This window comes from Flavobacterium ustbae (assembly GCF_003946915.1).
Lineage (GTDB): Bacteria > Bacteroidota > Bacteroidia > Flavobacteriales > Flavobacteriaceae > Flavobacterium > Flavobacterium ustbae.
In genome coordinates, this window is the sequence record NZ_RPOC01000004.1 from 230,282 (window position 1) to 287,952 (window position 57,671).

52 protein-coding genes and 1 pseudogene (2 of these 53 running past the window's edge) are annotated in these 57,671 nt (G+C 32.6%); 27 read left to right on the top strand and 26 right to left on the bottom strand.

Annotated elements, in window-relative coordinates; genetic code table 11:
- Positions 1 to 1,107, bottom strand: partial view of a multidrug effflux MFS transporter gene (locus tag EG814_RS08310; protein ID WP_125720801.1) — the 5' portion only. It extends 123 nt beyond the left edge of the window; 1,107 of the gene's 1,230 nt are visible here — the first part of the coding sequence; the start codon lies at positions 1,105 to 1,107; its stop codon lies off the left edge, out of view.
- Positions 1,108 to 1,250: 143 nt separating this feature from the next.
- Between EG814_RS08310 and EG814_RS08315 the strand changes: the two genes are divergently transcribed.
- From EG814_RS08315 to EG814_RS08330, 4 genes are all read left to right on the top strand, one after another.
- Positions 1,251 to 1,667 carry a hypothetical protein gene (locus EG814_RS08315; protein ID WP_125720803.1) on the top strand — a complete coding sequence of 139 codons (417 nt, stop codon included), beginning with the start codon at positions 1,251 to 1,253 and terminating at the stop codon, positions 1,665 to 1,667.
- A gap of 87 nt (positions 1,668 to 1,754) precedes the next feature.
- Positions 1,755 to 2,138 (top strand): hypothetical protein, encoded by a 384-nt coding sequence (locus EG814_RS08320; protein ID WP_125720805.1) that lies wholly within the window; start codon positions 1,755 to 1,757, stop codon positions 2,136 to 2,138.
- A gap of 556 nt (positions 2,139 to 2,694) precedes the next feature.
- Positions 2,695 to 4,608, top strand: coding sequence for a DUF294 nucleotidyltransferase-like domain-containing protein (locus EG814_RS08325; RefSeq protein WP_125720807.1), 1,914 nt, complete (start codon positions 2,695 to 2,697; stop codon positions 4,606 to 4,608).
- A gap of 3 nt (positions 4,609 to 4,611) precedes the next feature.
- Positions 4,612 to 5,208 carry a 3'-5' exonuclease gene (locus tag EG814_RS08330; protein WP_125720809.1) on the top strand — a complete coding sequence of 199 codons (597 nt, stop codon included), beginning with the start codon at positions 4,612 to 4,614 and terminating at the stop codon, positions 5,206 to 5,208.
- Between the two features lie 278 nt (positions 5,209 to 5,486).
- On the opposite strand, the gene acs is transcribed toward EG814_RS08330, so the two are convergent.
- The 7 genes from acs to EG814_RS08365 all read right to left on the bottom strand — a co-directional run bounded on the left by acs (position 5,487) and on the right by EG814_RS08365 (position 16,182).
- Complete coding sequence (acs, locus tag EG814_RS08335) at positions 5,487 to 7,397, bottom strand: acetate--CoA ligase (protein ID WP_125720811.1); 1,911 nt, start codon at positions 7,395 to 7,397, stop codon at positions 5,487 to 5,489.
- Between the two features lie 490 nt (positions 7,398 to 7,887).
- Complete coding sequence (gene ilvC / locus EG814_RS08340) at positions 7,888 to 9,357, bottom strand: ketol-acid reductoisomerase (protein WP_125720813.1); 1,470 nt, start codon at positions 9,355 to 9,357, stop codon at positions 7,888 to 7,890.
- 62 nt (positions 9,358 to 9,419) lie between these two features.
- Complete coding sequence (ilvN, locus tag EG814_RS08345; RefSeq protein WP_125720949.1) at positions 9,420 to 9,941, bottom strand: acetolactate synthase small subunit; 522 nt, start codon at positions 9,939 to 9,941, stop codon at positions 9,420 to 9,422.
- 88 nt (positions 9,942 to 10,029) lie between these two features.
- The gene (gene ilvB, locus EG814_RS08350) at positions 10,030 to 11,718 is read right to left on the bottom strand and encodes a biosynthetic-type acetolactate synthase large subunit (protein ID WP_125720815.1); all 1,689 of its coding nucleotides are present in this window, start codon (positions 11,716 to 11,718) and stop codon (positions 10,030 to 10,032) included.
- Positions 11,719 to 11,871: 153 nt separating this feature from the next.
- Entirely contained in the window at positions 11,872 to 13,545 is a 1,674-nt protein-coding gene (gene ilvD, locus EG814_RS08355) for a dihydroxy-acid dehydratase (protein WP_125720817.1), read from the bottom strand.
- Between the two features lie 269 nt (positions 13,546 to 13,814).
- A complete protein-coding gene (gene leuB, locus EG814_RS08360; protein WP_125720819.1) occupies positions 13,815 to 14,933 on the bottom strand; it encodes a 3-isopropylmalate dehydrogenase in 1,119 nt (372 codons plus the stop codon).
- A gap of 73 nt (positions 14,934 to 15,006) precedes the next feature.
- Positions 15,007 to 16,182 (bottom strand): 2-isopropylmalate synthase, encoded by a 1,176-nt coding sequence (locus EG814_RS08365; protein ID WP_125720821.1) that lies wholly within the window; start codon positions 16,180 to 16,182, stop codon positions 15,007 to 15,009.
- A gap of 155 nt (positions 16,183 to 16,337) precedes the next feature.
- Here EG814_RS08365 and EG814_RS08370 point away from each other — a divergent pair, with 155 nt between their 5' ends.
- Positions 16,338 to 17,882: a hypothetical protein gene (locus EG814_RS08370; RefSeq protein ID WP_125720823.1), complete on the top strand. Its 1,545-nt coding sequence runs from the start codon at positions 16,338 to 16,340 to the stop codon at positions 17,880 to 17,882.
- A 175-nt stretch (positions 17,883 to 18,057) separates the two neighbouring features.
- On the opposite strand, the gene EG814_RS08375 is transcribed toward EG814_RS08370, so the two are convergent.
- From EG814_RS08375 to EG814_RS08390, 4 genes are all read right to left on the bottom strand, one after another.
- Entirely contained in the window at positions 18,058 to 18,573 is a 516-nt protein-coding gene (locus tag EG814_RS08375) for a DinB family protein (RefSeq protein ID WP_125720825.1), read from the bottom strand.
- Between the two features lie 10 nt (positions 18,574 to 18,583).
- Complete coding sequence (locus EG814_RS08380) at positions 18,584 to 21,169, bottom strand: phosphoenolpyruvate carboxylase (protein ID WP_125720827.1); 2,586 nt, start codon at positions 21,167 to 21,169, stop codon at positions 18,584 to 18,586.
- 91 nt (positions 21,170 to 21,260) lie between these two features.
- Positions 21,261 to 21,740: an Lrp/AsnC family transcriptional regulator gene (locus EG814_RS08385; RefSeq protein WP_008468989.1), complete on the bottom strand. Its 480-nt coding sequence runs from the start codon at positions 21,738 to 21,740 to the stop codon at positions 21,261 to 21,263.
- Positions 21,741 to 21,817: 77 nt separating this feature from the next.
- Positions 21,818 to 22,972, bottom strand: a complete 1,155-nt coding sequence (locus tag EG814_RS08390; RefSeq protein ID WP_125720829.1) for a M14 family metallopeptidase — start codon at positions 22,970 to 22,972, stop codon at positions 21,818 to 21,820.
- 312 nt (positions 22,973 to 23,284) lie between these two features.
- On the opposite strand from EG814_RS08390, the gene EG814_RS08395 reads away from it, so the two are divergent.
- Complete coding sequence (locus EG814_RS08395; protein ID WP_125720831.1) at positions 23,285 to 23,740, top strand: helix-turn-helix domain-containing protein; 456 nt, start codon at positions 23,285 to 23,287, stop codon at positions 23,738 to 23,740.
- 85 nt (positions 23,741 to 23,825) lie between these two features.
- On the opposite strand, the gene EG814_RS08400 is transcribed toward EG814_RS08395, so the two are convergent.
- Positions 23,826 to 24,377 carry a 1-acyl-sn-glycerol-3-phosphate acyltransferase gene (locus EG814_RS08400; RefSeq protein ID WP_125720833.1) on the bottom strand — a complete coding sequence of 184 codons (552 nt, stop codon included), beginning with the start codon at positions 24,375 to 24,377 and terminating at the stop codon, positions 23,826 to 23,828.
- A 64-nt stretch (positions 24,378 to 24,441) separates the two neighbouring features.
- Between EG814_RS08400 and EG814_RS08405 the strand changes: the two genes are divergently transcribed.
- Genes EG814_RS08405 through EG814_RS08425 form a run of 5 tightly spaced genes read left to right on the top strand, consistent with a single transcriptional unit; the run spans position 24,442 to position 27,325 of the window.
- Positions 24,442 to 25,107: a spermidine synthase gene (locus EG814_RS08405; RefSeq protein ID WP_125720834.1), complete on the top strand. Its 666-nt coding sequence runs from the start codon at positions 24,442 to 24,444 to the stop codon at positions 25,105 to 25,107.
- Between the two features lie 4 nt (positions 25,108 to 25,111).
- On the top strand, positions 25,112 to 25,789 hold the full coding sequence (locus EG814_RS08410) for a peptidoglycan DD-metalloendopeptidase family protein (protein ID WP_125720836.1): 678 nt from the start codon (positions 25,112 to 25,114) through the stop codon (positions 25,787 to 25,789).
- 6 nt (positions 25,790 to 25,795) lie between these two features.
- Positions 25,796 to 26,272 carry a hypothetical protein gene (locus EG814_RS08415; protein WP_125720838.1) on the top strand — a complete coding sequence of 159 codons (477 nt, stop codon included), beginning with the start codon at positions 25,796 to 25,798 and terminating at the stop codon, positions 26,270 to 26,272.
- A gap of 10 nt (positions 26,273 to 26,282) precedes the next feature.
- Positions 26,283 to 26,807, top strand: coding sequence for a hypothetical protein (locus EG814_RS08420; protein ID WP_125720840.1), 525 nt, complete (start codon positions 26,283 to 26,285; stop codon positions 26,805 to 26,807).
- 47 nt (positions 26,808 to 26,854) lie between these two features.
- Positions 26,855 to 27,325 carry a nuclear transport factor 2 family protein gene (locus EG814_RS08425; protein ID WP_125720842.1) on the top strand — a complete coding sequence of 157 codons (471 nt, stop codon included), beginning with the start codon at positions 26,855 to 26,857 and terminating at the stop codon, positions 27,323 to 27,325.
- 124 nt (positions 27,326 to 27,449) lie between these two features.
- Here EG814_RS08425 and EG814_RS08430 read toward each other — a convergent pair whose 3' ends face one another.
- On the bottom strand, positions 27,450 to 28,937 hold the full coding sequence (locus EG814_RS08430) for an aminotransferase class V-fold PLP-dependent enzyme (protein WP_125720844.1): 1,488 nt from the start codon (positions 28,935 to 28,937) through the stop codon (positions 27,450 to 27,452).
- 184 nt (positions 28,938 to 29,121) lie between these two features.
- Between EG814_RS08430 and msrA the strand changes: the two genes are divergently transcribed.
- Entirely contained in the window at positions 29,122 to 29,655 is a 534-nt protein-coding gene (gene msrA, locus EG814_RS08435) for a peptide-methionine (S)-S-oxide reductase MsrA (RefSeq protein ID WP_125720846.1), read from the top strand.
- 169 nt (positions 29,656 to 29,824) lie between these two features.
- Positions 29,825 to 31,393 (top strand): protein adenylyltransferase SelO, encoded by a 1,569-nt coding sequence (locus EG814_RS08440; protein ID WP_125720848.1) that lies wholly within the window; start codon positions 29,825 to 29,827, stop codon positions 31,391 to 31,393.
- A gap of 228 nt (positions 31,394 to 31,621) precedes the next feature.
- Here EG814_RS08440 and EG814_RS08445 read toward each other — a convergent pair.
- Positions 31,622 to 32,589, bottom strand: a pseudogene (locus tag EG814_RS08445) (YpdA family putative bacillithiol disulfide reductase).
- A gap of 3 nt (positions 32,590 to 32,592) precedes the next feature.
- On the bottom strand, positions 32,593 to 33,063 hold the full coding sequence (locus tag EG814_RS08450; protein WP_125720850.1) for a CYTH domain-containing protein: 471 nt from the start codon (positions 33,061 to 33,063) through the stop codon (positions 32,593 to 32,595).
- A gap of 216 nt (positions 33,064 to 33,279) precedes the next feature.
- On the opposite strand from EG814_RS08450, the gene EG814_RS08455 reads away from it, so the two are divergent.
- Together EG814_RS08455 and EG814_RS08460 are read left to right on the top strand one after the other, a co-directional pair.
- Entirely contained in the window at positions 33,280 to 34,188 is a 909-nt protein-coding gene (locus EG814_RS08455; protein WP_125720852.1) for an OmpA family protein, read from the top strand.
- A gap of 20 nt (positions 34,189 to 34,208) precedes the next feature.
- Positions 34,209 to 34,754, top strand: coding sequence for a hypothetical protein (locus EG814_RS08460; protein WP_125720854.1), 546 nt, complete (start codon positions 34,209 to 34,211; stop codon positions 34,752 to 34,754).
- Between the two features lie 114 nt (positions 34,755 to 34,868).
- Here EG814_RS08460 and EG814_RS08465 read toward each other — a convergent pair whose 3' ends face one another.
- The 8 genes from EG814_RS08465 to menD all read right to left on the bottom strand — a co-directional run bounded on the left by EG814_RS08465 (position 34,869) and on the right by menD (position 43,901).
- Positions 34,869 to 35,909 (bottom strand): o-succinylbenzoate synthase, encoded by a 1,041-nt coding sequence (locus tag EG814_RS08465; protein ID WP_125720856.1) that lies wholly within the window; start codon positions 35,907 to 35,909, stop codon positions 34,869 to 34,871.
- Positions 35,910 to 35,970: 61 nt separating this feature from the next.
- The gene (locus EG814_RS08470) at positions 35,971 to 37,197 is read right to left on the bottom strand and encodes a tetratricopeptide repeat protein (RefSeq protein WP_125720858.1); all 1,227 of its coding nucleotides are present in this window, start codon (positions 37,195 to 37,197) and stop codon (positions 35,971 to 35,973) included.
- A gap of 206 nt (positions 37,198 to 37,403) precedes the next feature.
- Entirely contained in the window at positions 37,404 to 38,081 is a 678-nt protein-coding gene (locus EG814_RS08475) for a metal-dependent hydrolase (RefSeq protein WP_125720860.1), read from the bottom strand.
- Positions 38,082 to 38,112: 31 nt separating this feature from the next.
- Complete coding sequence (gene menA / locus EG814_RS08480) at positions 38,113 to 39,075, bottom strand: 1,4-dihydroxy-2-naphthoate octaprenyltransferase (RefSeq protein WP_125720862.1); 963 nt, start codon at positions 39,073 to 39,075, stop codon at positions 38,113 to 38,115.
- Between the two features lie 93 nt (positions 39,076 to 39,168).
- Positions 39,169 to 40,002: a 1,4-dihydroxy-2-naphthoyl-CoA synthase gene (locus EG814_RS08485; protein WP_125720864.1), complete on the bottom strand. Its 834-nt coding sequence runs from the start codon at positions 40,000 to 40,002 to the stop codon at positions 39,169 to 39,171.
- Positions 40,003 to 40,787: 785 nt separating this feature from the next.
- On the bottom strand, positions 40,788 to 41,642 hold the full coding sequence (locus tag EG814_RS08490) for a CvfB family protein (RefSeq protein ID WP_125720866.1): 855 nt from the start codon (positions 41,640 to 41,642) through the stop codon (positions 40,788 to 40,790).
- A gap of 166 nt (positions 41,643 to 41,808) precedes the next feature.
- Positions 41,809 to 42,150: a DUF2853 family protein gene (locus tag EG814_RS08495; RefSeq protein WP_125720868.1), complete on the bottom strand. Its 342-nt coding sequence runs from the start codon at positions 42,148 to 42,150 to the stop codon at positions 41,809 to 41,811.
- Positions 42,151 to 42,239: 89 nt separating this feature from the next.
- Complete coding sequence (gene menD / locus EG814_RS08500) at positions 42,240 to 43,901, bottom strand: 2-succinyl-5-enolpyruvyl-6-hydroxy-3-cyclohexene-1-carboxylic-acid synthase (protein ID WP_125720870.1); 1,662 nt, start codon at positions 43,899 to 43,901, stop codon at positions 42,240 to 42,242.
- Between the two features lie 179 nt (positions 43,902 to 44,080).
- On the opposite strand from menD, the gene EG814_RS08505 reads away from it, so the two are divergent.
- Together EG814_RS08505 and EG814_RS08510 are read left to right on the top strand one after the other, a co-directional pair.
- Entirely contained in the window at positions 44,081 to 45,256 is a 1,176-nt protein-coding gene (locus EG814_RS08505; RefSeq protein WP_125720872.1) for a thioredoxin family protein, read from the top strand.
- A gap of 16 nt (positions 45,257 to 45,272) precedes the next feature.
- A complete protein-coding gene (locus EG814_RS08510) occupies positions 45,273 to 45,770 on the top strand; it encodes a GNAT family N-acetyltransferase (RefSeq protein WP_125720874.1) in 498 nt (165 codons plus the stop codon).
- Positions 45,771 to 45,903: 133 nt separating this feature from the next.
- On the opposite strand, the gene EG814_RS08515 is transcribed toward EG814_RS08510, so the two are convergent.
- Positions 45,904 to 46,488 carry a glutathione peroxidase gene (locus EG814_RS08515; protein ID WP_125720876.1) on the bottom strand — a complete coding sequence of 195 codons (585 nt, stop codon included), beginning with the start codon at positions 46,486 to 46,488 and terminating at the stop codon, positions 45,904 to 45,906.
- Between the two features lie 766 nt (positions 46,489 to 47,254).
- Between EG814_RS08515 and EG814_RS08520 the strand changes: the two genes are divergently transcribed.
- The 4 genes from EG814_RS08520 (at position 47,255) to EG814_RS08535 (ending at position 49,802) form a co-directional block, all read left to right on the top strand.
- Positions 47,255 to 47,785: an RNA polymerase sigma factor gene (locus EG814_RS08520; RefSeq protein ID WP_125720877.1), complete on the top strand. Its 531-nt coding sequence runs from the start codon at positions 47,255 to 47,257 to the stop codon at positions 47,783 to 47,785.
- Positions 47,786 to 48,574 carry an anti-sigma factor gene (locus EG814_RS08525; RefSeq protein ID WP_125720879.1) on the top strand — a complete coding sequence of 263 codons (789 nt, stop codon included), beginning with the start codon at positions 47,786 to 47,788 and terminating at the stop codon, positions 48,572 to 48,574. It abuts the gene before it with no gap.
- A 98-nt stretch (positions 48,575 to 48,672) separates the two neighbouring features.
- Complete coding sequence (locus tag EG814_RS08530) at positions 48,673 to 49,059, top strand: DoxX family protein (protein ID WP_125720881.1); 387 nt, start codon at positions 48,673 to 48,675, stop codon at positions 49,057 to 49,059.
- Between the two features lie 5 nt (positions 49,060 to 49,064).
- Positions 49,065 to 49,802, top strand: a complete 738-nt coding sequence (locus tag EG814_RS08535) for a DUF3667 domain-containing protein (RefSeq protein WP_125720883.1) — start codon at positions 49,065 to 49,067, stop codon at positions 49,800 to 49,802.
- A gap of 32 nt (positions 49,803 to 49,834) precedes the next feature.
- Here EG814_RS08535 and ccsA read toward each other — a convergent pair whose 3' ends face one another.
- Positions 49,835 to 53,056, bottom strand: coding sequence for a cytochrome c biogenesis protein (gene ccsA / locus EG814_RS08540; protein WP_125720885.1), 3,222 nt, complete (start codon positions 53,054 to 53,056; stop codon positions 49,835 to 49,837).
- 287 nt (positions 53,057 to 53,343) lie between these two features.
- On the opposite strand from ccsA, the gene EG814_RS08545 reads away from it, so the two are divergent.
- The 6 genes from EG814_RS08545 to EG814_RS08570 form a co-directional block, all read left to right on the top strand.
- Positions 53,344 to 54,105 (top strand): Rossmann-like and DUF2520 domain-containing protein, encoded by a 762-nt coding sequence (locus EG814_RS08545; RefSeq protein ID WP_125720887.1) that lies wholly within the window; start codon positions 53,344 to 53,346, stop codon positions 54,103 to 54,105.
- Complete coding sequence (locus tag EG814_RS08550) at positions 54,089 to 54,616, top strand: KdsC family phosphatase (protein ID WP_125720890.1); 528 nt, start codon at positions 54,089 to 54,091, stop codon at positions 54,614 to 54,616. The genes EG814_RS08545 and EG814_RS08550 overlap by 17 nt, the downstream gene beginning before the upstream one ends.
- An 85-nt stretch (positions 54,617 to 54,701) precedes the next feature.
- Positions 54,702 to 55,628 carry a geranylgeranylglycerol-phosphate geranylgeranyltransferase gene (locus EG814_RS08555; RefSeq protein ID WP_125720892.1) on the top strand — a complete coding sequence of 309 codons (927 nt, stop codon included), beginning with the start codon at positions 54,702 to 54,704 and terminating at the stop codon, positions 55,626 to 55,628.
- Positions 55,621 to 56,205 (top strand): Maf-like protein, encoded by a 585-nt coding sequence (locus EG814_RS08560; protein WP_125720894.1) that lies wholly within the window; start codon positions 55,621 to 55,623, stop codon positions 56,203 to 56,205. Before EG814_RS08555 ends, EG814_RS08560 begins: the two co-directional genes overlap by 8 nt.
- 10 nt (positions 56,206 to 56,215) lie before the next feature.
- A complete protein-coding gene (locus EG814_RS08565) occupies positions 56,216 to 56,746 on the top strand; it encodes a mechanosensitive ion channel domain-containing protein (protein ID WP_125720896.1) in 531 nt (176 codons plus the stop codon).
- A gap of 102 nt (positions 56,747 to 56,848) precedes the next feature.
- On the top strand, positions 56,849 to 57,671 hold the 5' portion of the coding sequence (locus EG814_RS08570; RefSeq protein WP_125720898.1) for an AI-2E family transporter. The gene runs 278 nt beyond the window's last position; 823 of the gene's 1,101 nt are visible here — the first part of the coding sequence; it begins with the start codon at positions 56,849 to 56,851; its stop codon lies beyond the right edge, outside the window.

A 57,671-nucleotide genomic window follows, 5' to 3' on the forward strand; every position in this document is an offset into this window, starting at 1 on the left:
AGTTACAGAGCTTTTCACAAAAACACCAATTGCAAATGAAGCCAAAGCACCAATTCCTAGCTGAATTGCGCCCATTAATGCAGAAGCGCTTCCTGTATTTTTAGCAAAAGGAGCAAGCGTTAATCCTGCAGTATTGGGATTTGAAATTCCTAAACAAGCCAAAAACAAGAACAACATCCCGATGGTTTGATACAATCCTAAAAGATCATTTAAAGCCAGAATCAAGAATATTATACTTATAACAGATTGCGAAATCAAGGCTCCAAAAATCATTTGTTCACTAGAAAAACGTTTTAAAAGCATAGAATTTAACTGACTAGATCCAATAAAACTAACTGACATAAGAGCAAAAATCCATCCGTATGTTTTAGCATCCACCTTATAAATATCCATAAAAACTAGAGGTGAAGCGGCCACATAAGAGAACAAACCAGAAAAAGCGATTGCTCCAGTAAAGGCATACGTGTAAAATTGTGGTTCTCTTAAAACAGAAAGAAAATTAGAAATAATTGGTTTTGGTTTTAATGAAATCGAAGTGTCTGGTTTATAAGTATCCGGAAGTCCGAATTGTGAAGCTGCCAAAATTGCGATTCCCATGCACATCAGAATAAAAAATACAGCATGCCAGCCAAGATCTTCTGTAACATAACCACCAACAGTAGGCGCTAGCATTGGAGAAAGTCCAACAACCAACATTAAAAGCGAGAATACTTTTGGAATATCTTTAACAGGAAATAAATCTCGAACCATGGCTACAGAAGCCACCGTTGCAGCACAGCTACCAATGGCTTGAACAAAACGAAGCAATATAAAAGCGTCAATATCAGTTACATAAATACAACCTAATGAAGCTAAAATATAAACTAGAAGTCCAATAAATAAAGGCTTTTTGCGCCCGAAACGGTCTAATAAAGGCCCATAAAGCAATTGTCCAGCAGAAATTCCGATAAAATAGCTGGATAAACTCATCGAAACTTTAGCAACTGTGGTATTTAAATCTTTTGCAATTCCCGAGAAACCAGGTAAATACATATCAATTGAGAAAGGACCAAGAGCTGTTAAAGAACCTAATATCAGGATAAGCTGAATATATTTTTTTGTTGTCATTATCTTAAAAAATGGCTTATAATTTTCTGCAAAGGTAAAGATTTCATATCTTGTTGTATAACTTGAAGAAGTTTATAACAATAAATTAAAGTAATTGTCTGTATTATTCGGCATAACTATTTATTAATCTTAAAATTAAAATTATGAAAAAGTACCTTTTATTAGTAGCAGTTTTATGCACAACAATGTCGTTTGCTCAAACCATTATATCTAAACAAGAAGAAGCGAGCATTGCGCAATATGAACTCCTTAAAAAAGTAAACCAATACTATCCTGATATTACGCTAAGTAAATCGGTAACGAATTTCTACGCAGATGGAAAAATTATTGATACACAACAAGATTTTGATCTGAGAGGAACCAAATTTTCTAGTTATAAACTCGGAATTGGACCTGAAAACAAAAAAGTATTGTTTGACTATGTTTCAAGCGAAACAGGACATGTATACGGAGATGTAACTATTTTTAATGGAAATGCACTTAGAACTACTTTTAATGAAAAGAACAATCAGATTGATGTATCATTAAACGGAAAATCGGTTTATTTGAAAAAATTATAAATTTTTGTAGAATTTAGAAAAAGCGTCACAAACTTGTGATGCTTTTTTGATTTATATTTGATTCAGATTTTAATAAAACAAACTACAATGAAAAAATTTCTTTTTCTGGCATTTTTAATTTCGTTACAAACATTTGCACAGCAAAATAAATTCTCAGGAACTTGGGGAAATGAAAAATGCAAAGACTGCAAGAAAGAATATATTTTTACGATTACAATTGCACAATCTAATTATAAGATTTTTGGAACTGCCGAAGTTACAAGCGAACACAAAGATTTAAATTCAGGAATTTTAGAAGTTTCCGGACATGTGTATCCGCATGGCGATAAAGCGCAGATAAAATTTAAAGATAAAAACGGCATTACATCAAGCGCCGTTTTATTTGTAGAAGATTCCGTAATTCAGTTCACTAAAAATGGCGGAGGCGATTTAGTCCCAAAAGAGATGATTTTAAAGAAATTATACGAATAAGCTCCTTCTCGGAGTTATTTCTATTTGAACTATAATTTATATTATGTAAAATAGAATATTTTAAAAACCCTCCTATAAGTGCGCTGTGCAACTTTTGATTTAAATTATTTTGATTCCTAGAAAATTTAAAGTCTCTACTTCTGTTAGACTACTTTTAAAAATTTAATTTCCTGATTGAATATTCGAACCTTTATAAATACGCTGTATGATTTTATTTTTAAATAATTTTCAAATATTGAAAAATCAGCCTTTATAATTTATCGCTAGATTTGGTTTATTAAACATTTTTTTAAGTGAAATTAAAATCGCTCATAAATGCGCTATATAATTTTTATTCTAAAATATTTTCAAATACACAAAAATTATCAATAGCTTTATGAATGGTTCATTTTTCGAAATATTCAAATTTTCAAAACATAAAAACTTTTTAAGGTCTTATAATCATTATCTTTTAACATTTCTTTAAAATAATTAGTTTCTGCTAAAGATACTTTCATTGTAAGACTTTATTTTACTATTTTTACATTCGATACTTTAAAAATAAATTATCACATATATGAATACAGTTGCTGAGCATATTGCAGATTTTTTAAAAGAATACAAACCATTTGACAATCTAACTTTTCAGGAATTGTCAGATATTGCTACGAATATTCGTGTCATTAATTTAGAAAAACATGCGGTATTATTTCAAAATAACGATCCGCTTCATGAAAACTTTTATGTTGTAGCTTCTGGTGTCATTAATCTTACAACCATTGCCGATGCTGAAGAAACCATTTTAAACAAATGCCATGAAGGTGATATTTTTGGTTTGCGTCCGTTTTTTGCTAAAAACAACTATATGATGACGGCTAAAGCCCGTGAAGAAAGCATTATTTATGCTATTCCGATCGCTGTATTTAGACCATTTGTTGCCAATAATTCTGATGTTTTAAATTTCTTGCTGGAGAGTTTCGCTGTAAATTCTCGTCACACCAAAGACAGCATGAACTCTAATGGCAAGCTGGTTTCTGACGCCGATTATATTGATCAGCAGACAGAAATGCAATATATTCAGTCACTTAATTATAATAATTCACCTTTAACAACTCAATCTAATTCTATAATTAAGGATGTTGCAATTTTAATGACAGATTCTATGTTAGACAACATTATAATCTGCGAAAAAAATCATCCAATTGGTATTGTTACCAATGCCGATTTATCATCAAAAATTGCAACTGGACGCTATCCTATTACTGAAACTATCGACAAAATAATGTCGTCTCCAGTTGTTACTGTTTTAGAAAATGTGTCTTTGGCAGAAGCACAATTGCTTATGCTAAAACATAACGTAACTCACTTATGTGTGACCAAAGACGGTACAAGCAAATCTATCGTGAAAGGAATTATTTCTGAACACGATCTTATTGTGGCACAAGCTAGTAACCCTGGTGTATTAATTAAAGAAATTAAGCGTTCTCAGCTTCCAAAAGACCTGAAACAAATACGTGATCGTTTATCTGATTTGATTCAGAATTCGATTCAGAAAAACATTCCGATTTCACACGTAAGTAATATTGCTAGTGAAATCAACTTAGCTATTATTAAAAGAGCGGTTGAATTATCTATTTTAGATTTAGGCTCCCCTCCTGCACGTTTTGCATGGTTAAGCATTGGAAGTCAAGGCCGTAAAGAACAATTATTACTTACAGACCAAGACAGTATTTTAATTTTTGAAGATGTGACGCCTGAGAAATATAGAGAAGTAAAAGATTATTTCTTAAGATTGGCCAAACGCACCACTTCTATACTAGAAAAAGTAGGCTATGATTATTGTCCAAATGGACATATGGGAAGCAACATGCTTTGGTGTAAGTCATTGAGTGACTGGACAAAGCAATACAATAGCTGGATGAATACTCCAGGTGAAAATAGTAATGATTTGAGCAGTATTTTCTTTGATTATGAAATTGTTTTTGGAGAAGCAAAAATTGAAGAAGCGATTGAAAGTGTGATTTTTAAGAATGCTGTAAACAATACTTTATTCTTTGACTTTTTAGGAAACGACGCTTTAAAAAGAAATTCTCCTTTAAGCTTCTTTAAGAAATTTATAACCGAAGAGGATGGTCCGCATAAAGATAAGTTTGACATTAAAACAAGAGCTTTAATGCCATTAATTGACGGAGCTCGTTTATTGATATTGAATGCCAATATAAAAGGAATTCAAAACACATATTTGAGATTCAAACAATTAGCAATTACAGATTCTAAAAATGCTGAGATTTATTTAAGCTGTGCAGAAGCTTTCTTAACACTTTCTAAATTTAGAACTGTTGAAGGATTAAAAAACGATGACTCTGGCCAATATATTAATTTGAGAGAAATGTCAAAATCTGACAAAGAGAAATTAAAAAATGCATTATCGCCAATGAAAGATCTGGAGGAACTGATTAAAAGTAAATTTCAATTGACGCAATTCTCATAAAATATGCTAGACTGGCTTAAAAATATCAATAAAGATTATCCAGATTTCTGGAAGGACTATTTAACTAAATTCGAAACCAGACCTAATAAGTTTGTTGTTTTATCGACCGAAACTTCTGGATTAAATCCGGATAAGGATGTTATATTATCTCTTGGAGCCTTCTCGGTTATTGACGACAGTATAGTTATTAAAGAAAATTTCGAAACTGTTTTGCTACAATACAAATATCTTCAGGATAACGGACTTTCTAATGAATTTATCATAGAAAGCAAAATGATGAAAATGCCGGAACCAGATGCTCTTGAAGCTTTGGTGAATTTTATCGGAAATTCTATTTTAGTTGGGCATCATATTAATTTTGACATCGAGATGCTCAACGCTGCTTTGGAACGTCTAGATTGCGGACGTTTGAAAAATGAAGCTCTAGATGTTGATGTAATGTACCGAAAACTTACAGATATAAATGACAAACAGTTTTCGCTTGACGATTTATGCGAAATTTATAAGATTCCAAAAAGTGATAGAAATTCTTCTTCTGAAGATGCTTATAGAATCGGACTTTTATTTTTGAAACTAAAATCTAGATTGGGAATTAAATAGGACTTTTTTGAACCATATAAGTTATATAAGGAATTTTAAGTTAAGTTCTCTAAATGTAACTTTTAAATGAAAGGACATATAAAAACAAAACTGTCAGGCTGAGCGAAGTCTAAGCTCGCAAAGTTATTTACATTAAAACTTAGACTCACTTAGCGTAATTATAAAAACAAAAATGCCTCTTAAGTTTAAGAGGCATTTTTTATTATTTAAACTCATTTCAGTTTTCAGTTAGTATTAACAACTTGAAACCTGAAACATAAAACTTGAAACAAATTCAATTAAGCAATTCTTTCTTTCATAATCTGCTCTACAACTTCTGGATTTAATAAAGTTGAAGTATCTCCAAAGTTAGAGAAATCTCCTTCAGCAATTTTACGTAAAATTCTACGCATAATTTTTCCAGAACGTGTTTTTGGCAAACCAGAAACGAATTGGATTTTATCTAATTTAGCGATTGGTCCAATGTGATCTGCAATATATTGATTGATCTCTTTAGATAAATTTTCTTTATTTCTAACTTCTCCAGTTTCTTTTAGAATTACATATCCGTAAAGAGCATTTCCTTTAATATCGTGAGGGAATCCAACAATAGCAGATTCTGCAACCGCTGGATGTTCGTTAATTGCATCTTCAATTGGTGCAGTTCCTAAATTATGTCCAGAAACAATTACTACATCATCTACTCTACCCGTAATTCTGTAATACCCAACTTCATCTCTTAAAGCGCCGTCTCCTGTAAAATATTTTCCTGGAAAAGCAGAGAAATAAGTTTCTTTGTATCGGTTGTGATCACCCCAAATGGTTCTGGCAATTCCAGGCCAAGGGAATTTTATACACAAACTTCCCACTACTTGATTTCCTTCAATTTCGTTACGCTTTTCATCCATTAAAACTGGCTGAATTCCAGGTAAAGGTAAAGTAGCGTAAGTTGGTTTGGTTGGTGTAACAAAGGCAATTGGCGAAATCATGATTCCTCCAGTTTCTGTTTGCCACCAAGTATCTACAACCGGACATCTCTTATCTCCCACGTGGTCATTAAACCAGTGCCAAGCCTCTTCATTAATTGGCTCTCCAACAGATCCAATAACTTTAAGCGATTTTAGAGGATATTTTTGAATATAATCTAAGCTTTCTTTTGCTAATGAACGAATAGCCGTTGGCGCAGTATAAAATTGTGTGATTTTATGTTTTTCGATAATATCCCAAAAACGGCTAAAGTCTGGGTAAGAAGGAACTCCTTCAAATAGCACAGTTGTACCTCCATTCAATAATGGTCCGTATAAAATATAAGAGTGACCTGTGATCCATCCAATATCTGCTGTACACCAGAAAATATCATTGTCTTCGTAATTGAAAACATTTTTAAAAGTATAAGCTGTATAAACCATGTAACCAGCAGTGGTATGAACCATTCCTTTTGGTTTTCCTGTTGATCCAGAAGTATATAAAATAAATAACGGATCTTCTGCATCCATAATTTCAGCAACACTATTATCTAAAGCAGTGTCTAATAATGGCTGCAACCAAACATCGCGACCCTCTTTCATTTTCACATCTGTATTAGTTCTTTTGGCTACCAATACTTTTTCAATAGAAGGACAAGTTTCTAGCGCTTCGTCAACAATTCCTTTAAGATCGATTGTTTTATTTCCTCTGTAACCTCCATCTGATGTGATTACCATTTTACACTCACAATCGTTGATTCTAGCAGAAACTGCAGATGCAGAAAATCCAGCGAAAACAACAGAGTGAATTGCTCCAATTCTAGCACAAGCTAAAACGGCAACAGCCAATTCTGGAATCATTGGCAAATAAATGCAAACTCTGTCTCCTTTGCGAACACCTTGATCGCGAAGAACGTTTGCCATTTTTGATACTCTTTCGTATAGTTCGTTATACGTTATATGTAAAGCTTCTTCATTAGGATCATTTGGCTCAAAAATAATTGCCGTTTTATCTCCTCTTTTGCTTAAATGTCTATCAATACAGTTCTTGGTAATGTTAACTTTAGCTTCTGTAAACCATTTTACTTCAGCGTCGGCCATATTAAAATCAACAACTTTATCCCACTGTTGGTACCATGTGAAATTTTCCTCAGCTATTTTTCCCCAAAATTTTCTTGGCTCTCTTATTGATTTATTGTAATGCTTGAAATATTGTTCTAAATTTTCAATTTTGTAATAGCTCATCGTTTGTTGAATTTTTTTATAAAAGTATTAAATCTGAACGTATCCGTGAAATAATTTAATTCATAAATTTTATCAAAAAAAAACATTTATTTAATAAAATATGATAATTATTTGCAATTGTTTTAAAATTTTATTTTTTAAAGTCATTTAGAAAGGGCAAAAAAGGCATAATAAATAGATATTATGCCTTTTTTAATTTAACAAATTTCAATAACAATTAATTTTGTAAATCGCACTGCACGACTTTTCTCTATTTTGAAAATAGCAGCATCATTATTAATTAAAACAGAAATTTCAACAAGTATGTTTTTATTTAAACATACCCCATATTTAGGGATCCGCTTCACTTAACTCTCTCACAGAAGTTAAGTGAATGCAATATGCATCTATATCTTTTATCTTAATAAGTGCTTACTAATTCAAAATATTACAAATCATTGATACAGTGCAAATTCCGCAGAATCCAATTCTGCGGAAGTTCCCAATTTTATTATCCAATTTTTTTCATTGCTGTCATAGACTCTCTCAACCAAGCTCCTACTTCTTCGATAGGGTGCTGACGAATTTCTTTGTTTACAGCAATTAATACAGTATTATCTACTCCGTTTGAAGTTGAAAACGGTTTTCCGATAATATTAGTATCTACTTTTTTCATAAATTCTTCCAATAATGGCTTACAAGCGTGATCGAATAAGTAACATCCGTATTCTGCCGTATCAGAAATTACACGGTTCATTTCGAACAATTTCTTTCTTGCAATTGTGTTTGCGATCAAAGGTAATTCGTGTAATGACTCATAATAAGCAGATTCTTCGATAATTCCAGCTTCAGTCATAGTTTCGAAAGCTAATTCAACACCAGCTTTTACCATTGCAATCATTAATACTCCGTTATCAAAATATTCTTGCTCAGAAATTGGAGCTTCTTGTGGAGCTGTTTTTTCGAAGCTAGTTTCTCCAGTTGCAGCTCTCCATTTTAGTAAGTTAACGTCATCATTTGCCCAGTCAGCCATCATAGTTCTAGAGAATTCTCCAGAAATGATATCGTCTTGGTGTTTTTGGAATAACGGACGCATTATATCTTTCAATTCTTCAGCCAATTCATAAGCTTCAATTTTTGAAGGATTGTTTAAACGATCCATCATATTTGTGATACCACCATGTTTTAAAGCCTCAGTGATAGTTTCCCATCCAAATTGAATTAATTTAGAAGCATAAGCTGCATCGATTCCTTTTTCAACCATTTTATCGAAACATAAAATAGATCCCGTTTGCAATAATCCGCAAAGAATTGTCTGCTCACCCATTAAATCTGATTTTACTTCCGCTACGAAAGACGATCTTAAAACTCCCGCTCTATGTCCTCCAGTTGCTACGGCATAAGCTTTTGCTTGATCTAAACCTAATCCGTTTGGATCATTTTCTGGGTGAACAGCGATAAGAGTTGGAACTCCAAATCCTCTTTTGTACTCTTCACGCACCTCAGAACCTGGACATTTTGGAGCACACATAATAACCGTAATATCTTTACGAATCTGCATTCCTTCTTCTACAATGTTGAATCCGTGAGAATAAGCCAAAGTAGAATCTTGTTTCATTAATGGCATAATAGCATTTACCACTGCTGTATGCTGTTTGTCTGGCGTAAGGTTGCAAACTAAATCTGCTGTAGGGATTAATTCTTCATAAGTTCCCACTTTGAAGCCATTTTCAGAAGCATTTTTAAAAGATGCTCTTTTTTCAGCAATTGCATCCGCACGTAATGCGTAAGAAATATCCAAACCAGAATCTCTCATGTTTAAACCTTGATTCAAACCTTGTGCTCCACAACCAACAATTACAACTTTTTTTCCAGCCAATGCTGCAATTCCGTCTGCAAATTCTGATTGCTCCATAAATTCGCAAACTCCTAATTGTTCTAATTGTAATCTAAGTGGTAATGTATTGAAATAATTTGCCATTTTTGTTTTAATATTTAATGAAATGAAATTTTAATAATTGATTATATATAACTAAGATTTTATTATTTAAAGGTTTCTAACAAAGCAGAAATCTCCATTTTTTGTTTAGAAACTGATATTCTTCCCGAACGTACAAATTGCATAATTCCGTATGGTTTGAACTTTTCATATAATTCTTCAATTTCCTGACGTCTTCCTGACTTAGAAATCACAAAGAAATCACGAGAAACCGTTACAATTGTTGACTGGCTTTCTTTAATAATGTTCTGAATCTGTTTTTCGTCAAACAATAAACTTGAAGCAATTTTGAACAAAGCATTTTCTAAGAAAATCGTCTCTTCATCTGTATGATAAAACGCTTTTATAACTTCAATCTGTTTTTCAATCTGGCCTACAATATTCTGAACCCATTTTTCTGTAGTATTTACTACAATTATAAATCTTGAAACATTCTCTATTTCTGATTCTGAAACATTTAGACTTAATATATTAATGTGTCGCTTTAAGAATATTCCCGATATTCTATTTAATAAACCCACATTATTTTCTGAGTATACCGATATGGTAAATGTTTTATCTTCCATGTATTTTTTTTTGTTTTTTTGTTTCATGTTTCAAGTTTAAAGTTCTGATTGGAACTTGAAACTTGAAACATGAAACTTTAAACTTTTCCTAGCTTAATCTAATTTCAGAAACACAGGCTCCCGTTGGAATCATTGGGAAAACGTTATTCTCTTTTTCAATCATAACTTCTAAGAAATAAGAATCTTTTGAAGCCAGCATTTCTGCAACAGCCGCATCTAGATCTTCTCTTTGTGTTACTTTTTTAGATTTAATATGATATCCTTCTGCAATGGCAATAAAATTTGGATTTGTCATTCTCGTAGACGCATATCTATTATCAAAGAATAATTCCTGCCATTGACGTACCATTCCTAAAAACTCATTGTTTAGAATAACAATTTTAACTGGTACTTGTGTCTGAAAAATAGTTCCTAATTCTTGAATAGTCATCTGGAAACCTCCATCGCCAATAATTGCAACCACTTCGCGTTCTGGTTTACCCATTTTTGCTCCAATTGCAGCCGGAAGTGCAAATCCCATTGTACCTAAACCGCCAGAAGTAATGTTACTTTTAGAAGAATTAAATTTTGCATATCGGCAAGCAAACATTTGGTGTTGCCCAACATCGCTTACAATAATCGCGTCTCCTTTTGAGTGTTTGTTGATCATTTCAATAGTTTCTCCCATCGAAATTCCTTTATCATCACTAGGATTTAATTCGTCTTTAATTACCTTATCAAATTCTATTTTATGCAATTCTTTAAATTCATTATGCCAAGAATCGTGAGATTTTTGATCTACTAAAGGTAAAAGCGCAGCAAGAGATTCTTTTACATCTCCTAAAACAGCGATTTCTGTTTTAACGTTTTTATCGATTTCAGCAGGATCAATTTCGAAATGAATCACTTTAGCCTGTTTGGCATAAGTGGCTAATTTACCTGTAACGCGGTCGTCAAAACGCATTCCCATAGCAATTAAAACATCACATTCGTTTGTTTTTAAATTTGGTGCATAATTTCCATGCATTCCCAACATTCCAACATTTAGCGGATGTTCTGTAGGAAGTGCAGAAAGTCCTAAAATAGTCCATGCTGCAGGAATTCCTGTTTTTTCAACAAACGCTTTAAACTCTGCTTCTGCCTGACCAAGAATAATTCCCTGACCGAAAACAATTAAAGGTTTTTTAGCGGTGTTAATTAAAGCTGCAGCTTCTGCAACTTTGTCTTGTTTTAATTTAGGAACCGGAACGTAGCTTCTAATTCCTGTGCATTTTTCATAACTAAAATCGAACTCATCAAACTGAGCATTTTTAGTAATATCTACCAATACAGGCCCTGGACGTCCAGAACGAGCAATATAAAAAGCTTTTGCAATAATCTCTGGAATTTGAGAAGCTTCTGTTACCTGAAAATTCCATTTGGTAACTGGAGTCGAAATTCCGATAATGTCTGTTTCCTGAAATGCATCAGAACCTAATAAATGTCTTCCTACCTGTCCTGTAATACAAACCAGAGGTGTTGAGTCGATTTGAGCATCTGCAATACCAGTTACCAAATTCGTAGCACCTGGTCCAGAAGTAGCAATTGCCACCCCTACTTTTCCTGTAGCTCTTGCATAACCTTGAGCTGCATGCGTTGCACCTTGTTCGTGACGTACTAAAACGTGGTGCAACTGATCTTGAAATTTATATAATTCGTCGTAAACCGGCATTATAGCTCCGCCTGGATAACCATAAATTAAATCTACTCCTTCTGCTAATAAACATCTTATAACGGCTTCTGCCCCTGATATTTTCATAGTATATTGTTTTTATCAATTTCAATGGCAATGTCAAAAATCAATATCAAATTCAAATTTTAAATTGACTTTTGATATTCATTCTTTCTTGTAATTGAATTTTGTCATTGACATTGTTATTGAAATTGATTTTTGATATTGTTCTTTTTTAAATTAATTATCGGTTACACATCCCGTAGATGCGCTCGAAACCGATCTAGCGTATTTAAGTAAAACCCCTCTGTCAACTTTTAAAGACGGCTTAACCCAAGCTGCTTTTCTTGCTGCAAATTCTTCGTCAGATATCTTCAGGTCGATTGTATTTTTTACAGCATCGATAGCGATTAAATCTCCATCTTTAACTAGCGCAATACCACCACCGTCATATGCTTCTGGTGTAACGTGTCCTACCACAAATCCGTGCGAACCGCCCGAGAATCTACCGTCTGTAATTAGTGCACAGCTGCTACCTAATCCAGCTCCGATAATGGCAGATGTAGGTTTTAGCATTTCAGGCATTCCCGGACCACCTTTTGGCCCGCAACCTCTAATGACGACTACATTACCTGGTTTAATTTTTCCGGCTTGTAAACCTGGAATTACTTCAAATTCTCCTTCAAAAACCACAGCAGGACCTTCGAAATATTCTCCTTCTTTTCCGCTGATTTTTGCGACAGCACCTTCAGAAGCTAGATTTCCGTATAATACCTGAATATTTCCTGTTGGTTTTAATGCTTTTTGAATTTCGTGAATTACTTCTTGTCCGTCTTGTAAATCTGGAGTTTCTGCTAAATTTTCAGCAACGGTTTTTCCTGTTACTGTCAAACAATCTCCATGAATCAATCCCACTTTCAATAGATATTTCATTACTGCAGGAATACCTCCAACTTCGTGAACATCTTCCATCATATATTTACCACTTGGCTTCATGTCAGCCAATACTGGTGTTCTATCGTTAATTGCTTGAAAATCATCTAAAGTAATCGTGATTCCAACTGAGTGTGCCATTGCGATTAAGTGCATAACTGCATTTGTAGAACCTCCTAAAACGGCTACAATTGTAATAGCATTTTCGAAAGCCTTGCGCGTCATGATATCTCTTGGCTTAATATCTTTTTCTAATAAAACTCTAATTGCAGCTCCAGCAGCAGCACATTCGTCTCTTTTTTCCTGACTCATAGCCGGATTAGAAGAGCTATAGGGCAAACTCATTCCCAAAGCTTCAATTGCAGAAGACATTGTGTTTGCTGTATACATTCCGCCACACGCACCTGGGCCAGGGCAAGAATTTTGAATTACACCTTTAAAATCTTCTGGAGTAATTTCGTTTCTTACTTTTTTTCCTAAAGCTTCAAAAGCAGAAACAATATTTAAAGATTCTCCTTTCCACTTTCCTGAGTGAATAGATCCTCCGTAAACCATCATTGCTGGGCGGTTCAATCTTCCCATTGCAATTAAGGCTCCTGGCATGTTTTTATCACATCCAGGAATTGCAATTAAACTATCGTACCATTGTGCTCCCACAACTGTTTCGATAGAATCTGCAATTACATCACGAGAAACCAATGAGTAACGCATACCTTCAGTTCCGTTAGAAATACCGTCACTGACACCAATGGTATTAAAAATAAGTCCAACCAGATCCGCATCCCAAACACCTTTTTTAACATCTTTTGCTAAATCATTCAAGTGCATGTTGCAAGTGTTACCATCGTAACCCATGCTCACAATACCTACTTGTGCTTTTTTCAAATCTTCTTCAGTTAAACCAATTCCGTACAACATCGCTTGCGCCGCTGGCTGAGTCTGATCTTGTGTGATGGTCTTGCTGTACTTATTTAATTCCATTATTGTTTGTTTTATTTTTTATTTTATTCAAAAAAAAACCTTCCAGTATTTGGAAGGTTTCTAATATAGTTTTTCAATTATATTTATAACATTCCCGATGCAGATGTGTGAACCACATTGACAACAACGACAGAAGTAATAATAATTGAGATTTGCATCTTTCTATTTTTTTAGTGTTACAAAAGTATGAAAACTTAAGGAACTAAAAAAATAAAATCTCAACATTTCCAATACTTCTTGTTATTATCTTCACGTTTTAACAAAAAATATTAAACAATTGTAGATTGTCCAATACTAACATTGTCATTATTAAAATACAGCAAATCGTCTTTGCTGAAAATAAAATTAGAAACGAACTCTCCTACTTCGTTTGTTCCGAATTTAGAATCTGGTTTCAAATCAACTGTAACTACTTTGTATTCAATTGCTTTTTTAACTGCAGCAAAAACTACATTGGCTTCTTTGGTTAATCCGAAATGTTCTAATAACATTCCTGCTGCTAAAATCGAAGCAATAGGATTGGCAATGTTTTTCCCTTTTGCTTGCGGATAAGATCCGTGAATTGGTTCAAACAAAGCATTTTTTTCTCCTATAGATGCCGACGGCAATAAACCGATAGAACCTGTAATTACGCTGGCTTCATCAGATAAGATATCTCCAAACAAATTCTCTGTCAAAATCACATCAAATTGTTTCGGATTTAAGATTAACTGCATTGCCGCGTTATCAACAAATAAGAAATCAAGCGCTACATCTGGATAGTTTTCGCTCACTTTCTGAACTACTTTTCTCCACAATCTTGAAGTTTCCAAAACATTTGCTTTGTCAACCAACGTTAGCTTTTTACGACGATTTTGTGCCGATTTAAAAGCCAAATGTGCAATTCTTGTAATTTCTTCTTCTGTATATTCACATAAATCTGAAGCGTGTGTTCCTTCCTCATTCAAAGTTTTAGCTCCGAAATAAGCACCGCCTGTTAATTCTCTGAAAATTGTAAAATCTGCTCCTTCAATAATTTCTTTTTTTAATGGAGAAGAATCAATTAAAGCCTTATAAGGTTTAATTGGACGGATATTAGCAAACAAACCAAGCTCTTTGCGAAGTTTTAACAAACCTTGCTCCGGACGAACTTTTGCATTTGGATTGTTATCATATTTTGGATCTCCGATAGCGCCAAGCAAAACAGCATCTGTGTTCAGACAAAGATTTAAGGTTTGCTCCGGTAACGGATTTCCAGTTTTATCGATCGCAACAGCTCCCATGAGTGCGTCTTCAAAAACAAATTCATGATTGTAAACTTCAGCAATAGCATATAAAGCTTTTTTTGCTTGTAAAATAACCTCAGGCCCAATTCCATCTCCCGGCAAAACTGCAATTTTCAAATTCATAACGTCTCGTTCTTTATGTATTTAAATCCTTTATTCTCTTTGGTCTGTATTCTATTCTCTATTTTCTTTTTAACTAGCTTCTAATTAAATCTCCTTCAATTTTAGAAGCTTCGATAATTTGGTGAATATCTGAGTCAACAACCTCTTTTTTGATATCAGCAAATTTCAAGAACTCAACATATACAATATCCAATTGTACTTTTGTAAGTTCGTAACCCACTTTTTTAGCACGGTAAGCCAATGCAGCTCTTCCGCTTCTAGCAGTTAATATAATTGACGATTCATTTACACCAACATCTAGCGGATCCATGATTTCGTAAGTTGCTCTGTTTTTAATTACACCATCTTGGTGAATTCCTGAGCTGTGTGCAAATGCATTAGCACCAACAATTGCTTTGTTTGGCTGCACAATCATTCCCATACTTTCAGAAACCAAACGGCTCATTGCGTTTAATTCTTTCGTATTAATGTTTGTATCTAAGTTTAAGTAAGGGTGCTGTTTGAAAATCATTACCACTTCTTCAAGTGCAGTATTTCCTGCTCTTTCACCAATACCATTAATAGTACATTCAATTTGTCTTGCTCCATTTATAGCACCTGCGATTGAGTTTGCAGTTGCCATTCCTAAATCATTATGACAGTGGCATGAAAGGGTTACGTTTTCGATTCCTTTCACGTTTTCTTTTAAATATTTAATTTTTGCTCCGTATTCTTCAGGAAGACAATATCCTGTAGTATCTGGAATATTTAATACCGTAGCTCCAGATTTAATTACTTCTTCGCAAACTTTTGCCAAGAAAGCATTGTCTGTTCTACCAGCATCTTCTGCGTAAAACTCAACGTCTTCTACATACGATTTTGCATGTGCAACAGCATATTTTGCTCTTGCAATAATGTCTTCTGGCGTGGTATTTAATTTGTGGAGTATGTGAGATTCTGACGTTCCGATTCCAGTGTGGATTCTAGGTTTTTTAGCATTTTTAAGTGCCGCAGCAGCAACGTCAATGTCATTTTTTACGGCTCTTGTCAATCCGCAGACGGTTGCATTTTCTACAATTTTGCAAATCTCAGAGACCGATAAAAAATCGCCTGGACTTGACACAGGAAAGCCTGCTTCGATAATGTCAACTCCCATCTGATCTAGTCGTTCTGCGATAACTAATTTTTGTTTAGTATCTAACTTACATCCTGGAACTTGTTCACCATCTCGCAATGTGGTGTCAAAAATTTGAACTTTCTCTCTATTCATATTCATTTATTTAATGTAATTTCACATCTTGATAACAAATATATATTGTACTAATACAGTATGAAATTCATTTTAATGAAATTATACTGTTTATAAAACGATTTATCCTATATTAACTAACTTATTTACAGTAAGTTATATTATTATTTTTTACAATGGCTAACCATCAAAAAGATTTCTTATTTGTTTTAATCAAATCACTTTCGAAATCAGAAAAAAGGCAGTTTAAAATTTTTGCAAGCCGATTAGAAACGAGTTCCAACACAAAATTTATCGAGTTATTCAACATTTTAGATAAATCTGAAGTTTACGATGAAAAACTCATTCTGAAAAGTGGCATTATACAAAAAGTACAGTTATCTAACTTAAAATCATACTTATACAAACAAATTCTAGTAAGTATAAGATTAAATATTCCTAGTCAGAACATTCGTTATCAGCTTCGTGAGCAAATGGATTTTGCTGTTATTCTTTATAATAAAGGATTATACAAGCAGAGTTTAAAAATATTAGACAAAACCAAGCAGCAGGCATTAGAAAATGATGAAAAATATATGGCGTATGAAATTGTGGAGTTCGAAAAATTAATCGAATCGCAATATATTACGAGAAGTATTCAAGGTCGCGCCGACGAATTGGTTGTTCAGGCCAAAGAATTAAACTACAGAAACACCATTTCCAGTAAACTTTCGAACTTATCGCTTCAATTGTACGGAATCATGCTGAAAACCGGTTACGTAAAAAGTGATGAAGAATACAAATATATAGACGACTACTTCAATAGGCATATTGCAAAATTGGACGAAAGTAAATTTGGCTTTCGCGAAAAATATTGGTTTTATAATGCTAGTCTTTGGAGAAGTTTCTTAGTGCAAGATTTTTTAGCGAGTTATAAATTTGCTTATAAATGGGTTACATTATTTTATGATAATCCGAACATGATTTATTTGAATCCTGTATTTTTCTTAAAAGGAAATCACTATTTCTTAGAATCGCTTTATATGCTAAAATATAAGTCGAATTTCAAGAAATACCTGAATCGTTTAGAAGAAACTATTTCAGATCCTAAATTCCCTGTAAACGATAATATTGCATCGTTATCGTTTTTATATGTTTATAACAACAAGTTAAATTTGCATATTTTGGAAGGGACTTTTGCCGAAAGCGAATATCTGATTCCTGAAATTTTAGACAAATTAAAAGTACACAGCGAACATCTTGACGAACACCACGAAATGTTGTTTTTCTATAAAATTGCTTCAATTTATTTTGGTAACGAAAAATATAATGAGTGCATTAACTATTTGGACAAAATCATCAATAATAAGAACTTAACTATGCGTGAGGATTTAATGTGTTTTGCGAGATTATTATCTCTGATTGCGCATTATGAGCTTGGAAAAGATTATTATCTTGAAAATCACCTTAAAAGCACCTATAAGTTTTTATTGAAAATGAATGACTTGCATGAAGTTCAAAAAGAAATTATTAAGTTTTTGAGAAACTTAAATAACTTCTACCCTGCTGATATCAAAAAGGAATTCAAAAAAATGCATACTCGCTTTGTGGAACTTGAAAAGAACACTTATGAGAAAAGAGCTTTCCTTTACCTAGATATTATTTCATGGTTGGAAAGCAAAATCGAAAATCGTACGATTGGTGAGATCATTAGAGAAAAAGCAAAGTTGAACAGCAGATAAAGTTTTAAATTCCAATTTTTTAAAATTCCAAATTCCAATAAAAAGGCGTTAAGATGTTTTCTTAACGCCTTTTTTATCATTTCTCCTTCGTCAGGATGACAAACAGAATAAAAAAACAAAAAAAATCCTGTGAATGAAATTTCACAGGATTTTTACTTTTAAGCTATTTTATTGTTTACAAATACCTTTCTTCAAAAACTTTTTGATGATGTCTTTGATGTCCAATCATGACAAAACCTAAAGCGCGAACCGAAATGGGATTATTAGATGCTGTTCCAATTCTCTTCAATTGTTCTTGAGATAAGCTTTTGTAAAATAATAAAGTTGAATGTCTTACGGCTGAAAGTTCGGTTAATAATTCCTGAATACTTCTACTATTTGAATCTGTATTCTCTGCATAATCATTTTCCTCAAAACTTGGCAAAGGCGTTTTGTCGTTTCTAGAAAAACGCAAAGCTCGATATGCAAAAATTCGTTCTGTATCTATAATATGCTGAATAATATCTTTGATTGTCCATTTTCCTTCTGCATAACGATAATCAAATTTATCCATTGGAATATTTTGCACAAATCGAATGAACTCATGAAGCGAAATTTCTAATTCTTCAATTAAAATTCCGTCACCAGCCGCTTTAACATAATTGCCAAAATGTCCTGAGTATTCGTTGTCTAATAATTCTGCTGTTCTCATTCTTTTTGTTTTAAGCTGAATTTCTACTTGCGTTAGTATTTCCGAATAAAGATCTTGTTACGATTTTTTCATACACTTTCACCAATTCTTCGTTTGGAACTTCTGCTTTGTTCAACTCATTGATTCTCAATAAAGCATATTGCTGAATGGTTAGCAATGGTAAAACAATACGCTCTCTGATCTGAATTGAAGCAATGCCATCAGGATAGTTTTCCATTAGCGTTTTATGCCCAGCTATTTTCAATAATAGTCTTTTTGTTTCTGAAAATTCGTCATAAATAATCTGCCAGAATTCGCCAAACTCAGGATCATTTTTCATGTAAGCTGTCAATGGCAAGAACGATTTTGCTAATGACATCATGCTGTTTTCAAGTAAAGTTTTGAAAAACAATGAATTATGATACAAATCACTTACTTTATCCCATTGTCCGCTTTCTTCAAAATGTTTCAAAGCCGAACCTACTCCGAAGAATCCAGGAACATTTTGTTTTAATTGGCTCCATGAACCCACAAACGGAATGGCTCTTAAATCGGCAAAATCTAAAGATTCAGATTTGCTTCTTTTTGAAGGACGGCTTCCAATATTTGTTTTAGAATAATATTTTAGCGTACTCATTTTTTCTAAGTACGGAATAAACTTCGGATGATTTTTGAAACTCAAGTATTTCTCATAACCTAGATTTGCTAAATCTGTCAAAAGCTGAGTCTCATCTGCTGTAAGTTCATTTTTCTCTTTACTAAAAACCTGATTCGTAACACCGGCGCTTAATAAGTTTTCGATATTGTAACGGCATGAGTCCAAAGTTCCAAAATTAGAACTGATAGTCTGACCTTGAATAGTGATCTGAATTTCGTTATTCTCAATTTTTGGTCCTAAAGAAGCATAAAATTTATGTGTTTTTCCACCACCACGAGCTGGAGGTCCACCACGGCCGTCAAAGAAAATAACTTTTATTCCGTATTCTCTAGAAATTTTTGTCAGCGAAATTTTAGCCTGATAAATACTCCAGTTAGCCATTAAATATCCCCCATCTTTAGTTCCATCAGAAAATCCAAGCATAATAGTTTGCTTATTTCCTCTAGATTTTAGATGTTTTGCATATTCTGGATTCGTATACAATTGCTCCATAACACTATGCGCATTTTGCAAATCGTCAACAGACTCGAAAAGCGGAATAATGTCAACCGTAGGCTTTTCCCAGTTATTTAGACGAATCATAGCAAAAGTTTCCATGACATTTAGGGCACTTTCGTTATTACTGATGATATAACGGTTGGCTCCTTCTTCACCATTATTCTGCTGAATGGTTTTAATAGCTTGTACCGATTCTAAAGTATATCGTGTGATTTCATTTTCAAAATCGCTTGGATTAAGATTTCCTTTAACTTTAGATAAAACATCAATTTTTTGATTTTCAGTTAATTCAAAATAATTTTTCGGAAAAATATCTGAACCAGAATTCAAATAATAGTTTACCACATCTTTGAAAACTACATTATGAATTTTGCTGTTTTGACGAATATCTAAACAAGCAAAATGGAATCCGAATAAATTGATTTTTACTAAAAAAGCTTCCAGTTCATCCAAATATAAAGATTGATGTTTCTCAATAATTATAGTACGAATTTTATTTAACTGTGTTAATAATTCTTCTAAAGTGATAAAGATATCTCCTTTAGAATAAAAAACAGAGCGATAAAGTTTATGTTCAAGTTCAGAAACCAAAGTATCTACATCAGAGAAAGTTAGCTTACGTTTTAGATTTCTCATTTCTACATAATAACACTTTAAAATTGAAGTACGCAAACGGTCTGCAACTTTAAGCGTAATGTCTGTAGTAACAAATGGATTTCCGTCACGGTCACCTCCTGGCCAGAAACCAAGTTTTATTAATTGGTTTTGAATTGGATTTCCGTCGAAGATATTCTTTTGAAGATAATGTACAATTTCTCCCGCTGTAGCATAAAATACATTTTCGAGATACCAAATCAAACTTACGGCTTCGTCGTAAGGATTCGGTTTTTCTTTCTGAATAAAAGGAGTTTTCCCTAACTGCGCTAGTAATTGTTTGATCTGCAGCAAATCATTTTGACGAATTGCTTCTGTCAGGTCATTTATAATTCCTAAAACAGCACCAGGATAGAACTGAGTTGGATGCGCCGTTAAAACAGTACGGACATTAAAGCTTTCTAAGAACGTACTTAATTCCTCATCTTTTTCTTTTGCATCAGATTTCTCCTTGATATCGCGAAGAGATCCACGCCCTTCCATGTTGTTAACTTCAGGAAAAGCTGCGTCTTCAATAGCATCAAATAATACAATCTGACGTTCTATATATTGAATAAATCGAAACATAAGATCGATTTTTTCTTCTTCAGAAGTATTATTTAAGAATTTATTTGAAAAAAAATCAACGATCTCTTTTGGTGTTTCCTGTTTTTTAAAGCCAGTTTCGCAAGTTTCTGTAAACAAAGGAAGTAAAACTCCTGTATTGTCTATAGAATCAAAAGGCAATGTTATAAAAACACTATTATAAATGTGGTATTTTGAGAGAACGTCTTGATTAAAACGTTCTATTTTTGGCAACGTATACATAATTGTGTTATAGTTGGTTGGTTAATTAGTCATAAAAAAACCCCAAGAATAAACTTGAGGTATATTTTAATATAGCATTCAAGAAAAGTTCTTACATATTTTTGAAAATAGTATGCATCAAACGCTTCTTATCGTTTATACTTTCCTCTAATGAAATCATTGTTTCTGTTCTGTAAACACCATCAATATCGTCAATCATAAAGATAACTTCTTTTGCGTGCTTAGTGTCTTTTGCTCTAATTTTGCAAAAGATGTTGAATTTACCCGTAGTTACAGAAGCTACAGTTACGAAAGGAATTTGATTGATTCGCTCTAATACAAATTTAGTTTGAGATGTATTATTAAGAAAAACCCCTACATAAGCAATAAATGAATAACCTAATTTATCGTAATCCAAGGCTAATGAAGATCCCATGATAATACCGGCATCCTCCATCTTTTTAACTCTAACGTGTACTGTACCAGCAGATATCAATAGCTTTTTTGCAATGTCAGTAAACGGAACTCTCGTATTGTCTATTAACATATCTAAAATCTGGTGATCTACTTCATCTAAACGAAATTTACTCATAATTGTTTAATTAATATTACTAATTGCTATTACAAAGTATAAAATTATATATAAAAAACAACAAATTCACATAAAAATTAACTTTTTATTAATCCGTTAACAAATTTAACATTTTTGTTTAAATAAAAATTTGCCTTCTGACCCGCTTTTGGAAGATTTTGGAAATCGTCTGAATATTCTGCTTCTTCTGCATCGTATTCATAATGTCCAAAATAATTTTCCAATTCACCTACTTCTGCGATGTAGGCATTAAAATGGATCTTATTTTCGATTAATTCTTCTTTGTATTGAGCGACAAAATTCGTAATAATTTCGATACCATCATAATTTATTTTGACATTTTTATACATAAAATCATAAAAAACGACATTATTTTGTGAAATATTCAAATAATCACCAAATCTATTATCAACTAAATCGTTTTCGGAAATCAGTTTGAAGCTTAAAATTAACGAGAAAAATATGAACTTCCTAGTAATTTCGCGCTCATAGTCGCCTGGAAAGTGCCCTGCCTCAAATAATATAGTCGGAACTCCTAAAAATTGAAAAGTGTCTCCTATACAATTAATATTGAAGGAGTCATCAAAGCGGCCAACTTGTCCTGGAATACATTTTTGTAGCTCTTCATTAATTCCTGCTATGATATTTATAGCTTTTAATCTATTATCATTTACTTCTCTTGCTTCATTATAAGAGGGAGCTAAAAAAGAAACTGTTGCAGGTTTTCCTGTTGTTCCTGCTCCAAATATGGTGCGTTGATCGTGAAGGTTAAAGCAGAAATGAGGTTTGAATTGCTCAAATACTTTACGTAAAACTTTACTTTCTGGCTGTGTCAGGTCTTGAGAATCGCGATTCAAATCTACTTCATTTGCATTTGCTCGAGTATAAAGCCTTGCTCCGTCTGGATTTAACATCGGAATGCAGTAGAATGTAAAGGTATCTAGCATTTGCTTTGCAAAATCGATATCATCAATCAATAAATTAATGAAATCAAATAAAGCTTTTGTCGTAGTGCTTTCGTTACCGTGCATTTGCGACCAAAGGTATGCGCGCGTTTTTCCCGTTCCGATTTGGTAACTATATATAGGTTCGCCTAAAACAGATGTACCAATAGTCTCTACTTGACCATTGGTATTTAGTTTATCTAAAAGAGGTTTAATGTGATCTAAAGTAAGATATCTTCCAGAGATGGATTGTTCTTTGTAGTCTGTAAATAGCTGTTCTAAATTCATCGTATTTTGATTAGTTTACAAAAGTAAACATCTTTATTTTTACAATTGTAAACAATTAAAAATTCTAATAATTTAAAATTGTAAACAGTTTTTAAGACAATCTATCAAAGTTTGCTATAACTGGCTTTAATAGAATGAACTAGAATTTATTTTTATTTGTAAATATATAAAATTCAAACTTTTAACGTTATTTAATTCAATTTTAAATTTAACATAAAACTAGTCCATTATTAAAATCACAACAATAATATTGGATTAGTTTGTCTTTTTGTTTACATTTGTAAATCAGACAATTCAAAGTAAAAATTTACAATGGTAAACATAGACGATTTTGTAAAAAGACTTGAAACGGTATTAGATTATTATGGTTTGAATGCGTCTGCTTTTGCCGACAAAATTGGCGTGCAGCGTTCTAGTATGTCTCATCTCCTATCTGGCAGAAATAAACCAAGTCTAGATTTTGTAATGAAAATTTTAGAAGTTTTTCCAGATGTAGATCTCTATTGGATCTTAATTGGAAGAGGAAATTTTCCAAAAACGAATGATGAAGTAGATGAGAAAACATCTAATGCTTCTACTCCTATTTTGCCGAATCAAAATTCAGAGAAAGATTTATTCTCAACTTTTGAAATAAATGGAAAGGAAGAAAAAGAAGAAACAAAAAAATCATCAGCTCCAAAAAATGTAAATTATGATTTGGAAGATGATGAAATTGAAAAAATCGTCTTGTTTTATAAAAATGGAACTTTTAAGGCTTATTCTCCATAATGCAAAAATTTTCACGTATTTGAATCTTAGTTCAGAAAATTTTCAAATATGCGATTCTCGCGCGTTTGAAAAAAAATCTCAGAAATTACAATTTTACTCCATTTTCTGGAATTTTTCCTAAAACTCCTTCATAGTGTTTCTTCAAAATTTCAAAATCGGCTTCATAATTTCCAGTCGGATAAAATGGCTCGCCAAAATTCACTTCTTTCTTTCCCCAATCAAAAGCTACGGGAACAATTGGCACTTTCGCTTTAAGTGCTATAAAATAAAATCCGGTTTTTATTTCCTTTACTTCTTTTCGTGTTCCTTCTGGAGCAACAGCCAGACGAAATACTTCTTTTCGATCAAAAATCGCTGCAATCGAATCTACTTTATTCAATCCGCCAGAACGATCTAAAGGCTCTCCTCCAACATTTCTAAAATAATAGCCAAAAGGAAATCGAAACAATTCTTTCTTTCCAACCCAATTCATTTGCAGTCCAGAAATTCCACGAGTAAAAAGTCCGATATAAAAATCATGATTACTTGTATGAGGCATCACCATTAATATACATTTTTTAACTTCAGCATTTTCCATTCCCACTATTTTCCAGCCCATTAGCTTAAAAAATAAGAATTTGTACAATTGTTTTTTCATTTATGCTCTAATATTTGGTGCAAAATAAAAGATTTAATGGTAAATTTGAGTAAAACCGTAAAAAATGATTCGAAAAATTTTCAGTTATATTATTCCAATAAAGATATTTAAAAAAAAATCTGCCAGAAGCAAAATGATCGAAGTTACTTGGGCAAATGGCGAACTAGTATTGGATACTGAAAACACCAACTATTCATACGGAAGTTTACAACGCATATTACGATACGGATTAAGAAATATAGGTTATGATAAAATTCTTGAAATGAATCATGTCTTATTATTAGGAGTGGCTGGCGGAAGCGTGGTTAAAACTTTAGTAGATGAAATTGCATACAAAGAAAAAATAACTGGAGTAGAAATCGATCCAGAGATGATACAGATTGCCAATCAGTATTTTAATCTCAATAAAATCAAACAATTAAAAGTGGTTATTGATGATGCATTTGAATTTGTGCTTAAAACAAAAGAAAAATATGATCTTATAATTATCGACATTTTTGAAGACACACACATGCCTAACTTTTTATTTGAAAAGTTTTTTGTCGATCGTGTATGCACTATTTTAAATGACAAAGGTTTTATTCTATTCAACACCATGATATTAGACGAAGTTCATAATGTTAGAAATAGAAAATATGTTTCAGAAGTGAATTCGAAATTGTTCCAAACCAAAATGCTCCCTCGTATTGAAAACCATAATGAATTAATAATTATTAATAAAGTTGCTTAATTTCATGAAACCCCTTACCTCAATCTTAAATTCCCTGCCACCTGCTAAAGTTATTGATGCCTCAATTGCAATTTCTGAATATGCTCCGTTAAATTTATCGGTTTCAAATCAAGAATTAGTAAATCAGAAACTGAATACTTCAGAAGATTTTGAAAGATATATTTCAAGTTTTCTTGAAAAAAACAATGCAAAAGTAGCTTTTGGAGGCTACATAGAAGGTCGATTTTTGTATCAAAGAAGCCCCATTTTTTTAGATGCATCAAAGCCTGAACGCAATATTCACATCGGATTAGATTTATGGGCAGAAGCTGGAACAGCTGTACTTGCTGCGCTTGACGGAAAAGTACATAGTTTTAAAAATAACATCGGACTGGGTGACTACGGTCCAACCATTATATTAGAACACGAAGTAGAAAATGAAAAATTTTATACTTTATACGGACATTTGTCGTTAGAAAGTATAGAAAACTTAAAGATCGGAGACTTTTTTAAGAAAGGCGAAAAAATTGCAACTCTCGGAAATGCCTCAGTAAATGGCGATTACGCACCTCACGTCCATTTTCAGATTATCCATAATATTGGTGATTACTGGGGAGATTATCCAGGTGTCTGCAATACAAAAGACCTCAATTTTTATATCGAAAATTGTCCCGATCCTAACTTATTATTAAAAATTACTTAAATAGTTATGAAGAAAGCAGGATTGATTATATGTTTGTTGTTATTAATTGGATGTAAATCTAAAACAGTAAGCAGAGATACAGAAGATTTAAAAATTAAAAAAGTTTCTGGAACAGAAGTAGATGCAAATCAGCAGCGCAAAGCCTATGATTTAGGAAAAAGAGTTTTAGAAACGTGTAACACTTCAAAATTTAAACCTTTTAACGAAACTGAAGTAACTAAATCGGTTATGGAAAACACTACAGAAGAGCGTTTGACCAAAACTTGCCAAAGATTTAGACAATATTACGGAAGTTTTATAGATTTAAAATTAGATGGAGTTTACAAAACCAAAAATGAAATCATTTACCGCTATCATGCATTGTACACTAAAAAAGTTGCCAACAAGGAATTGCGCGTTTTTGTAAATGAAGATAACCTAATTTCGTCTATAAAATCTATGGATTGGGATGAAAAATTTGATGCCAAATTAGCCGATCAATAAATACATACTTATGATTTTTAAAATACCACTTTTTCTTTTATTATTTGTTTCAACTTTTGCTTCAGCACAGCAAACTATGAGTGTCAAAGGATCTGCGACTTATCCTGCAACACAAGAATATACTTTCATATGTGATAAATATGCTTACTCTGGCGAAATTAAAGTTCAAATAGCCAAAACTGAAAAAGGCGGTATTTTAAAACTTACCATTTCTACAGCAAGTGATAAAGCAAAAATTGCTGGAGGTGTCTACGTAGATTTAACAAATGCCGATGTCATTGCCTGTACAGACAAAAACATAAAAGAATCTTCTGACGGAAAAACAACGGCGTACTATTATTTTACACCTTCAGAATGGCTGAAACTCAAAAAAACTGATATTTATGCAATAAGATTTATCATTGCTGGCGGACCAGATATTTCAGGTAATCTTACTGGACATTTTACAGCTTATAGTAAAATGAAGTATTTTTCAACAGCATTTGACAAATCCAAAAAGACATTTGATACAGCGAAAGAAATAAGTGTTTTATAATGATTATTTTATCTAATAAATCTTATATTTAACATAAATATCTTTTTATGAATGCAAATGAAGCCTTAATTACAAAATTCTATACCGCTTTTGCTAATGCAGACGCCAAGACAATGAGCGAATGCTATCATCCGAAAGTACATTTTATTGATCCAGCTTTTGGTTTATTAAAAGAGGAACAGGTTTCTAAAATGTGGGAAATGTTGCTTGTAAAAAGCAAAGGCAATTTAAAAATTGAATTCTCAGATGTAAAAGCTGATGATTCAACAGGAAATGCTAGATGGACTGCAACTTACAATTTTAGTAAAACGAATAGAAAAGTTATCAATAATATTGCTGCAGAATTCATCTTTCAAGACGGTTTAATTATCAAGCATACTGATAGTTTTGATGTCTGGAAATGGTCTAAACAAGCTTTTGGATTAACAGGCTATTTACTGGGATGGACTGGATTTTTTCAGAAAAAAGTCCAAAAACAAGCTTTACTATCTCTAAATCAATTTATGAGTAAGAAATAAAATATTTTAGAGCCTGAATATTTTTTATTCTAAAAAATAGCCAAAGATTATCAAATTAAACGGATTTAAAGTCCAGGGTTAATTTTTATAATCTTTGGCTAATTTTTTTTTACTTCTTTATAAATTAAGACTTAAACCAGCTTTCTACCAATTCATCTTCAAAAGAAGTTGCTTCTTTATGAATAAATTCATTACGCATTTTATCATAAGAATAATCCGAAGCCCATGTTTTATGATTTGCTGCTAATTCTTTAATGCTTTTACAAACATAAGCAATTTCTTTGTCGGTAGTTGTTGGGTGAATTGACATTCTAATCCATCCCGGTTTTTTAATCAAATCGCCAATTGTAATTTCGTTAACCAATTTGTTAGAAGTTTCCTGGTCTACGTGCAATAAATAATGTCCGTAAGTTCCTGCGCAGCTGCATCCGCCTCTAGTTTGGATTCCAAAACGATCATTTAAGATTTTAACGCCTAAATTAAAATGCAGATCATCAATAAAAAATGAAATTACACCAAGACGCTCTTTATGTTGTCCTGCTAAGATTTTAATATTTTCAACTGGCTCCAATTCAGAAAAAACGTAATCAACAATTTCATGTTCACGCTGCATTATATTTTCAATTCCCATTTCCTCTTTCAGCTCAATTGCCAGCGCAGTTTTAATAACCTGAAGAAAACCAGGAGTTCCTCCATCTTCTCGATCTTCTATATTATCGATGTATTTATGTTCTCCCCAAGGGTTTGTCCAACTTACTGTACCTCCGCCAGGGCAATCAGGAATCATGTTGTTGTATAATTTTTTATTAAAAATCAAAATACCAGAAGTTCCAGGCCCACCTAAAAATTTATGTGGAGACATAAAAATGGCATCTAGATACGCTTCGGGATCTGCAGGATGCATGTCAATTTCTACATAAGGTCCCGAACACGCAAAATCAACAAAACAAACACCATTATATTGGTGCATCAATTTTGCAGCTTCGTGAAAAGGAGTTCTCAATCCAGTAACATTGGAACAAGCCGTAATAGAAGCAATTTTTATCGTTCTATCTTTATATTTTTCTAATAAAACTTCAAGATTTTCTAAATTGAAAAGTCCTTTTTCGCAAGATGGAATAATCTCTACGTCTGCAATAGTTTCTAACCAAGAAGTCTGATTCGAATGGTGCTCCATGTGCGAAATAAAAACAATTGGTTTTTTCTCAGCAGGAACATTAGTAAAGCTTTTTAGGTTTTCAGGAATTTTCAAACCTAAAATACGCTGGAATTTATTAATAACTCCCGTCATTCCCGTTCCATCTGTAATGAGAACATCATCATTATTGGCATTGGCATGACGCTTAATAATATGTCTTGCATGATGGTATGCTTTTGTCATCGCAGTACCAGATACAGTAGTTTCGGTGTGTGTATTAGCCACAAAAGGTCCAAACTCATTTAACAGTTTTTCTTCAATCGGACGATATAATCTTCCGCTGGCAGTCCAGTCTGTATAAATTATTGATTTTCTGCCATACGGCGATGTAAATTCTTGATTTATACCGACAATATGCTGTCTAAATTCCTGAAAATAAGTTTCCAGTGTGATGGTATTATTTTTGCTATTCATTAGTTGTGCCTTGTGTTTGATTGCAAATATATAGCTTTTTTATAAAATTGCGAATTTATCAATACTAAACTTCAAACACTAGAATACTGTTTGGTATTTTTAGTTAAAAGAACTTTTTTTTAATAAATTATCATAATATCCTATCAAATTAATAGGCTTAACCTAGAACAAAAGCAAATTATTTATGAAACACTTATCAGTAGTTACCTTTGGTGGTGGATGTTTTTGGTGTATTGAAGCTTTAATTCAGCGCTTGAAAGGCGTACAATCAGTACAGTCGGGTTTTTCAGGAGGATTTATCAAAAATCCGCCCTATCGTGAAGTCTGTACAGGAAGAACAGGGCATGCCGAAGTGATTCAAGTTACTTTTAACCCTGACATAATTTCATATTATGATTTAATTTTTATATTTATGACAAGTCACGACCCTACAACTTTAAACCGTCAGGGTGCAGACAGTGGAACACAGTATCGCTCTATTGTTCTTTATCATAATCAAGAACAAAAAGAAATAGCGGAAAAAGTTTTTGATGAAGTGCAACCTTCGTATCCAGATGCGATTGTAACAGAATTAAAACCTTTTGAAGTTTTTTACAAAGCCGAAGAGGATCATCAAAACTATTATAACGATAATCAAGAAGCAAGATATTGCCAACTTGTAATTGATCCAAAAATTCAAAAACTTAAAAAAATGTATGCCGATAGGTTGGTGAAATAGCTCTTAGTTCTTAGTTCTTAGCTCTTAGTTCTTAGCTCATAGTTCATAGTGCTTAGTTTTTTTTAATATCAAGAAAAACGGATCTCTAAATATGAACTAAGAAACACTAGCAAAGAGCTATGAACTAAGGACTATGAGCTAAGGACTAAGTGCTAAAAAACTAAAAAAAATGAAAAATATAAAAATAAAAAATCGTTTTACTGCTGAATTACCTGCAGATCCAGTTTTGACAAACGAAGTGCGTCAGGTTAAAAATACCCTGTTTTCGTATGTAAATCCTGTTAAACCTTCTAATCCAAAATTAATCCATGCGTCTAAAGAAGTGGCTGAATTGGTTGGGATTTCAAAAGATGAAATTCAATCTGAAGAGTTTCTAAATGCTTTTTCTGGAAAAGAAATTCTTCCAGAGACACAGCCATATGCTATGTGTTACGCGGGACATCAATTCGGTAACTGGGCTGGACAATTGGGAGACGGTCGCGCGATTAATTTAACAGAAGTTGAAAATAACGGTCAGTTTTATACATTACAATTAAAAGGAGCGGGCAAAACGCCATATTCACGAACAGCAGATGGTTTGGCTGTTTTGCGTTCTTCTATACGAGAATATTTATGCGCAGAAGCAATGCATTATCTGGGCGTTCCCACTACTCGATCGCTCTCGCTTGCTCTTTCTGGAGATCAAGTTTTAAGAGATGTTTTGTATAACGGAAATCCTGCTTATGAAAACGGCGCAATTGTTTGCCGTGTTGCTCCTTCGTTTATTCGCTTTGGAAGTTACGAAATGCTTACATCCAGAAATGAATTGAAGAATTTGAAACAGTTTGTAGAATTTACAATTCAGCATTATTTTCCTGATACAAAAGGAGAGCCAAAAGAGCAGTATTTGCAATTCTTTCAGAAAGTGGCCGATACAACTCGCGAAATGATTTTGCATTGGCAACGCGTCGGATTTGTTCATGGTGTAATGAATACCGATAATATGTCTATTCACGGAATCACGATAGATTATGGTCCATACGGATGGCTGGAAAATTATGATCCGAATTGGACACCAAATACAACCGATAGCCAAAATAGAAGATATCGTTTTGGAAATCAGCCACAGGTGGCGCAATGGAATTTATTTCAATTAGCGAATGCACTTTATCCTCTTATAAATGAAGCTGCGCCTTTAGAAAAAATTCTTGATTCTTTTATGACAGAATTCGAATCTGATTACAAAATAATGTTTTTAAGTAAATTAGGGATATTTACTTCAAGTGAAGCTGACGATAAAATTATTAAAGGTTTAGAAGAAATTTTGCAGTTGTCGGAAACTGATATGACTATATTTTTTAGAAATTTAAGTCAGATTAAAAAAGAGGATTCTGTAGAACAAGTATTCGAAAAAATTGAAAATGCATTTTATATTCCAGATGAAATAAAAGAAAAAATTCTGGAAGCCTGGCAAAAATGGTTTACTGTTTATTTGAAAAGATTAAGTACTGAATCTTTATCTGATGAAGAGCGTTCAGAAAAAATGAATAAGATTAACCCGAAATATGTGTTGCGAAATTATATGGCACAATTAGCCATAGATGCCGCAGACAAAGAAGATTATACTCTGGTTGATGAATTATTTCAGCTTTTGAAAAATCCTTATGATGAACAGCCAAAATCTGAAAAATGGTTTGCAAAACGCCCGGATTGGGCAAGAACCAAAGTTGGATGTTCTATGTTGTCTTGTAGTTCTTAAGCTTTTTGTTTGCCACGAATTGATGTAATAATAAGTTTTTTTTGCCACGAATTGCACGAATTTTCACAAATTTTTCTAAAGAATACGATAGATAAATTTGTGCTAATTTGTGTAATTTGTGGTTATTAAAAAAAAATAAATTCGTGCAAATTCGTGAAATTCGTGGCTATTTTTACAAGATTACTAAATAAATTCGCGTTTATTGGTTTAATTCGTGGCTAAAAAAAACTATTTAGCCGTAATATAGTCTACAATCAGATTAGCGTGAATTCTCGAGTTCTCAATAAACCATTTATGCGTCTGCATTCCTCCACAAACTACTCCAGCAAGAAATAAACCTTCAACATTGGTTTCCATGGTTTCTGGATTATAGGTCGGAATTTTCAATTCATCATCAGAAAGTTGAATTCCAATTCTTTCAATAAAATTTAAATCAGGCTTATAGCCTGTCAACGCTAATACAAAATCATTTTCGATTGTAATTTTGCCGTTTGGTGTCAGAATTTCGACTTCATTTTCACGAATTTCAGTAATATTAGATTCAAAATAAGCTTTAATACTTCCTTCAGCAATTCGATTTTCAATATCTGGTTTTACCCAATATTTTACGCGATTGTTAATTTCATTTTTACGGATCACCATTGTTACCTCTGCTCCTTTTCTCCAGCATTCTAGAGCAGCGTCTACAGAAGAATTATTAGCGCCCACAATCAAAACTTTTCTAAAAGCATATTCGTGCGCTTCTTTATAATAATGACGCACTTTTAGAAGATTTTCTCCCAAAACATTCATCTCAATTGGAATATCATAAAAACCGGTGGCAATTACAAGATTTTTGGATTCGTAAGTTTGTTTATCAGTACTAATCTTGAAAATCCTTTTGTTCTTTTGAACATCAAGAACTTTTTCAAATAAATTAATGTTGAATTTAAAGTAACGGTGAATATTTCTGTAATATTCCAATGCTTCCTGACGTCCAGGTTTTGGTGCCAGACAGTTAAACGGAATTTCACCTATTTCTAATCTTCTGCAGTAGAAAAAAAGGTCATATATAAAGGATAATTAAAAATGCTATTAACTATCGCTCCTTTTTCTATAATTAAATAATTTAATTTTTTCTTTTCAGCTTCTATCGCGCAAGCAAGACCAATCGGTCCTCCTCCTACAATAATAAGGTCATATTTAGATTCTGTCATTTTTTATTGCCAGTCTTTATAAGGATTTTTGCTTAAATAAGCGTTGTAATATCTTTCATCATTCGTTACTTCTTCACCAAGCCATTCCGGTCTTTCAAAGACTTCATCTTCAGAATTCAATTCTATTTCAGCCATTATTAAACCTTCGTTTTCGCCATAAAATTCATCGACTTCAAATACATGATTTCCTGATTTTACTTCGTAACGTGTTTTTTCAATTTTGCCTTTCTCGCATAGTTTTAGTAATTCTTGAGCTTCATCAAGCGGAATTTCATTTTCCCATTCAAAACGAGACATACCACCACTATGGCTTATTCCTTTTATAGTTAAAAAGCCTTTATGTCCTTTAATTCTAACTCTCACGGTACGTTCAGGCGCAGAGCTCAAATAGCCTTGGGCAATCTTATTTTCAGCAAAAGCCAGATCCTTGAATGCATCAGATTTGACCAAAAATTTTCTTTCAATTTCAACCATTTCTATTTAATTTGAAATTTATTGCAAGTTAGTCAATTTATCGTCTAAACTTTAAGTGAACTTTAAATCAATTTAAGATTCAATATGTTCATTTGACAAGTCGGCTTAAGCATATTTTGTAAACTATTCACAGAATATAATGTTTTTCAATATGTTGATTATTAATATTTTAGCTTTTATTTTTTGCTTAAATTTGATTGAACTAAAATCTAAATTATGTCTAAAAAAACACTTTATCTATTAGGCATTGCAATAACTATAATTTTAGGTGCTTTTTTGTATCAAAAATTTTGTTGCAATTGCTGCGAAAAAGCAATAACGGATGATACTCCAAAAACAGTTTCGCCTACTGTTCAAGAGCCCGACGTTCCGTTTAAACTTAATGGTCAAGGTCTCGAATATCAGACTGGTGATAATTTGAAATTCCTTAAGAACAGTGCTAAATTGATAATGCCTGTAAGTGATTCTGTAACAAGTGGAATTGATAAACTAAAAGTATTTTTAGAAGCCAATCCGAAACAGAAAATAACCATAACAGGTTATGCAACATCTCAAGAAATCAATTCAACTTCATTTGAAAATTTAGGTCTTGCTAGGGCAAATGAGGTAAGAAATTATTTTGTTTCGAAAGGATTACTTGAAAATCAATTCCTGACCAAAGGCGAAATAATTGATAAATGGAAAATGAATGCCGACACGTTAATTGGACCGGCAGATTACATCTTTGAAACCGTAGATTCTACATCGACAACAAATGATGAATGGAGTTCTTTAAAAGAACAAATAAACGCTAATCCGCTGATTCTTTATTTCAATACCAATCAATCAAGCCTAAATTTAAGCGATGTCGAAAAAAAGAAAGTGGCCGACATTGCTAGATATTCAGAACATGTTAAAGATGCTGTTGTAATTGTCGTAGGACATTCAGATAATGTTGGAAATAGAGATTCTAATATTGCATTAGCCCAAAAGAGAGCTGAATTTTCTAAAAATTATCTTTCAAAAAACGGAATTAGTGCAGAAAAAATAGCAACTGAATCTAAAGGCCCAGACGAACCAATTGCAGATAACCAAACTGCTGAAGGCAAAGCTTCTAATAGAAGAACTGTTATTACTATTAAATAATTAATTCAAAACATATAATCATGAATATACCTTGTATCTTAATACCTATACTAGTGGGTTTAATCTGTGGAATTTTAGGCTACTTACTAGGAAAAATGAACTCAAAAAATGATGATTCTCTAACAGCTTCTCTTCAAGCAGATTTGGATGCTTGTAAAGCTAACACCAAAAACTTAAATGCGCGCATCATTTCCTTAGAAACAGATCTTGCTGCGAAAGCAAAAGTAGCTTCACAATCTTTTGCGGCTACAGCTCCATCTGATATTGTTTTTGACAGTGAATTGGCGGCAAGTGCACTAGGAAAAAAAATTAAAGAAAATGATTTGAAAATTGTGGAAGGAATTGGCCCTAAAATAGAAGCTTTATTTAATGAAGCAGGAATTAAAACTTGGTACGAGCTTTCTCAAGCTTCTACAGAGAAATTACAGTCTATCTTAGACACTGGTGGAGAAAATTACGCCATACATAATCCGAGCACTTGGCCTAAACAAGCATTAATGGCTTATCAAGGAAAATGGAAGGAATTAAAGGATTGGCAAGATAGTCTTTTGGGAGGAAAAGAGTAAAGAAAAGGTTCAGGGGTTCAAAGTGACAAAGGTTCAAAGGTTCTTGCCTTCGTGTCACTTTGTCCCTTTGTTCCTTTGTTCCTTTGTCCCTTTGAAAGCTCTGTCCCTTTGTCTCTATATACCTACAAACCTTCCCCACTCCTTAGCATTACCATACCATAGCTGTCCTTTTCTTACTTCAAGAGGACAATCTATATTATTACTATATAATGCTCCGGTTCCTAAACCTTGAGGCATATCTGAATTCAAAGTATAAGTCCATTGTGCAATAGCGTTTAACCCGATATTGCTTTCTAATGCCGAGGTGATCCACCAGCAAATATTATATTTTTCGGCTAAAGTGATCCATTCCTGAGTGCCTTTAAAACCGCCAACAAAACTTGGTTTTAAAATGATATATTGAGGTTTGATTTCTTGCAGTAATTTTTCTTTTTCTTCTAACGAAAATACACCAATAAGTTCTTCGTCCAGAGCAATTGGAAATGGTGTTTCTTTACATAATTCAGCCATTTCATTAATTTGACCTTTCTTGATAGGCTGTTCGATGCTATGAAGCTGAAATTGTTGTAATTGATTTAATTTATCTAAAGCTTCTGTCGAAGAAAAAGCACCATTGGCATCGACTCTAATTTCTATTTCTTCTGGGGAAAAATGGCTTCTTATAAATTGTAATAATTCTAGTTCTTTAGCAAAATCAATGGCTCCAATTTTAAGTTTTATGCAGTTGAAACCATCTGCCAATTTCTCTTCGATTTGCTCCTTCATAAACGCAGCTTCCCCCATCCAAACTAAGCCATTTATAGCAATAGAACTTAAATTTTTGGTAAAATCTGATGGAAATAAAAGATACGGATTTTCACTTTTAAGAGATAAAAAGGCCATTTCTATTCCGAATTGGATAGAAGGAAATTCTAATAAGGCATTCCAAAGTGCTTTTTCTCCTAAATGAATATTATCGCATGCCCATTTTAGTTTCTCTTCATAATCTGGACGGTCGTCTGCGCTCAGTCCGCGTAATATTCCGCACTCGCCTATACCTTTTTTTCCATTTTCTTCCAGAATTATAAACCATGTTTCTTTTTCGGTCATAATTCCTCTAGAAGTTCCTGAAGGACGTTTAAATTCTAGTAAATATTTTTGGTAAGATGCGGTCATTTTTTTCAAAGGTGCTGAGAAACTAAGGTGCTAAGGTTCTGAGAAGTTTTTATTTGAAAGCTTAATTATACAATTTTAAGATTTTTTCAAAATCTTTGGAAGGTAAACCTGCTTTTTCAAATGCTTCAAAATCTAATTTTGTTTTAGCAACCCAACTTAAACTATCAGTTACATTTTGGGTTTGGTATTTTTTATAGATGGCTTTGGCTGCGCTATAATTGTCGCTAACTAAATATGTATGAGCCAGATTTAATTTAACCAATAATTCTGTATCATCCAATTTTTCTCCTTCCTGAAGCACTTTTAAAGCTTTTGCATATTGTTTCGTCAGAATGTAGCAATAGCCTAACGAACTGTAATCTAAAGCCGTTGCTTTTCCTTCGTTAACAATTGTATTTAGTTTTGGAATTGCTTCGTTGTATTTTTGCGCTTTGATTAAAGAAGCTGTTTGTGTTCTTAAATCGTTAAATACGTTTTTAGAAATATCAGCGTCTTTGTAACAGCTGTTTCCAAAATCTTTGTAGACTTTTGTTTTTTCTACAGCCAATAATTTTTGAAACTCATCATAACGATATTGTTTCATAATTTTATTTAAAATGCAAACACAGAAATCATCAGAATTTGCCATTTTTTGCGCCATTGTAGAAGTTTTGCATAAGCTGATAATTTCGTTTTTATTATCCTGATTCCATCCTCTATTTAGTTTTGTGTCTACCCAAGGCACTACTTCCAAAACTACTTTCTGACTTAAAAGCCAATTTTTGCTTTCAAAACCAAACCAAATTGTACTGATGTTTTCTTTTAAACAAGACGATTTATTGACAGACAAACGTTTGGCGTCTTTGCTTACAGGTTCTGCTTGAGAATAGCAAGCTTTGTCGATTTTACCGTCTGCAACATATTTTTTGGCATTTTCATTAGAGGTAAAAATCGAATACGTACATTGATCATCACCAGAAATTTTTGACATCAAGAAAACAGCGCCGGCAGAACCTTGGCTAACTCCTGTTGGATCTGGAATTGCTTTTAATAATGAGACCAAGCTATTGGCCATTTCTTGATTTTTGTCTAAAAGTGTGATTCTATATATAATTTCTGTAGTTCCAACGGGTAAATCTTCTGTTGGTATAGAAATTCTATCGCGCGCAGGAACCATAATTTCTTTGGTTGTCGCTCGTTCTTTGTCCCAATAACCTTCTTTTTGAGCAAAAGCATTAAAGGAAAACGTTATAAGTAATAATAAAATTATTTTGAAAGTTACATTTCGTGATGATGCTTTAAGTGCCACGGATTATAGATTAAAATGATTTTTACTTTTAAAAACTCAAATTTAAATTAACATAGATTATGCCAAATAACTTTCTTATGAAAAACAGACCGTAGCCCCGATCGGAGCGATATCTCCCGATTTAGAAAAACAAGACCTTTTAGCCATAGTTTTTCTAAATCAGGAATATAGTTAACTCCTTCTTTCGACTTCGCTCAGGATGACAATTATAGTTCAATAGATTCTCCGATTGGTAAAAGCATTAAATCTTTTCCTTTATCAAAAAATTTACGAATAGATTCTTCGTGATTGATTTCTATATAACCGAAAGTATCAAAATGGTATCCTAAAACTTTATCACATTCTACAAAATCTGAAGCAATAATAGCGTCTTCAACATCCATTGTAAAGTTGTTTCCGATAGGCAAAATTGCAAGATCTAGTTTTGTACGAAGCGGAATTAATTTCATATCATACGTCAACGCAGTATCTCCAGCGATGTAGATATTTTTGTGTTCGCCTTCGATAACAAAACCTCCAGGATTTCCTCCATAAGAACCATCAGGAAAACTGCTTGAGTGAATGGCATTAACATATTTTACTTTTCCGAAATCAAATTTCCAGCTACCGCCATGGTTCATAGGATGCGAATTGAATCCTTTATTTGCGTAATAACTTGCTATTTCTGCATTAGAAACAATAACTGCATTGGTGTTTTTTGCAATTGTCTCAACGTCCAAAACGTGATCTCCGTGTGCATGTGTTACTAAAATATAATCTGCTTTTAATGTGTTAATATCAATTGCAGCAGCTTGCGGATTTCCTGTGATAAAGGGATCCACAATAATATTTTTTCCTCCTACTTGTATTCCTAAAGAAGCGTGTCCGTAGTATGTAATTTTCATGTTTGTTAAGTTTTAAGTTTAACGTTATTTTTTATCTCCCTCCTAAAAACAGGTTTACAATAATGTCTGAAATCAATGAAATCATGCATACTGTCAATAGTATAGAAAGCAAGAATGTGCTTAATGCCAGTTTTTTCAATTCTGGATCTAATAATTTTGGATCTTGATTTTTGTAAACTGTGATTAAATGTTTTGTCAACGGAATATAAGCCAATAAAAACAAGTATTGGTCAAAGTTGTAATCACTTAAAATAGCAAATACAACTACAGAAACCATTGCAGTAATAATAAGGAAGAAGTGATAATTTTTAGCCTTTTGAGCTCCAATCTGTACTACAATCGTGTTTTTTCCAGATTTTTTATCCGATTCCTGATCGCGCATATTGTTCAGGTTTAAAACCCCAACACTCAATAATCCGATGGCAACAGCCGGAAGAATTAAAAGCGGATCTACTTCTTTTGCATATAAAAAGTTTACTCCTAACGTACTCACTAATCCGAAGAAAATGAAAACGAATAAATCTCCAAATCCTCTATATCCGTATGCAGAATTGCCTACTGTGTAACGAATTGCAGAAATAATAGCCGCGATTCCTAACAATAGAAAAAAGATAGAATACCCAAAATTGTCTTTTCCGAAAGCAAAATATATTAATGTCATTGCAGACAATAATGTCAATAACGAGGTGATAATAATGGCTTTTTTCATCGCCTGCGGTGTAATAACACCACTTTGAATAGCACGTTGTGGCCCTACTCGATCTGTATTGTCTGTACCTTTAACTCCATCGCCATAATCGTTAGCAAAATTGGATAAAACCTGTAATCCTAATGTTGTCAATAAGGCAAAACCAAAAACTTTCCAACTAAAGACTTCTGTTGGAGTATTGATAGTTTCTGTAGGATTAGACAAAGCATAAATACTTCCAACTATAATTCCGGAAACTGATAAAGGTAAGGTGCGCAGTCTAGCGGCTTCAATCCAATGTTTCATTCTTATTTTTTAGTTTATATAGTTTAAAGTTTCATGTTTCAAGTTTTTTCACAGTGTAACATGAAACTTGAAACTTGGAACAATTTTATTAAATTAAGGTAACCACTTATTTTCGCCGAAGTTTGGTTTTCTTTTTTCTAAGAAAGCGTTTCTTCCTTCTTTTGCTTCTTCGGTCATGTAAGCCAAACGAGTTGCTTCTCCTGCAAAAACTTGCTGTCCAACCATTCCGTCGTCTGTTAGATTCATGGCAAATTTCAGCATTTTTATAGAGGTTGGCGATTTCTGAAGAATTTCTTGTGCCCACTTGTAAGCAGTCGCTTCTAATTCGTCGTGAGGGATTACAGCATTTACCATTCCCATTTCAAAAGCTTCTTGTGCAGAATAATTTCTACCTAAAAAGAAGATTTCACGAGCTTTTTTCTGTCCCACCATTTTAGCCAAATATGCCGATCCGTAACCACCGTCAAAACTTGTTACGTCTGCATCTGTCTGTTTAAAAATAGCGTGTTCTTTACTAGCAAGTGTCATGTCGCAAACTACGTGCAAACTATGTCCGCCACCTACAGCCCATCCAGGAACAACTGCAATAACTACTTTTGGCATAAAACGAATTAAACGCTGCACTTCTAAAATATTTAAACGGTGCTGACCGTCTTCTCCAACATATCCTTGATGTCCGCGTGCATTTTGATCTCCACCACTGCAGAAAGAATAAACTCCGTCTTTTGTAGAAGGCCCTTCAGCAGAAAGCAGAACAACTCCAATTGAAGTGTCTTCTTGTGCATCGTAAAAAGCTTGGTATAATTCTGAAGTAGTTTTAGGACGGAATGCATTTCTAACATTTGGTCTATTAAAAGCTATTCTCGCTACTCCATTGCATTTTTTATAAGTTATATCTTCAAATTCTCTGGCTGTAATCCAATCCATTTTGATTTTTTGTTTAAAATAATTATACGGTAAAAATAAAGCATTTTTACTACTTTACCTACTTAATCACTCTTAAGTCTTTACTAATTTGGCTTGCAATGTTAACAATTGGTCTTTACTTACAAAAAATAACATTTTTTAACATTAGTTTAGAAAAATAATAATTAATTTTACACCCTAGAAATCAATGAGATACAAAACATTTTAAAGATTTCGGATTGATTTTCTTTCACTGATTTATTAACCTAAAAAATGATTTTTTTGAGAAAATTTAAAAAATTTGTCGCTCATTTTTTTAGGGTTTTAAGTAACAAACCTCAATTAAAAGAGCAAATGATTTATGTGTTTGTCGAATCTTCAAAAAGAAAAAAGTAACACCTAAGGTTAAATGTTAGAATTGTTATATAATTAGTATAGGAATGATAACGAAAAAGAAAAAAGCACTAATTCACACTTTCTAAAAGTTATTTTATAAACCAATGGATCAGCCGTGAAATTATTTTTTTGTTATTAAGATAGGTGCATCAAATCATTTAAAAGACATACCATTAATGGGATGATTTCTAAAATTCGTAAAGTTATTGTTCTGAGATGGATTCGAATTATTTTATTTCTGTTTTTTTTTAATTACAATTTTTTTTAAAACTGAATAAAAAGCGAAAGGCTGCTCGTAATGGGCAGCCTTTTGTGTTACAATGATTTTGCTGAAGCAAAATAAATTTCAAATTTTAAAATTCCAATTGTTACTTTTCAAATTGGAATTTGGAATTTTTATTATTGGAATTTTACTCCTTTACTAGATAAATCCCGTCATCTTTTATTTCAATCAGTTTTTCTTTGTATAAAGAACCAATCGCTTTTTTGAATGACTTTTTACTCATTTTCAAAACGGTTTTAATGTCTTCAGGATGCGAATCATCGTTTAAACGAAGGAAACCTCTGCTAGCTCGTAATTCGCTTAATATTTTTTCAGCATTTGGTTCAATGCTCTCAAAACCTTGAGCTTGAAGTGCTACATCAATTTTGTTATCGGGACGAATATTTTTGATGTAACCGCGCATTCTGTCGCCAGTTCTTATCGCATCATCATAAACTTCATCTTTGTATAAAAGCCCTTTGTGCTGCTCGTTTATAATAACATTAATTCCCATATCGGTAATATGAGAAACAATTAAATCCACTTCTTCTCCTTTTTCAACCGTCAAATTATCATTACTCAAAAATTGGTTGGTTTTGCTCGACGCTACCAAACGATTGGTTTGTTTGTCTAAGTACAAATAAACCAAATAACGTTTTCCTTTTTCCATTGGGCGAGCTTGCTCTTTGAACGGAACAAGGATATCTTTCTCCATTCCCCAATCCATGAAAGCACCAACATTATTAATGTAATTTACTCTCAAAAGAGCAAATTCGTTCAATAAAATATAAGGAACCAATGTAGTTGCAACAGGTCGCTGTTCGTGATCTAAGTAAACAAAAACGATTAATTCTTCGCCAATTTCAAATACTTTTGGTACATATTTATTGGGCAATAAAACATCGTGAATTCCATCTGGATCATTGTCAGGATCTCCCAAAAATAAACCAACTTTGGTATCACGTAATATAGTTAGAGTATTGTATTTTCCTATTTCTAGCATTTTAATAAGTTTCTAAGCAGCATAACTGCTAAGTTTCTGAGGTGCAAAGGTACGAAGTTTGGATTGGCACAAAGAATTAATTTTAACAAAACTCCATTTATTCTTATAAATTAGAAAATCCCTTTATGTATATGTGTCATAAAGGGATTTTGAATGCTACATTTTATTATTTAAAAACACTTTCTTTTTTAAAGTGTACCGTAAGTAAATAATATACTACTGCTCTATATTTGTGTTTGTTAGATTTTCCATATTTTTCCATTACGGCATCAATTCCTTTGTCTAAATCTGGATTATCTTTTAAACCTAATTTCTTGATTAAGAAGTTATTTTTTACGGTTTTTAATTCTGATGCTTGCGAAGAAGCTACTGTAGAGGCATCATCATTATAAATTGATGGGCCGCAAGCGATTGTAACTTTTGTCAATAAATCGGCATCGGCTGTAATTCCGCATTTCTCTTTTAAATCTGCTGTGTACTTTTTAATTAAATCTTCTCTTTTGCTCATAACTATAAATTAATTGGTGAATATTATCATCAAATTTATAGCTAAACAAAGCACAAAACAATAATTTTAACAAAAAATTTCTTTCATTTCTATAATAAATATTTAAAATACTGTTTTAGAATAATATCATTCTCCAATGTTGGCGTAAAAACTTCTAAAATGGATGGAGCATCATTAGATTTATATAAAGACTGTATTCCATTTTCTAAAGATTGCAAATCTTGAACTGCGAAATAATTTAATCCATACATTTTTGCTAAATGTTCGGCTGTGAGTTTATGAGACGTTTCAAAATAGGTATTGAAAACTGGTTTTTCTTCATGTCCAGGAAGAATTCTAAAGATTCCACCGCCTCCATTATTAACTAAAACAATTTTGAAATTTTTAGGAATATACGAATTCCATAAAGCGTTGCTGTCGTATAAAAAACTTATATCACCAGTAACAAAAACGGATTGTTTATCATTTCCTACCGCTGCTCCAACTGCTGTAGAAGTGCTTCCGTCGATTCCGCTTGTTCCTCGATTACAGAAAACCTCAATAGAAGCATCAATATCAACTAACTGTGCATAACGAATGGCCGAACTATTACTAATTTGCAACATGCTGTTTTTAGGCAAAGATTCAATTACTTTTTCAAAAACCTTAAAGTCAGAAAATTCAATTTTGCTTAAATATTGCTTTCTTCTTTCGAGCCTTGTTTTGTAAACTGCATCGATGTTTTTAAAATAATTGCTTTTTACAAAAGATGTTTGCGAAATCAGATCTTTAAAAAAATCATTCGGTTGCATTTCAAAGTGTTTTGTCAATGCATCAAACGTATCGTAAGCACGTAAAGTGTCAATATGCCAATGATGTTTTGGTTTATATTTTCTTAAAAATCCTTTAATCCTTTTTGAAACAACCATTCCTCCAAAAGTTACTAAGACTTCTGGATTAAATTGCTTGAAATCAAAATCATCAAATGGAGTTATTAAAGTATCAATTGAATTAATAAAACTCTCGTGATGAAGATTTGAAGTCGTTTCTGTAAGCACAACAACTGATGGATCTGAGGCTAAATTTTCAATAATTTCTTGATCAATACTATTGGCTTCATTAACCCCAACCAAAACTAATTTTCGCTTTGCTGTATTCCAAATAGAAACAAATTCTTCGCTATTTTCTATGTTTTTTGATAAATTTTCAGGCTGTAAAACTGTCATTTTTGGTTGTACAGAAAGTTCTTCTGTAGTTTCATATAAAGGCTCTTCAAAAGGAGCGTTAATATGAACTGGACCTTTTTTAAGAATAGCCGTTTCAATAGCCAAATTGATTTTTAAGTCGTTTTCTTCTGATGTCTCTTCGGTTAAATTGGCATTAAAAACGGAGTGATTAGAAAAAACATTTTCTTGACGAATGGTTTGTCCGTCACCGATATCAATTTTGCTCTGCGGACGATCGGCAGAAATCACAATCAATGGAATTTGGCTGTAGAATGCTTCTGCCACAGCGGGATAATAATTTAATAAAGCCGATCCTGATGTACAAACAATTGCGGTTGGCTGTTTGGTTTGCTGTGCAATTCCCAAGGCAAAAAAAGCGGCACAACGCTCGTCTGCTATACTGTAACAAGTAAAATTTGGATTTTGCGCAAATCCGATCGTTAACGGTGCGTTTCTAGATCCTGGAGAAATTATAATATTTACGATGCCTTTGGCAGATAAAATTTCGATAATGCTTTGTGCAAGCGCTATTTTGGGGTAAATCATTACGGTCGTGTATTACTTTTTTTTAAAGAAAATCTTCTAATTGATCTTGCTTTATCTTGCTTACAAAGTTACAAAGTTCGCATTTGATTTATAGTATAATTAGGAATATATTAAGGCTGTTTCCCAAAAAAGGGAATATATTTGTAAAATCGAATAATTACTAAAAAGTCCGACTTGATATGCGTTTTTTATTTTTACTTTTTTTTGCTGTTACTTTTCAAACGATAATTTCTCAGAATCAATTTGTTCCTGTTGATGTTCCGTATAAAACGGCTTTGGAAAATGCAAAAAAAGAAAGCAAACCACTTTTTATAATGCTTTATGCTAATTGGTGTCCGCATTGTAATTTAATGAAAACGGAAGTTTTGAGTGATCCCGCTATTATCGATTTTCTGAATAAAAATTTTGTGTGCACTTATAAAAACATTGAAAAAGAAGAAGGAATTGCTTTAAAGAATAAATTCAACACCAAATCGCTTCCGACTTTTTTATTTATTGATAATAATGAAACACTGATTTATGCCTTAAAAGGCGAAATGAAAAAAGCTGAATTTCTAAATGAATTGAATAATGCTTTGAATCCGAAAATGCAATTGCCACAATTAGAGAAAGATTTTCTAGCAGACCCAAGCAATTCGGATAAATTCTTTACCTACCTAAATACTTTAAAAAAAGGAAAAGATAGAACAGAATTATCAATTCCAACGCATATTTATCTCAATACTCAGTCTGATAAACAATTGGTTAGCGAATTAAACTGGAGAGTTATTGCTAACGGAGTCACAGATATTAAGTCTAGAGAATTTCAATATGTTTTAAATCATCAGAAAGAATTTGCGTCTGTAGCTTCTCAAAATCGTGTTGACCGTAAAATTGAAAGTATTGTAAATGAACTTCTTCGTCCTCTAGTTGATAATTTAGACACAGTAAACTATTATAAACAAAGAGAAATCGCAAAATCTATCCGATTGCAAAAAACTGATTCTTTGGTTTTTAAATACGATTTGACATTAGCAGAAAGAACTGAAAAATGGAATTTCTACAAAAAAGTTACTCTTGAAGATACCGAAAAATTGGTTTGGAATGACGCCAGTTTTTTAAAGGATATTGGAAATACCTATTTCAAACATATCACAGATACAGAAAGCTTAAAAAAAGCTATTTCTTGGGTAAACCGTTCTTTAGAGTTAAATGATTCTTATGACGGAAATTTGCTGGAAGCCAAACTTTACAATAAATTGAAAAACAAAAAGAAAGCTTTGGAATATGCTAAAAATGCCAAAGCCATTGCCAAAGAAATGGACTGGAATTCTAATGAAGTAGATACTTTATTAGCCGAACTAAACACCAAATAAACCGCAATAATTACCAATGAGCATTATTTTAAGACCCGCAACAACAAACGATTTGCAAAGGATTCTAGAAATTGTAAATCACTCTATTTTACATACAACAGCAAATTATAGCTACGAAATTCAAACTTTAGAAGTTCAAACTAAATGGTTTGAAGATAAAATGTCCAAAAATCTTCCAGTGGTTGTGGCAGAACTAGATGGCGAAGTCGTTGGTTTTGGAAGTTACGGACAATTTAGAGAAAAAATTGGCTATCAATATACCGTAGAACATTCTGTTTATGTAGTAGATAATATTGTAGGAAAAGGAATTGGCTCTAAACTTTTAACAGAATTAATTCGTTTAGCCAAAGAGCAAGGCTATCACGTTATGATTGGTGCTATTGACGCTGACAACGCAGGAAGCATTTCTTTCCATGAAAAATTCGGATTTGTTGCTACAGGAACAATTCGTGAAGTGGGCTACAAATTTGACCATTGGCTGGATTTGGTTTTTATGCAGCTGATTTTGGTTTAACCGCAAAGTTCGCAATGAATTACGCGAAGTTCGCAAAGTATTTAAAAACTCTGCCCCTTTGTTTCTTTGTAACTTTGGAGCTTAAAAAAAGACTCAAATTTGAATATTTCAAATTTGAGTCTTTTTTTTAGTTTTAGCTTTTAATCCAGTTGATTACTTCTGGCTCTGTAACTAAAGTTTTTGGTTTAATTACTTTTACCAATTCGCCTTTTTCGTTGATTAGGTATTTTTGAAAATTCCATTCTACTTCAGAATCTTGTAAACCGTTTCTTGATTTTTCAGTTAAGAATTTATAAACCTCACACATATCGCTTCCTTTAACAGAAACTTTATTCATCATCGGGAAAGTCACGCCATAGTTCTGCTGGCAAAAACTTTCGATTTCTTTAGCAGTTCCTGGTTCTTGAGAAGCAAAATTGTTTGCAGGAAAACCTACAACTACAAAACCTTTATCTTTATATTCTTTATAAACGGCTTCTAAATCTTTATATTGAGGAGTCAGTCCGCATTTTGATGCTGTATTGACAATCATAATTTTTTTCCCTTTTAGCGAAGCAAAATCAAAAGTGTCTCCTGATAAATCTTCTACTTTAAACTGATAAATGGTTTCTTTTGTCATGGTTTTATCTGTTTTAGATAATTTAGTTTTACTCGTTTGAGCATTAGTCTGAGTGCTTAATAAAGCGGCTCCAAATAATATAAAAAGTATTTTTTTCATCTTTTAATTTTTTATAAAATTAGGTAAAAATCATTTTCAACAAACTTAATTTTTGCCAATCAAAAGTTAAATAAAAAAATGAAGCCTAACGTTAATCAGACGTTAGGCTTCCCCCCATACAAACAAATCAAACCATGAATTAATTATTATGCTATCTTTTATAAATTATAGTTGATGACTCGGTTATTTTCGAAAATTTCTTTCCCCCAATATGTCAAACGTCTTTCAAAAAATCTTTTTAATGGCTTGTATGATGTAAATTTAATTCCTAAAATAATCGAGAGACATATTAAAAAATCTTCTATTTGGAAGTCCGAGTACATCAACTATTCAATATCATTATGCTTATTATTTTTAATTAACAATAATTGCTTTTGCGCTATTATCAGTATTTGACAAAGTCTCTTTCAGAAAATCTTTCTTAGTAAAAACGATCAAGGTCAAAACTGTTGTTAATCCAACTATTAATATTCTGACTATTATTTTGCTATCCATATGTCCTTAATAATATTATAACAACAGCTTTTTTTAGATTTTTCTAACTTCATCAAAGATTTCTCTGATCTTATAAATACATTTACGTAATCGGATTGTTTTTGGTTTAAAAAAAAGTAAAAAAAATTGCACTTTTTTTCTGAAGCCTTTATTTTCTTAGGTTTTGGACTATTAAAAAATTTATAAAAATCAACAAAAATAAATTAACTTTATAAACAGGTTAGCACATAAAGGCTTAACATTTATTTTTCAAACTTAAAAATCCAAATCTATGAGTCAAGAAGAACTGCTAGTTTTAATTTACAAAAAGGACGAAAAAGCTTTTACCCATTTGTACGATATGTACTCAAAGAGCTTATTTTCTGTCATTCATGTCCTAATCAAGAATCGCGAAGAAGCAGAAGATGTGCTTCAAGATGTTTTTGTCAAAATCTGGAAAAACATTGATTCTTATAATGAGAGTAAAGGACGGTTTTACACTTGGATCCTTAATATCGCCCGAAATACATCGATCGATAAACTTCGTTCTAAAGACTACAACAATAGCCAAAAAAACCTTTCATCAGATAATTTCGTAAATCTCTTAGACGAGAGCAATAAATTGAGCCACAAACTAGATGCAATAGGAATTCAGGAGTTTGTAAAAAAACTAAAACCAAAGTGTATCGAAATAATCAATTTATTATTCTTTAAAGGATATACCCAGCAAGAAGCTTCAGAAGAATTGGCGATGCCACTGGGGACTATCAAAACGCAAAACAGAAACTGTATTAACGATTTACGCAATTATTTGAAGATATAAATGGAAGCACAAGAATATATAGAATCAGGAATTTTAGAGCTGTATGTATATGGCCTATTAAGTGAAAAAGAAAATCTAGAGATTGCCGAACTGGCCAAAAAAGTCCCTGAAGTAGATCAGGAAATTATTTCGATCGAAAAGGCAATAATCGCTCTTTCTTCAAGCTTCTCTCCTTTTCACTCTGTGGAAAATTTTGAGAAGATTAAAGCACGTCTGGAACTAAAGCATGGAAAAGTAGTCGACATGAAGCCTGCTTCAAACTGGGCACAATATGTGGGCTGGGCAGCGGCTGTGTTATTGCTTTTAGGTTTAGGCTACCAAACTTTAGAATTGACCAAAACCAGAGAAGCGATTTCTACTGTTGGAACTGAAAAGAATAAAATCGAAAGAGATTTTGCTTATTTAGGACAGCAGAATAAAGAAATCCAGAGAAGTTTGAATATTGTGAGAGATATTAAAAATACAGGTGTAACTCTTGGAGGTCAGGCTGTATCTCCAACATCTTTTGCAAAAGTTTATTGGAATCAGCAGACAAAAACAACATATATTGATGCTGCGGGTTTACCGACTCCACCAAAAGGAATGGTGTATCAGGTTTGGTCTTTAAAATTGAGTCCTGTACTTACTCCAACAAGTATTGGTTTGTTGGATAATTTTGAAGAAAATACTCAGAAAATCTTTGCAGTAAGCCAGACCGATTCTGCAGAAGCTTTTGGTATTACGCTTGAGCCAGCAGGCGGAAGTCCTACTCCTACAATGGAACAACTTTACACTTTAGGAAAAGTCTAAATATCAATACTTTAAAATTACTAAGAACGCATATTAATTTATTTGATATGCGTTTTTTTATTATTTTCGAGTGGCTAATTTATCGTAAAAGAATTATTATGAATGGAAATTTACTTTTAAGAATCGCTGTAGCCATTATTCTGCTTACGCATTCTGTTTTCGGAATTTTTAATAATGGCATAAATGATTTTGGCAATCTCTACCTCAATCAAGTCGGATTTGCTCCTTTCGGACTTTATTTAGCCTGGCTAATTAAAATCTCGCATATTATAGCAGCTATTCTTTTATTGCTTAACAAATACATTAAGCTAGCCGGATTTGTAACGATTTTTATTTTAATAATGGGAATTGTAATGGTTCATTTTCAAGAAGGATGGTTTGTTGTAGGCGGAGGAAGAAATGGCTGTGAATATAATTTTCTGCTAATTTGTGTTCTACTGGCTATTATGTATCCTTCTGGTTTTTCTAAAAAAATAAATTCATAACATTGATGGTAACAATTTGTAAAAACTGTAATACTACATTTACTGGAAAATTTTGTAATAACTGCGGTCAGACTGCAGAAACGCACCCAATTACGGTAGCTTATTTATGGCATGATATACAACATAGCCTACTTCATTTTGACAAAGGAATTATATATTCTTTCCGAGAACTATTTTCAAGGCCAGGACATAGCGTTCGAGAATTTATTGAAGGAAAAAGAGTAAAACATTTCAAACCACTGTCTTTAGTCGTGGTTACAGCTTCTCTTTATGCTTTTTTGTATCATTATTTTGATATTAATATTTTTCAAAGTGCAGATCAAAATCCAGAAGTAGATATTTCTGATTTTAAAAAATGGACAACTGACCATTTTTCTTGGTTTACCATTATTACAATTCCAATTTACACCATTGGGACTTATGTCTGTTTTAGAAAACAGGGGCATAATTTTATAGAATACTTTGTGCTAAATACTTTTAAAGCTTCTCAAAGATTACTCGTACAAATATTAGCCTTTCCGTTTCTTTATTATTATAACGGAACTCCGAAAATTAATACCGTTTTAAATTTTGTATATGTATTAGGATTGGTTTTGATATTTTGGACAAACCTTCAGTTTTTCAACAAAATAAGCAAACTTAAGGTCTTCCTACTTTCGATTCTAAGCCATTTGATATTTCTCACTTTGTTTTTCATTTTCATTTTTCTTGTTTTGCTAGCTTCAGGAGTCAAAATAATATAAAAAAATGGCTCAGAATATACTGAGCCATTTTTCTATTTTTTAACCTTTTTGGTTTTATAGTATTTTCGATATTTTGGATACGTTATAGCTCCAATTATTGTAATAGTAACCAAACAATAATAAATCCAGCTTAATGAATGCGCTTCACCGCTTGCATAAGAGTGTAAACCTACTAAGTGGAAATTTACTCCATAATAAGTAAACAAAATCGAAACAAAAGCATACATGGTCATTAAGTTGAAGAACCATTTTCCTCTTAAAGCAGGAACAAAACGAGCGTGAATTACAAAAGCATAAACCATAATCGAGATTAAAGCCCAAGTTTCTTTAGGATCCCAACCCCAGTAACGTCCCCAACTTTCGTTTGCCCACTGTCCTCCAAGGAAGTTTCCAATAGTAAGCATGATAAGACCAATTGTAACTGCCATTTCATTGATGTAACTTATCTCTTTAATGTGCACGTCCATTTTTGCTTTGTTTTTATCATTCGTAAATAAAATCAATAATAAAGCAACAAAACCTAAAATCATTCCTAAAGCGGTTGGCCCATAACTTCCAACAATTACAGCAACGTGAATCATTAACCAATAAGAATTAAGAACTGGCTGTAAGTTTGCAATTTCTGGATCAATCCAGTTCAAATATGCCGCCATTAAAATCATTGCAGTAACGAATGCAGACGAAGCAACAGTCAATTTAGATTTTCTGTCAAAAGCCAATCCAAAGAACATGGTTGACCAGGCAACATATACAATCGATTCGTACGCGTTACTCCAAGGTGCGTGACCAGAAATATACCAGCGTGCAATTAATCCTAAGGTATGAATTGCAAATAACAAACCTATAATTATATGGAAACCATTAACCGTAAAACGAATCCATTTTTTCTCAAAAAAGATGTTGATAATGGTAAACATTAGCATAAAAATAGATGCCGTAATATACCAATAAGGTAATTTTTGAAAAACATCATATTTATTATAAGCAATCTCTGCATCGATTTTTTGCTCACTTGGTCTTACTTTAGCTCCAAATTTCTTTTGAAAACCATTTATGCTTTCAACTAAATTATCAGCAGTATCAAAGTTTTTCTGGATCGAACCATTATTTAAAGCGCTAAAATATAATGGAAGAATTTGTTTTACATACGTAGAATCCATTCCTTTAAAACCAGCGCCTTCACGCTCTAAGTAAGAAACCCATTTGTGATTTGGATCATTTGGAATTGGGAAGATTTTCAAAATGCTTCCGCTTAATGCAGATTCCATTAAGTTTACCTTTTTATCTGTTTCGATAAAATCTTTTTCAAAACTGTTTGGATTTGCAGCTTTGTAAGCAGCATCTAAATAAGGAGATAATTTGTAATTCCCCATTTCATCAAAAAACTTTACAAACGGAGCATATTTATCTTTAGAATCAATTCCTATAATTTTTCGAATACTATCATTTTTAGTATTGATATAAATCACAGGAACCTGAATCCAAACCTGTGCATATTGCGTCATAGACAAAAATACCTGATCAGAATTCATTCCGTTGTACTTATCATTGTGACTCACTTTGCGAAGTAACTCAGATGAGAATGTATTGATCGGCTTCATTCTTCCTCCAGCATCTTGAATAATCAAACGCCCGAATTTTGACGCGTGCGCTTCTGGTGCTTTATAAATAGTCAGTAAAGAATCTATTTGTTTTTTACTTGGTGGAGCTGTAACATGATTGGCATGATCATTAGGATCTGTAGCATGCGCGTGATCGTGTTCATGATCATGAGAATGTACATGAGGCGTTTGCTGTGCAAAACCATTCAAACCAATTAATAAAACCAAAATGGTAATTAGTTTTTCTTTTTTCTTTTGAATATTTTCTAATTTCTTTTTTAAATCTCCAAAACGAGAATGTTTCGTAAACATAATAGCCATAAGACCAATATATAATAGAAAATAACCTAAATAAGTAATATTTGTTCCCCAAAAATCATGGTTTACCGATAAAACAGTTCCTTTTTCGTCTGGATCAAATGAAGACTGGAAAAAACGGTATCCTTTATAATCTAAAACATGATTCATAAAAATATCAGCATCGAAAGTTTCTGTAGAATCCTGAACAGTTACTTTACTTTTAAAAGCAGAATAGCTTTTTTCTGTTCCAGGATATTTATCTGCTATAAAGTCATTTAAACGAACTTTAAATGGTAAAACATAAGCTTTACTTCCGAAGAATAAAGAATATTCGATATTACCAATTTTGACCGTTTTAGCTTCTCCAACTTGTCCTTTAGAACCTAAAAGCATCACTTCTTTCTCCTGCCCTTCTGCTTTTACTTTTACGATTAAAGCATCTGTATGAGATTTTGCTTTAAAATCATTATTCGATTCATAGTCTACCTTTCCTTTCAATGGAGGCTCTGGAAATACGATTCTAATATCACCAATGCTGTATAAAGAACGCATCATTAAAGGCTGTACAGTATCTTTGGTAACTTTACCTTTAAACTGATCGGCCATTCGCATAAACTCGCCTTCAAAAGGAGTTTGAATTGTATATTCTTTACCAGTTGTATTGATATTAATAGCACCGTCTGTCTGCTTGTTTAAAGCAAACAAAACGTTGTGAATATTTTGAACTTCACCTTCTTTTAGATAATGTTCTTCTCTTCCGCCAGCTCCGGCTTCGACTAATTTAATATATAAAGCACCGTTTGGATCTGGTTTAACGACTTCCTTCGCTCCCATGATGTAATTGGAATACGAAACTTCAAAAGGGGTCTGGTCGAATTTTCCTGAAATACTGAAATTATTATTGGTAACAGGAGAAAGTAACAAGCTTTTTTCAAAAACCCTTCTTTTCATTTCTCCTTTATATTCCCCATCAGCAAAAATGGTTAAAAATGTTTTATCCGAGTAAACTTGATTTTCAGCCGCTCCTTCACGAATAGGCATCATGCCTTCATAACTAATATAACGGGTAATGAAAGCTCCTAAGAGGATAAAAATAAAAGAAAGGTGTAACAAAAGTGTTGCCCATTTTTCTTTTTTATGAAGTTGGTATTTTTTGATATTTCCGAAGAAATTAAGCATAAAGATGGCCATAATTGCCTCAAACCACCAAGTATTGTAAATTAGTATTCTGGCTGTATCAGTGTTGTACTTACTTTCGATAAAAGTTCCAACGCCCATGGCAATTGCAAATGTTAAAAAAAGAACGGCCATTAATCGTGTAGAAAACAAAAAAGAGAATATTTTTTTATCCATTTCTTAGGAATTACATTGTATAAAAGTGCGACAAAAGTACTTAAAAATGTTGATTAGCAGGCTTTGGCTTTTGTTAATAAAAACCAAAAATAAAGACTATTTTTTAAACAAATTGATAATATAGAAAGTTTAAACCTACAAAATAATTGCGTTTTTTTCTTATTACAGCTTTTAAGGTAAAAGTGTTAGAATCCTAACAAAAAGTAGAAGACAATAAAATCCTCCAAAAAGCATTATCAATAAGCAATTGACTATTGCATTAAAAAAATAATACTAATTTTGCTTTCATGATTCAGATAACAATAATCGGTTCCGGCAACGTTGCACAGCATTTGATAAAGGCTTTTTCTGCCAGCAAAATTGTTGAAATTAAACAGGTTTTTTCGCGAAAGCGAGAAGCTTTACTTCATTTAATTGATTCTGAAAAGATTGTAGCTGATCTTACGAAATTAGAACCGGCCGATTTGCATATTATCTCCGTTTCAGACAATGCCATTACAGAAGTTTCAGAACAGCTCGCTTTCAACAATCAGCTTGTGGTGCATACTTCTGGAACATCTTCTATAGAACTTTTAAATCCTAAAAACAGACGAGGCGTATTTTATCCGTTGCAGACTTTTTCTAAGAATAAAGCATTAGATTATACTATTGTTCCGTTCTGTCTAGAAGCAGAAAATACAGCCGATTTTAAGCTTTTGGAAACCACTGCAAAAAGTATTTCTACTGCTGTTTATCCTATAAGTTCAGAACAGCGAAAAGCGCTTCATGTGGCTGCTGTTTTTGTGAGTAATTTTACGAATCATTTGTACCAAATGGGACAAGAAATCTGTGAAGACAATCAAGTTCCATTTGCTGTTTTAAGGCCTTTAATTCAGGAAACAGCTGATAAAATAAATACACTCGATCCGATCGACGCGCAAACTGGCCCAGCCATACGCCATGATTCAAATACAATCGATGCACATGTTGCCTTTTTACAAAACGAAAACAAAAAAAATATCTATAAAATCCTAACACAATCTATACAGCATAATGGCAAAAAGTTATAAAGAAATAATGAATGACATCTCAACATTTGTTTTTGATGTAGACGGCGTACTTACAGACAGTTCTGTTTTTGTAACCAATGAAGGCGAAATGTTAAGAACAATGAATATTCGCGACGGTTACGCTCTAAAAGCAGCAATTGAAAGCGGTTACAACGTTTGTATTATTTCTGGCGGAAGTAATGAAGGCGTTCGTATTCGTCTTAATAATCTTGGGGTTAAAGATGTTTACTTAGGAACTCCTGATAAAGTAAAAACATTGAAAGAATACATGGATGCGCACAATATCAAACATGAAAATGTATTGTATATGGGAGATGATATTCCAGATTTTCATGTAATGAAGTTAGTTGGTCTTCCAACTTGCCCACAAGATGCAAGTCCAGAAATTAAAAACATCTGCCGATACATTTCTCATGTAAAAGGAGGGCGTGGCGCTGCAAGAGATGTGATCGAACAAGTAATGAAGGTGCAAGGAAAATGGATGGAGTATTTTGACGCCAAATACGATTAAAAAATTTTTAGATTTCTGATTTTAGATTTTAGATTTAAAAAAACTTTGAACCTCTGCCCCTCAGCACCTTTGCACCTCAAAAAAAATGAAATACCTAAAACTAATTCGATATAAAAATTTACTAATGCTTGCTTTTATGCAGCTGCTTTTTCGTTATGCTTTTTTAAAACAGCAGGACGTGCCACTGGCATTGGCTGACTGGCAATACGGATTATTGATTTTAAGCACTGTTTTACTGGCTGCAGCAGGTTATGTAATCAATAATATTTACGATGTAGGAACCGACAGTATTAATAAACCAAACGATGTTGTAGTTGGAAAAGGAATTTCAGAAACTGCGGCTTACAATATTTATATCGGATTAAATATTTCTGGTGTTGCGCTTGGTTTTATTTTGTCTAATATTATCATGAGACCGACTTTTGCGTCGCTTTTTATTTTAATAGCGTCGCTGCTTTATTTTTACGCCACGACATTAAAACAAATTATGATCTTAGGCAATTTTGTAGTCGCACTGCTTTTAGCGGTAAGCGTATTAATCATTGGTGTTTTTGATCTTTTTCCTGCTACAACGGGCGAAAATCAAGCTCAAATGGCAAGCCTCTTTTCTATTCTGACAGATTATGCGCTATTTGCTTTTATGATTAATTTTATTCGCGAAATTGTAAAAGATATTGAAGATGTCAATGGAGATTATAACATGGGATTGAATACTCTACCTGTTGCAATTGGCGTTAGCAGAGCTGCAAAAATTGCTTTGGGTTTTGCCATCGTTACCTTTATTATGTGTGGGCTTTATTGCAATACTTATTTTATGCAAAACAAGCTTTACATTGCTGTACTTTATGCTTTTGCAACAGTTTTAGCGCCTTTGCTATATTTTATTGTAAAAATATTTAGTGCCAAATCTCAAAAAGACTTCCATCATTTAAGTGGTATTTTAAAACTCATTTTATTCTTCGGAATTTTATCAATCTTGGTTATTGCCTTAAATATCAAATACAATGCTTAAAGAAAAACTAAAAAAATATAAAATCATTTTAGCTTCGGGTTCTCCGCGGAGACAGCAATTCTTTAAGGATTTGGATCTTGATTTTGAAATTCGTTTAAAAGACGTTGAAGAAATTTTTCCACCTGAATTAAAAGAGGCAGAAATCACCGATTATCTTGCTGAATTAAAAGCAAATGCGTTTGAAGGTGAATTGGAAGAAAATGAAATTCTGGTTACAAGCGATACCATCGTTTGGCATCAGAATAAAGCTTTGGGAAAACCCAAAAATGCTGAAGAAGCCTTTGCAATGATCAAATCAATGTCGAATACTACTCACGAAGTTTTTACATCGGTTTGCTTTAAAACCAACTCCTCTTCTACTCTAATTAATGATGTTACCAAAGTAACTTTCAACGATTTATCAGATGAAGCCATTCAATATTATATTGAAAATTATAAACCATACGATAAAGCTGGTGCTTATGGCATTCAGGAATGGTTTGGTTTTATGGCAGTTGCAAAAGTAGAAGGCTCATATACTAATGTTATGGGACTTCCGACGGCCAAAGTTTATAATTTTTTGACTACATTAGTGTAAAAATTTAATTATGTTTTCTTTTAAAGAGTATAGTCGCGAAATAATTGCTACAATCGTTCTTATTGGTGTTTTAATTGTGCTGCGTATGATAATCGCCAAATTAATAAGACGTTTTGCTTATACAAGCCAATTGTTTGAACATCGCACTAATTTGATTATTAAGTATATCAATATTTTGATGAACATTCTTGTAGTTACAAGTTTAATTATAATATGGGGGGTTCAAACAGAAGATATTTTTATTACTATTTCTTCGATTGCAACGGTTATTGGCGTTGCCATGTTTGCTCAATGGTCTATTTTGAGCAATATTACTTCTGGAATGGTTTTATTCTTTTCTTTTCCTTTTCGAATTGGAGATACAATTAAAATACACGATAAAGATTTTCCTATTGAGGCCGAAATTGAAGATATTAATACTTTTCATGTAAGCTTAAAAACTAAAGAAGGAGAAAAGATTGTTTTTCCTAATAATTTACTGCTGCAAAAAGGAATTTCGATTATTCCTGCAAAGTATGAAGAACGCGAGTTTTTTGACTAAAACATAATGGGAATTTTATAACGGCCAGAAAAAAAGCTAGAACATAAAAAGATAAATAATGTGTAATATTTGTTTTATAAATTCAGCTAAATAAAAATCAAAATGAACCGGTCTATAACACTACCCTTTTATGCAAAATTTGCCTTTATTCTCGTTATCTTAATTTCTTTTGCATTTATTTTTTGCATAGGAAAAAATATTCTTACTCCAATTTTAATGGCATTTCTATTTGCCGTTTTATTGCTTCCAATTTTTACATTTTTAAATACAAAAATTAAGCTGCCGAGGCATCTTGCTGCATTAATTTGTATGATCCTTTTTATTTCTGTTATAGCAGGAATTTTGGTTTTTATCTCCTATCAAGTCACTTACATGGCAAATGATTTTGATACGATAAAGAAAAACGCCAATTCTTTTATCCTTGAAATTCATAAATTTATAAGAGAAAATTTTCAGGTCAGCATAGGCGAACAAAAAAAATACTTGGATTCTGTAACTCAAGACTCTGTTAAAACGGGTCAGGCAAAATTAGGATCGTTTATAATTTCTGTAAGTGATGTTCTTTTAGACAGCACAATTATGATAATTTATACTTTTCTATTTCTAATTTATAAAGAACATTTTAAACTGTTTTTCGCGAAATTAATCAAGAAAGAAAATCATGATGTTTTGCAGGATATTTTAGGACAGATCAAAGTTTCGATCAATAATTATATTGTTAGTTTAATTATCGAAATGATTGTAGTTTCGGTTTTAACCAGTTTGGGTCTATGGATTATTGGCATTAAATATTTCATTCTTCTCGGATTAATCACAGGGATTTTAAACCTTATTCCGTACATCGGAATTACAATTGCAGGAATTATTACGGTTCTAGCGTCTTTGACAGGATCGGGAGAAATTTCGGTAATTACGGGAATCCTGA

What these genes read in the sequence shown, in the direction of transcription:
- EG814_RS08420 (WP_125720840.1), top strand. Translation starts at nt 26,283, where the DNA reads ATGATTTTTAAAATACCACTTTTTCTTTTATTATTTGTTTCAACTTTT.
- EG814_RS08450 (WP_125720850.1), bottom strand. Translation starts at nt 33,063, where the DNA reads ATGGTTGAAATTGAAAGAAAATTTTTGGTCAAATCTGATGCATTCAAG.
- msrA (WP_125720846.1), top strand. Translation starts at nt 29,122, where the DNA reads ATGAAACACTTATCAGTAGTTACCTTTGGTGGTGGATGTTTTTGGTGT.
- EG814_RS08475 (WP_125720860.1), bottom strand. Translation starts at nt 38,081, where the DNA reads ATGAAAATTACATACTACGGACACGCTTCTTTAGGAATACAAGTAGGA.
- EG814_RS08425 (WP_125720842.1), top strand. Translation starts at nt 26,855, where the DNA reads ATGAATGCAAATGAAGCCTTAATTACAAAATTCTATACCGCTTTTGCT.
- EG814_RS08325 (WP_125720807.1), top strand. Translation starts at nt 2,695, where the DNA reads ATGAATACAGTTGCTGAGCATATTGCAGATTTTTTAAAAGAATACAAA.
- EG814_RS08515 (WP_125720876.1), bottom strand. Translation starts at nt 46,488, where the DNA reads ATGAAAAAAATACTTTTTATATTATTTGGAGCCGCTTTATTAAGCACT.
- EG814_RS08330 (WP_125720809.1), top strand. Translation starts at nt 4,612, where the DNA reads ATGCTAGACTGGCTTAAAAATATCAATAAAGATTATCCAGATTTCTGG.
- EG814_RS08555 (WP_125720892.1), top strand. Translation starts at nt 54,702, where the DNA reads ATGAAATACCTAAAACTAATTCGATATAAAAATTTACTAATGCTTGCT.
- EG814_RS08320 (WP_125720805.1), top strand. Translation starts at nt 1,755, where the DNA reads ATGAAAAAATTTCTTTTTCTGGCATTTTTAATTTCGTTACAAACATTT.
- EG814_RS08410 (WP_125720836.1), top strand. Translation starts at nt 25,112, where the DNA reads ATGAAACCCCTTACCTCAATCTTAAATTCCCTGCCACCTGCTAAAGTT.
- EG814_RS08430 (WP_125720844.1), bottom strand. Translation starts at nt 28,937, where the DNA reads ATGAATAGCAAAAATAATACCATCACACTGGAAACTTATTTTCAGGAA.
- EG814_RS08490 (WP_125720866.1), bottom strand. Translation starts at nt 41,642, where the DNA reads ATGCTAGAAATAGGAAAATACAATACTCTAACTATATTACGTGATACC.
- ilvB (WP_125720815.1), bottom strand. Translation starts at nt 11,718, where the DNA reads ATGAAAATATCAGGGGCAGAAGCCGTTATAAGATGTTTATTAGCAGAA.
- ilvN (WP_125720949.1), bottom strand. Translation starts at nt 9,941, where the DNA reads ATGGAAGATAAAACATTTACCATATCGGTATACTCAGAAAATAATGTG.
- EG814_RS08520 (WP_125720877.1), top strand. Translation starts at nt 47,255, where the DNA reads ATGAGTCAAGAAGAACTGCTAGTTTTAATTTACAAAAAGGACGAAAAA.
- EG814_RS08465 (WP_125720856.1), bottom strand. Translation starts at nt 35,909, where the DNA reads ATGACCGCATCTTACCAAAAATATTTACTAGAATTTAAACGTCCTTCA.
- EG814_RS08380 (WP_125720827.1), bottom strand. Translation starts at nt 21,169, where the DNA reads ATGTATACGTTGCCAAAAATAGAACGTTTTAATCAAGACGTTCTCTCA.
- EG814_RS08460 (WP_125720854.1), top strand. Translation starts at nt 34,209, where the DNA reads ATGAATATACCTTGTATCTTAATACCTATACTAGTGGGTTTAATCTGT.
- EG814_RS08525 (WP_125720879.1), top strand. Translation starts at nt 47,786, where the DNA reads ATGGAAGCACAAGAATATATAGAATCAGGAATTTTAGAGCTGTATGTA.
- EG814_RS08510 (WP_125720874.1), top strand. Translation starts at nt 45,273, where the DNA reads ATGAGCATTATTTTAAGACCCGCAACAACAAACGATTTGCAAAGGATT.
- EG814_RS08440 (WP_125720848.1), top strand. Translation starts at nt 29,825, where the DNA reads ATGAAAAATATAAAAATAAAAAATCGTTTTACTGCTGAATTACCTGCA.
- EG814_RS08455 (WP_125720852.1), top strand. Translation starts at nt 33,280, where the DNA reads ATGTCTAAAAAAACACTTTATCTATTAGGCATTGCAATAACTATAATT.
- ilvD (WP_125720817.1), bottom strand. Translation starts at nt 13,545, where the DNA reads ATGGAATTAAATAAGTACAGCAAGACCATCACACAAGATCAGACTCAG.
- menA (WP_125720862.1), bottom strand. Translation starts at nt 39,075, where the DNA reads ATGAAACATTGGATTGAAGCCGCTAGACTGCGCACCTTACCTTTATCA.
- EG814_RS08370 (WP_125720823.1), top strand. Translation starts at nt 16,338, where the DNA reads ATGGCTAACCATCAAAAAGATTTCTTATTTGTTTTAATCAAATCACTT.
- EG814_RS08530 (WP_125720881.1), top strand. Translation starts at nt 48,673, where the DNA reads ATGAATGGAAATTTACTTTTAAGAATCGCTGTAGCCATTATTCTGCTT.
- menD (WP_125720870.1), bottom strand. Translation starts at nt 43,901, where the DNA reads ATGATTTACCCCAAAATAGCGCTTGCACAAAGCATTATCGAAATTTTA.
- EG814_RS08535 (WP_125720883.1), top strand. Translation starts at nt 49,065, where the DNA reads ATGGTAACAATTTGTAAAAACTGTAATACTACATTTACTGGAAAATTT.
- EG814_RS08415 (WP_125720838.1), top strand. Translation starts at nt 25,796, where the DNA reads ATGAAGAAAGCAGGATTGATTATATGTTTGTTGTTATTAATTGGATGT.
- EG814_RS08560 (WP_125720894.1), top strand. Translation starts at nt 55,621, where the DNA reads ATGCTTAAAGAAAAACTAAAAAAATATAAAATCATTTTAGCTTCGGGT.
- EG814_RS08405 (WP_125720834.1), top strand. Translation starts at nt 24,442, where the DNA reads ATGATTCGAAAAATTTTCAGTTATATTATTCCAATAAAGATATTTAAA.
- acs (WP_125720811.1), bottom strand. Translation starts at nt 7,397, where the DNA reads ATGAGCTATTACAAAATTGAAAATTTAGAACAATATTTCAAGCATTAC.
- EG814_RS08385 (WP_008468989.1), bottom strand. Translation starts at nt 21,740, where the DNA reads ATGAGTAAATTTCGTTTAGATGAAGTAGATCACCAGATTTTAGATATG.
- EG814_RS08565 (WP_125720896.1), top strand. Translation starts at nt 56,216, where the DNA reads ATGTTTTCTTTTAAAGAGTATAGTCGCGAAATAATTGCTACAATCGTT.
- EG814_RS08550 (WP_125720890.1), top strand. Translation starts at nt 54,089, where the DNA reads ATGGCAAAAAGTTATAAAGAAATAATGAATGACATCTCAACATTTGTT.
- EG814_RS08375 (WP_125720825.1), bottom strand. Translation starts at nt 18,573, where the DNA reads ATGAGAACAGCAGAATTATTAGACAACGAATACTCAGGACATTTTGGC.
- EG814_RS08395 (WP_125720831.1), top strand. Translation starts at nt 23,285, where the DNA reads ATGGTAAACATAGACGATTTTGTAAAAAGACTTGAAACGGTATTAGAT.
- leuB (WP_125720819.1), bottom strand. Translation starts at nt 14,933, where the DNA reads ATGAATTTGAAAATTGCAGTTTTGCCGGGAGATGGAATTGGGCCTGAG.
- EG814_RS08505 (WP_125720872.1), top strand. Translation starts at nt 44,081, where the DNA reads ATGCGTTTTTTATTTTTACTTTTTTTTGCTGTTACTTTTCAAACGATA.
- ccsA (WP_125720885.1), bottom strand. Translation starts at nt 53,056, where the DNA reads ATGGATAAAAAAATATTCTCTTTTTTGTTTTCTACACGATTAATGGCC.
- EG814_RS08485 (WP_125720864.1), bottom strand. Translation starts at nt 40,002, where the DNA reads ATGGATTGGATTACAGCCAGAGAATTTGAAGATATAACTTATAAAAAA.
- EG814_RS08495 (WP_125720868.1), bottom strand. Translation starts at nt 42,150, where the DNA reads ATGAGCAAAAGAGAAGATTTAATTAAAAAGTACACAGCAGATTTAAAA.
- EG814_RS08390 (WP_125720829.1), bottom strand. Translation starts at nt 22,972, where the DNA reads ATGAATTTAGAACAGCTATTTACAGACTACAAAGAACAATCCATCTCT.
- ilvC (WP_125720813.1), bottom strand. Translation starts at nt 9,357, where the DNA reads ATGGCAAATTATTTCAATACATTACCACTTAGATTACAATTAGAACAA.
- EG814_RS08400 (WP_125720833.1), bottom strand. Translation starts at nt 24,377, where the DNA reads ATGAAAAAACAATTGTACAAATTCTTATTTTTTAAGCTAATGGGCTGG.
- EG814_RS08315 (WP_125720803.1), top strand. Translation starts at nt 1,251, where the DNA reads ATGAAAAAGTACCTTTTATTAGTAGCAGTTTTATGCACAACAATGTCG.
- EG814_RS08365 (WP_125720821.1), bottom strand. Translation starts at nt 16,182, where the DNA reads ATGAATAGAGAGAAAGTTCAAATTTTTGACACCACATTGCGAGATGGT.
- EG814_RS08545 (WP_125720887.1), top strand. Translation starts at nt 53,344, where the DNA reads ATGATTCAGATAACAATAATCGGTTCCGGCAACGTTGCACAGCATTTG.